This is a genomic window from Microvirga tunisiensis (assembly GCF_009296175.1).
In the GTDB taxonomy this organism is placed as follows: Bacteria; Pseudomonadota; Alphaproteobacteria; order Rhizobiales; family Beijerinckiaceae; genus Microvirga; species Microvirga tunisiensis.
In genome coordinates this window covers 55,830-112,159 of sequence record NZ_VOSK01000004.1, presented here as the reverse complement: position 1 = coordinate 112,159, position 56,330 = coordinate 55,830, and the positions used below count along the sequence as shown (strand labels likewise).

Below are 56,330 nucleotides of genomic sequence, written 5' to 3'. Positions count from 1 at the left end.
ATCTTTACCATCGCCATGAATGCCGGTCCTCAGACCCATACAGCTTAAGTTCACGTTTATCGTTCTAGCGTAGCGCTATTGGTCGTTCATCGGGAATAGCGCAGCCATGGCAGTTTTTCAGGCTTTCAATGCAGCGGGCGTGGGCTTCAACATGTCCAGCACCGGCAGCTCGGGCTGGGCGTTCATCGGGGCTGATCCCTCCGTCACGACGGACCTCGTCTATGACAACGGTGCGGTTGCCGGGTACGACATCTACGGCAGTGCCCTGGTGGATTACTTCACTGCCCGATACTGGAGCGATGGCTATACGTCATCGTCGATGACCTGCTCTATGAGAATGACGGCTACAAGATCCTCTCCATCGAAGACCTCGATCTTTATACGACGGTCGACGAGCTTCAGGGCTATGCCTGGTATGTGACCCTGAACGGAGGTCACGACACCTTCCACGGCAACGACTACGACGACATCATCCGTGGCGGGTCGGGCAACGACATCGTCTATTCCTATGACGGCGACGACATCGTCCACGGCGACACGGGTGCCGACAAGCTCTATGGATTCTGGGGAGACGACGATCTGTACGGAGGCGCCGGCCGTGACGCCCTGACCGGCGGTGCCGGCAGCGACTACCTGAGCGGAGGTGCGGACAGCGACCGGCTGACCGGCGACTCCGGCAAGGATTATTTCGTCTTCGACACGAGGCCGTCCACCAAAAATGTCGACCGGATCGTCGACTTCCGGCCCGCCGACGACACGATCATGCTCGACAATCAGGTCTTCACCCGGGTCGGACGCGACGGCTGGCTGTCAAGCGGAGCCTTCGCCACCGGTTCGGGCGCCCGGGATTCCTCCGACCGGATCATCTACCACAAGCAGAGCGGCGCCCTGCTCTACGACGATGACGGCGTCGGCGGAGTTGCCGCCGTGAAGTTCGCCCAGCTGAACTCCGGCCTGACCCTCTCCAAGGCCGACTTCTTTATCCTGTAGGCGGGGCCGAAGCTGCTTCCCCCGCGCGGAAGCACCCCTCCTCCTCGCCGGACCGCATTCTTGGCGTCAGATCGGCGCCTGCGTCGCAGAAGCCCTAGATCCCGCAGACAGCCCTGATTTCAGGGCTGTTTCTCGTTGTGAGCCTGGGAGATGCGCCCGAAGCAAGCCATTCCTGGCCTGCAGTACAGTTAACTTGGCATTAGGTCGTTATGCTACTAAAGCATGACAGACCTACACTATTACCACTCCTCTTCTGCACCGCACGGACGTATATACCGCACTGCAAACGCAAGAACAAAGGCCACCGGTCAAAGGGGCCGGTAACTGATTAGGAGCTTCCAATGTTCGTTTCTTACATCCTCTCTAAGGTCCGCAGCTATATGCGTTATCGCGAGACCATCCGTGAGCTGTCGCTGCTTTCGGACCGCGAGCTCGACGATCTCGGCATCTCTCGCTTCCAGATCGAGAGCGTCGCTCGCCAGAACGCTTTCGCGTAAGACTTCGCTGCAGCGCAGCAAAGACCTCAGCCCGCCTCCGGCGGGCTTTCTTTTTTTGACATTTGCCGGCGGGATTTCAGCGGCCGCCCGAGACCGGGAGGTTGGCACCGGTGATATAGGACGCAGCGTCCGATATCAGGAACAGCACCGCCTCGGCGATTTCCTCGGGCTCCCCAATCCGATTGAGTGGGATGTGGGGGCGAATCCGCTCCATGCGGCCCGCATCCTGGGTGCTGCGTTCGTGGATGTCGGTTTTCGTCATGCCCGGCGATACGGCATTGACGCGGACCCCCTCCCCGGCGAGTTCTTTGGCCAAGCCAATCGTCAGGGAATCCACCGCTCCCTTGGAGGCGGCATACCAGACATACTCATTGGGGCTCCCCAGGGACGCGGCGACCGACGATATATTGACGATGGTCCCGCCTTTCCCGCCTTGGCTCTTCGAGAGCCGTCGCGCCGCCTCGCGTGCCACCCAGATTGCTCCCAGTACATTGATGTCGATGCAGGCCCGTATCGTTTCCGCCGAGGCCTGCTCGAGCTTGCTGGACTTGCCCGTGATCCCTGCGTTGTTGACCACGTGGGAGACCGGGCCCAGCGCGGTCTCCGCTTCGTCAAAGAGACGCACCACATCGGCCTCGACGGCCACATCCCCCTGACACGCCACCGCTGCTGCTCCGGATGCGCGGCACGCGGCGAGCACCTGCTCGGCTGAGTCGCGTTCGGACCGGTAGGTGATGGCCACATCATAGCCGCGCTCGGCCGCAAGCTGCGCCACCGCAGCCCCTATGCCGCGGCTTCCACCTGTAATAAGGACGACAGGACGCCTGGATTGCATGGCGTTGAATGCCTTTCCAAAAGTAAACCGGCTCAACTTGACCAGGGCTCCCGAGGGAGTCAACAAAGCCGCTCGGGAGAATGACCATGAGCACCATCGAACCCATCCATATTGTCGGCGGAGGCCTCGCCGGTTCGGAAGCAGCCTGGCAGATCGCTCAGGCGGGTGTGCCCGTCGTTCTCCATGAGATGCGCCCCGTGCGTGGCACCGACGCCCATAGGACGGAAGGCCTCGCAGAGCTGGTCTGCTCGAACTCCTTCCGCTCGGACGATGCCGAGACCAATGCGGTCGGCCTGCTGCATCAGGAGATGCGCACCTTAGGCTCGCTGATTATGGCGAAGGGCGATGCCAACCAGGTACCGGCCGGCGGTGCGCTGGCCGTCGACCGCGATGGCTTCTCGGATGCCGTGACGGCGGCCCTCCAAGCTCATCCGCTTGTTACCATCGAACGCGGCGAAATCGCCGGCCTGCCGCCGGAGGAGTGGTCCTCCGTCATCGTCGCTACCGGGCCCCTCACCTCGCCCGCCTTAGCCGAAGCAATCCTGTCCCTGACCGGCGAGACGTCGCTCGCCTTCTTCGACGCCATCGCTCCCATCGTCTATCGGGAGTCCATCAACATGGACATCGCCTGGTTCCAGTCGCGCTACGACAAGGTCGGACCGGGCGGCACAGGCAAGGACTACATCAACTGCCCCATGACCAAAGAGCAGTATGATGCCTTCGTCGATGCCCTGATCGCCGGCGACAAGGCCGAGTTCAAGGAGTGGGAGGCCAACACACCGTACTTCGACGGCTGCCTGCCGATCGAAGTCATGGCCGAGCGCGGGCGCGAGACCCTGCGCCATGGGCCGATGAAGCCCGTTGGCCTTACCGATCCGCGCAATCCCGACAAGAAGCCTTATGCCATCGTGCAGTTGCGCCAGGACAATGCGCTCGGCACCCTGTTCAACATGGTCGGCTTCCAGACCAAGCTGAAATACGGCGCACAAACCGGCATCTTCCGCATGATCCCGGGTCTTGAGAATGCCGAGTTCGCGCGGCTCGGCGGCATTCACCGCAACACCTATCTCAACTCGCCCAAGCTCCTCGATCCGACCCTGCGCCTGACGGCGATGCCGCGCCTGCGTTTTGCCGGCCAGATCACCGGCTGCGAGGGCTACGTGGAGAGCGCGGCCGTCGGCCTGATGACCGGCCGCTTCGCCGCGGCCGAGCGGCTCGGCCGGCCAATCCAGCCCCTGCCCCACACCACGGCGCTCGGGGCGCTGATCAACCACATCACGGGCGGGCATATCGAGACCATCGACGAGGGGCCGCGTTCCTTCCAGCCCATGAACGTCAATTTCGGACTGTTCCCGCCTCTGGCCCATGCTCCGAAGGCTGAGGACGGCAAGCGCCTGCGCGGCCCTACCAAGGCCGCTGCCAGGAAGAAGGCGCTGACCGACAGGGCTCGGGCGGATCTGGCGGCTTGGCTTTCGGGCGGTGCCCTGCCTGTGGCCGCGGAGTAAGTCAGCTTACACCGCCATTCCAGGATGCGCTGAATCACAGGGACGATAATCCTCCCGTCATGGCCGAGATTGTCCCGGCCATCCCGGTCCGGAAGAGTGATCCGCTTTTCGGATCGAGATCACCGCCACATGGCCGGTGATGACGTAGTAGGCCAGGGAAGCATCGTTGCGTTCATGGATCCCCGCCTTCGCAGGGATGACACTGAGTGGCGTGAGATTCTCTAAAACGGCCCACGCCAGAGCGCCCAGATCCGGCGCCATTGCGGCAGGTCCACGGATGTGTGGAACGGATCGTAGTCCCGACGATCCATAACTTTGAGATAGGGCTCGACCAGCGCGAGCGGCTGGAAAGCCGGCTTCGCCGCGCCAGGAATGGTCGTTCGCAGCCTGCGCGCCTGTTCGAGGTGCCGGCGGGCGACCGCTCGCAGGTCGGCGAGAACACCCTTGAGCCCCGGTCCGCCGCGCCCGGTCACGATATCCTCGCGCACCACCCCATGGCGGGTCAGGATGTCTGCCGGCAAGAAGATCTGCCCCTGCCGCGCATGATGCGGAAAAGCGCGCAGAAGTCCGGTGATCGCATAAGCCACACCCGCATGACCCGCCGCGTCCGCCGTGCCGGGATTGGAGCCGTTGGCGAGAATGAGACTCGAGAGCTGGATCAGGCTCGACGAGGTCTCGCCGCAATAGCCCTCGAGATCGTTCAGATTCGGCATCGGATCGTCATAGAGATCGAAGATCCGAGCATCGATGAGGTCGACGAAAGACTGTCGGGGCAGGCGGAACTGAACGATGGTGTCATCGAGCGCTGCCGCCACGGGATTGGCGCGCACATCGCCCCTCGCCTCACCCTGCAGAGCATCGCGCCACCATTGCAGGCGGATCTCGCCGACGAGCGCCTCGCGCACCGCTTCACGAACGCGGGCGACCTCGAAGTTGAAGGCATAGAGCGCGTGAAGATGCGGCCGCTTGTCGGCCGGCGCGAAGAGGCTGGCCCAGTAGCGGTCTGGATCGGCCTCGCGCACGAGGGCTTCGCAATGAGCGAAGTTCGAGATCGCCTGCGCCATGTCAGGGAACAGCGATCAGGGCGGCGCCGACCTTGCGGTTTTCGGCGAGCAGGATGTTGTAGGTGCGGGCGGCGGCGCCCGTCTGCATCACGTCGAGCCCGATCCCTGCCTCGCGGAAGCGCGTCCGAAAAGCCGCCGGAATCGCCGCAATATCGGCGCCCGTCCCGAGAAGCAGGAGGTCGATCGCATCGCCCTCGGCGAAGATCGGGTCGAATGCCTCGTCCGTCAGCTCGGCCACGGAGTTCACTGGCCAGGCCCTGATCCCCGAAGGCAAGGCGAGCAAGGACCCGCGATGGGACATATCCGCAAAGCGAAAGCCGCCATTGCCATAAGCATCGAACGGATAGCGTCCCGGCAGGAAACCATCATAGAGGCGACCATTGCTCATGGTCTTACTCCGCTGCGGCGGCCCTGCCCTCCGGCACCTTGACGGTCTCCGATCCACGCAGACCGATATAGATCAGCATGGGAGACGAAATGCAGATGGCCGAATACGTACAGATGACGACGCCGTAGAGCATGACCTGCGCAAAGCCCTGGATCGCCTGCCCGCCGAAGAGCACCAGCGCCAGAAGCGAGAGCGCCGTGGTGGTCGCCGTCATGATCGTACGGGACATGGTGGTGTTGATCGACAGATTCAACAGCTCCTTGGCCGGCATGGCCTTGTAGCGGCGCATGAGCTCACGGGTCCGGTCGAACACCACCACCGTCTCGTTGAGCGAGTAGCCCACGATGGTCAGGATCGCGGCAATCGAGGTCATGTTGAACTCGTGCCGTGTGATCACGAAGAAGCCGATGGTGAGCACGATGTCGTGGAGCGTGCCGATGATGGATGCCACCGCCAGTTCGCGCTCGAAGCGGAACCAGAGATAGAACAGAACCGCGATCACCGAGAGCACGATGCCGATGGTGCCGGACTGGACGAGTTCGCCCGACACGCGCGGGCCGACCGTCTCGACGCGGCGGAAATCGTACTCATTGCTGAAGGTGTCGCGCGCCTTCTGCACCACGGCGGTTTGCGCCGCTTCCCCACCGGACTGGATGGGGAAACGCAGGGAGACCTCGCCGGTGCTGCCGAATTCCTGCACCTCCACATCGCCGAAGCCGAAGCTCTCCGCCGTCTGGCGGATCTGGGCGACATTGGCCTGACCGGATTTGGCCTGGATCTCCATGAGCGTGCCGCCCTTGAAGTCGATGCCGAAGTTGAGGCCGACCGTCATGAGCACGATCGCCGTCGCCACCGAAATCAGGGCGGACAGCGGGAAGGAGAAGCGCCGAAGGCGCATGAAGTCGAAGTGGGAGTTTTCGGGCCAAAGGCGTACGAGGCGCACGATACTCACTCCTTAAAACGGAAGGACTTTAGGACGCATCCACTGATACCAGAGCGCAATCATCATGCGCGTCAGGGTGACGGCGGTGATCACGGTCGTCAGGATGCCGAGAATGAACACGACGGCGAAGCCGCGCACGGGGCCGGAGCCGAGGAAGAACAGGATCACGGCCGCAATGGCCATGGTGCTGTTGGAGTCCACGATGGTGGCGAAAGCCCGGTCGAAGCCGGCCTGGATGCCCGACACGATGGACCGCCCGGCATGCACCTCTTCGCGGATGCGCTCGTAAATGAGCACGTTCGAGTCCACGGCCGTGCCGATGGTGAGAACGATGCCTGCAATGCCCGGCAGGGTGAGCGTTGCTTCCAGCACCGACATGAGGCCGAAGATGAGGCCCACATGGACGAGGAGCGCGATGTTCGCGATGAGACCGAAGACGCCATAGGTCGCGAACATGAAGAGGATCACGAAAACGGCCGCCACATAGGTTGCCGTCTTGCCCGCCTCGATGGAGTCGCGCCCCAGGCCCGGGCCGACGGTGCGCTCCTCGACGATGGTGAGCTTGGCAGGCAGAGCGCCGGAGCGCAGCAGGACTGCGAGATTGTTGACCTGCTCGACCGTGAAGCTGCCCGAAATCTGGCCGGAACCACCCGTGATGGGCGACTGGATCGTCGGGGCCGAGATCACCCTGTTGTCGAGGACGATGGCGAGACTACGCCCGAGGTTTTCCGTGGTCGCCTGGCCGAAGCGCTGCGCACCGCGGATGTTGAAGCGGAAATTGACGATGGGCTGGCGCGTCTGGCTGTCGAAGGCAGGCTGCGCGTCCGTCAGATCGCCGCCTTCGGCGATCACCCGGCGCTCGACCGGAACGCGCTGGCCGCCTGCATCCTCCATGGGAAGCATGTCTACATCGGTCGCGCCCGGTTGCGCGAGCAGACGGAATTCGAGATTGCCGGTCTCACCCAGAAGCGCCTTCAGCTGCTGCGGATCCTGGAGCCCTGGAACCTGGACGAGAATGCGGTCGGCACCTTGACGCTGGATGCTGGGTTCGGTGGTTCCGCCGAAATCGATACGGCGACGAACGACCTCGATGGACTGATCGACGGCGCGACGCACGCGCTCATTGATGCCGGCATCCGTATAGGTCAGCGTGATCACGCCGTCCGGCGTGGTGTTGATCTCGATGGCATTGTTGCCGGTCTGGCCCAGGACGGTATTGCCGATGGGCTGCGACAACTCGCGCAGGCGAGGCAGGAGGCGTTCGCGGTCGGCCGCATCCGGCACGCGGATCTGCACGCCGCGGGGCGTCGTCTGAATGCCGTTCTGGGACGAAACGCGGGTGTCGCGAAGAATGCGGCGGACGTCGTCGCGCAATATTGTGATCTGCGCCCTCAGCAGATCTTGGCCGTCAACCTCGAGGAGAACGTGCGAGCCGCCCTGCAGGTCGAGGCCCAGCACGATGGCCCGGGACGGGATGAGCCAGGAGGGAACCCAGCTCGGGACGGCATTCAGGAAAGCCTGACGCTGCTCGCGATTCATCGTGCTCGGAACCGCAAGAAGCAGGCCGATCACAATGATCGCCACGGTGGCGATGATTTTCGACCTCGAGAAGCGCAGCATCGTCAGCTCAACCTTTCTCACACACCCTGCCGCATCGCTCTGCGGCGAACCGGCCCTTTCGGATAGGAAGGGCCGGCTTCTTGTTACATCAGGCCTTGACCGGCTCGCTCTTGGAGCGAACCTCGGAGATCATGGCCCGGGCTACCTTCACCTTCACGCCATCGGCGATTTCGACTTCGACATCGGCCGAATCCTCGACAACCTTGGTCACCTTGCCGATGATGCCGCCGGAGGTGACGACCGTATCGCCGCGGCGCACGTTCTTGATCAGCTCCTGGTGGGCCTTCACCCGGCGCTGCTGGGGCCGGATGATCAGGAACCACATGATGACGAATATGAGGATGAACGGTACGAATTGAAGGATCATCTCCGTTCCGCCCCCGGCAGGGGCCCCTTGTGCGAAGGCAGGTGAAATGAACAAGCGGCTCTCCATGGATAAAGGCGCGTGGCGGGCCCTTTTTGGGCCCACCCGCGCCAGACGGGATTACAAAGCGTGGCGGACTATACTCATCGACTCGCCGAAATCAATGAAGTTGAAGGCCTTTCCCAAGGCTCCTGCAGGGCCACAGCCCCGTCTTCCATGGACCGGGAAGCGGTTTTTGCGCTAAGCACGGCTTCCTCACCGTTTCTTGAAGTCAGATGCCCATGCCCGCCGATCTCACCTCCCCCGAATCCCTGGCGCTTTTGACGCGCATCGTCGACGCCCTGGAACGTCTCGCTCCCGCCGGCACGGTTCACGGCGATTTTACTGCAGCCGACGCCTTCGTCTGGCAGGCTGCGGGCCGCAGGCTTGCACCCGTTCCGAAGGTGAACCGGGTCGAGATGAGCCTTTTGCGCGGCATCGACCGGGTCCGGGATCAGCTGGCCGAAAACACCCAGCGCTTCGCCCGGGGCCTGCCGGCCAACAACGCCCTGCTCTGGGGCGCCCGCGGCATGGGCAAGTCGTCGTTGGTCAAGGCGGTCCATGCGGAGATCAACCACGCCAAACCTGGCGATTCGCTTCCCCTCAAGCTGATCGAGATCCACCGGGAGGACATCGAAACCCTTCCCGATCTCATGGGCCTGCTGCGCCCGGATCCGCACCGATTCATCGTCTTCTGCGACGATCTCTCGTTCGACGCGGACGATACCTCCTACAAGTCGCTCAAAGCCGTGCTTGAAGGCGGGATCGAGGGGCGGCCCGACAACGTGATCTTCTACGCCACCTCGAACCGCCGCCATCTGCTGCCGCGCGACATGATGGAGAATGAGCGCTCGACGGCCATCAATCCTGGCGAGGCCATCGAGGAGAAGGTGTCCCTGTCCGACCGTTTCGGCCTTTGGCTCGGCTTCCACAAATGCAGCCAGGACGAATATCTCGATATGGTCTTCGCCTATGTCGACCACATCGGCCTCAAGGCCGACCGCGACGCCATCCGGGCCGAGGCGCTGGAATGGGCGACCACCCGCGGCGCGCGGTCCGGGCGAACGGCCTGGCAGTTCATCCAGGATTTGGCCGGACGTCTCGGCAAGGCGATCTGAAACGACAAAGGGACGGTGGCTGAGCTCCACCGTCCCCTCATTCGATCGGCCTCGACATTCGAGGGCCGATCTAAACCGTTGGCTTGATCAGCCGCCGAGATGCTTCATCGGGTCGACGGGCTGCGCACCCTTGCGGATCTCAAAGTGAAGCTGCGGCGAGGTCACGTTCCCGGTCTGGCCGGAGGTGGCGATCACCTGACCGCGCTTCACCTGCTCGCCGCGCTTTACGTTGAGCGAGCCGTTATGGGCATAGGCCGAGACGTAGCCGTTCTCATGCTTGACCAGGACGAGATTGCCGTAGCCCTTCACCTCGCTGCCCGCATAGGTCACCGTGCCGGCTTCGGCAGCCTTGACCGGGGTGCCTTCGGGGACGGCGATGTTGATGCCCTCGTTGCCGCCATTGGCGCCAAAGCCGGCGATGACGCGACCGCGGGCCGGCCAGCGGAAGTCACCGGAAACGCTGGCGGTCTGCTCAGGCTCCTGCACGGGAGCCTTGGCAGCCTCCGGTTGCGGAGCCGGCGCAAGCGGCTGAACAGCGGCAGGCTTCACGGGTTCGGGCTGGGTCAGAGCTGCCACCTTGGGCTGCTCGACGACAGGCTTCGGAGCGGACACCAGGGGCTTGGGGGCAGAGACCAGGGGCTCGTTCGTCGCGGACGCGACCTGCATCGGAGCGGACTTCGCGGGGGCCGGAGCCTGGGCCGTCGAGGTCATGCCCGGACGGACGCGCTTGGTCGGCTCGGCGGCGGCAATCGGTGTAGCTGCGGCCGGCACCTTCGAGGTGTCGACGAGGCGGAACTTGGGCTGGCTGACAGGCTGTGCCGACGCGGTGTGAGCAACCGGCATCGGGCGCGGCTGGATCGGAGCGGGAGCGGAGGCGATGCGGGTGGGCTGCGACAGGGACTGGGACTGCACGGGGGGCAGAGCCTGCGCCTGAACCGAAGGCGTCGGCATCGGGGCTGTCGCATAGGACGGGGAAGGCTGAGGCGCGGGCGATGCGCTGGTGTCCATCCGCTCGCTAGCCGCGAAGGGGTTGGAGAACGGGTTCTCTGCGAACCGCGCACTATCGGTACTGCACGCCGCCGCCGCACTTCCGATCAGCCCCACCAGAGCGATCCGCGACACCGCAACCCAATGTCCAGAACACACACGCAACCGCATCACTCAACCCCAACCGAACGCAACTCGATGGAGCCATTAAAAGCCTGTTCTGGTTAAGCAACGGTTGACGTTGCGCGGTTTGTCGTAACCTTGTCCGAAAATATTTCGATTCGGTCAGAGCGTCGCCGCAATGCCGGTGACGAGCGGCGAGATGCGCAGGGGCGCCCCGACCGATTGCGTTAACTCACCCTCGGCATTGCGTTCGATCCGCACGAGGTGCGGCACGCCCTCGATCGTGATCGCTCCGACCAGACGGCTGCCCGGCCCGAGGTGCGATGTCACGGTCTCCGGGATCTCGGGACGGGCGCCATTGAGCAGGATGCGGTCGAAGCGATCGCGTACCCGCGCAGCGAGGCCGTCGCCCACCTCCAGACGGACCTTGCCGGCTTCCACGATCTTGAGGTGCTGGCCCGCGCTTTCCGCCAGTGTGTTGAAGCGCTCGATGCTCGTCACCTCCGCGCCGAGCCTTGCCAGCAGCGCGGTCACATAGCCGCTGCCGGTGCCGACTTCCAAGATCCGCTGGCCGGGTTGGACACCAAGTGCCAGCAGCATGGCGGCGACCGTGGCAGGTCCCGTCATGGTCTGGCCGCAGGGCAGCGGCAGGGCCACATCGGTGCGGGCGAGATCGGTGAAGCGGCGCGGGGCGAACACCTCGCGCGGCACGAGCTCCATGGCCCTCAGGAGAGCCGTGTCGCGGATGCCTTTGGCGCGCAGGGACAGGATGAAGGATGCAGCACCGATCGCCTGCTGCTCGTCGCGGGTTTCCGCTTCGGGCAGGAAAGGCATGTCCTGGTTCATCGCACCAGCTCTCTCATCAGCCGAAGGCCTGCGCGTATCGCGTCAGCGTCGGCTCGTCCGTCATGTCGATGCGAAGCGGCGTGACCGCAATGCGCCGGTTGGCGATGGCCCAGAGATCCGTGCCGTTGCCGGGCGTGAAGGGGCGGCGCTCGAAGGCGATCCAGAAGTAGGGATTGCCGCGCCCGTCGCGGCGCTCGTCGAGGCGCAAAAGCTCCTGGGTGCGCTGGCCCTGGTTGACGAGAGCCGTACCCTCGACCTCCTCAGGCTCGCAATCCGGGAAGTTCACGTTGACGAGGATGCCCTTGTCGATGCCCGCTTCGAGAATCCTGCGCACGACCTTGGGACCGTGGTGCTCGGCGCAGTGCCAGCGCGGCGCATTGCGCGTGCCCGGGCCGTAAGCCGGAGAGAGCGCGATGGAGGGAATCCCTAAGATCGTGCCTTCGATGGCGCCTGCGACCGTGCCGGAATAGGTCACGTCCTCCGCCACGTTCTGTCCCCGGTTGACGCCGGAGAGGATGAGATCGGGCTTGGCGTTCTGCATGAGATGGCGCACGCCCATTATCACGCAATCGGTCGGCGTGCCCTTGACGGCGAAATGCCGGTCGGAGATCTCGCGCAGGCGCAGCGGATCGTTGAGCGACAGCGAATGGGCGACGCCGCTCTGATCGGTCTCAGGCGCGACGACCCACACGTCGTCCGACAGGTTGCGGGCGATGGCCTCCAGGGTCTTCAGCCCTGGAGCATGAATGCCGTCGTCGTTGGTGCAGAGAATGCGCATGTCAGACCTGACGTTCGATGCGGGTCATCCCGCCCATGTAGGGCTGGAGAACCGATGGAATCGTGACGCTGCCGTCCTCGTTCTGATAGTTCTCCAAAACGGCCACGAGCGTGCGGCCGACCGCGAGGCCGGAGCCGTTGAGCGTGTGCACGAAGCGCGGCTGCTTCTCAGCCGTCAGACGGTAGCGGGCATTCATGCGGCGCGCCTGGAAATCCGAGCAGACCGAGCAGCTCGAAATCTCGCGATACATCCCCTGCCCCGGCAGCCACACCTCGATGTCGTAGGTCTTGGTCGAAGAGAAGCCCATGTCGCCGGTGCAGAGCGTCATGGTGCGGAACGGCAGCTCGATCTTCTTCAGCACGTTCTCGGCGCTGACAAGCATGCGCTCGTGCTCGTCGGCCGAGGTCTCCGGCGTCGTAATCGAGACGAGTTCGCATTTCACGAACTGGTGCTGGCGGATCATGCCACGCGTGTCACGACCTGCAGAGCCGGCCTCGGCGCGGAAGCTCGGAGTGAGCGCGGTGAAGCGGAGGGGAAGCTCCTCCTCGGAGAGGATCTGCTCGCGCACGAGATTGGTCAGCGTCACCTCCGCCGTCGGGATCATGCCGTAGCGGGTGTCCTTGATCATCTTGCCGATCGCGTCGCGCGGCTGGCCGTCGAGAGCCGCGGCAACGACCTGCTCGAGCGAGTTGCCCGGGAAGGCCCAGAACTGATCGTCCTCGAACTTCGGCAGCTGCGCCGTGCCGAACATGGCATCGTCACGCACCAGCAGAGGCGGGCTCACTTCCGTATAGCCATGCTCATTGGTGTGGAGGTCGATCATGAATTGACCGAGCGCGCGCTCCAGGCGGGCCAGGCCGCCTTTCAGCACGACGAAGCGCGAGCCCGAAAGCTTTGCCGCCGTCTCGAAATCCATGAGGCCCAGGGCTTCGCCGAGCTCGAAATGCTGCTTGGCGCTGTTGAGCGTCGGTGGCGTGCCGAAGCGGTGGCGCTCCACGTTGCCGTGCTCGTTGGCCCCGACCGGCACATCCTCCTTCGGGATATTGGGAATAGCGGCCACGGATTCGAACAGGGCCTTCTCGGCGGCGCGCTCCGCCTCTTCCAGCTCCGGCATCGATTCCTTGATCCGGGCCACCTCGGCCATCAGTTCCTGAGCCCGCGCCTCATCCTTCTTCGCCTTGGCCTGGCCGATCTCCTTGGACAGGGCGTTGCGGCGCTCGGTGGCGGCCTGCAGGGCGGAGATGGCGCTCTTGCGCCGGTCGTCGAGGGCGATCAGATGTGCGGACAGGGGCTCCATGCCCCGGTTCCGGAGGCCTTGGTCGAAAGCCGCGGGGTTCTCGCGGATGGAACGGATGTCGTGCATGGGATGAGGACCTGCTTCGTGATGCGGCCCTGCCTTAGCGCATCGTGCGGAAAAGTGGAATTCGGTTATTCGCTGACCCGGCCCTTCGGGTCGCACCAGACGATGCGTTCGCTTTTGGGTCCGATGCTGAGCACAAGAGCGCCCCTTCAACGCTTGCCGAGAATGGCGGCCAATGGGGCGAGCCTTTTCGGGCCCTACCCCTCTGCCTCGCGCGCCGCCTCGGCTTCCGCACGCTTCTTCTCGACCATGGTGACGGAGAGGATGGATGCCTCGTAGAGGAGCAAGGTCGGGACCGCGAGGGCGAACTGGCTGATCACGTCGGGCGGGGTGAGAACCGCAGCGATCACGAAGACGACCACGACGGCATAGCGGCGCTTGTCCTTCAGGAACTGCGAGTCGATGATCCCGGCCCGGGCCAGGAGTGTCAGGATGACCGGCAGCTGGAAGCAGATGCCGAAGGCGAAGATCAGGGTCATGATCAGCGACAGGTACTCGCTGACCTTGGGCAGGAACTCGATGGACGGGCTCGTGTCCGTCGCGAGCTGCTGCATGCCCACGGAGAAGCGCATGAGGAGCGGCATGGCGACGAAATAGACGCAGGCCGCGCCGATGACGAAGAGAACCGGCGTCGCGACGAGATAGGGGACGAAGGCCCGGCGCTCGTTCTTGTAGAGGCCCGGCGCCACGAACTTGTAGATCTGCATGGCGATGACCGGAAAGGCCAGGAAACCGGCGCCGAAGGCCGCGACCTGAATCTGCGTGAACAGGTATTCCAGGCCATGGGTATAGACGAGGTGCGCCTTCTCAGGCGAGCCGACGGCGAGGACGTAGGGCCAGACCAGCGCGTTGTAGATGTACTTCGCCCCGGCAAAGCAGGCAAAGAACATCAGCACGAAGGCGATCAGCGCCTTGATCAGGCGCGAGCGCAATTCGGTCAGATGCTCGATCAGAGGCGCGCGCGATGCCTCGACCTCATCCTCTTCAACGGCGGTGGTCATCCGGCTTTCGCGTCCGATTTTTCTGAGAGTTGTTCGGCAAGGGCGGCCTGTTGGGCCTCATACTCGGCCTCGCGCCGCAGGGATTCGGCGATCTCCTTCGCCGGGTCGACCGTCGGCGGAGGCGGCAGGTCGATCAGCGGATCGGTGGGATCCGGTGCCCGTCCCTCCACGACAGCCTGAACCGAGGAATCGGAGGTGGGTTGGGCTGGCGCCGGATCGGAAGACCCTTGATCGGAAGTCACCTGGGCGACGTCTTGCACGGCCCCTGGCTCAGGAGCCTTCTCGGGAGCCTCGATCGAGGTCTTCAATTCGTCCCGGATCGTCTGGATCGGGTTGAAGTTCGTGCTGCCGACCGAGGTGACGGAGTCGTTCACGCCCTGAAGCTGCTTCTTGACCTCGTCGAGCTCGGCCTCGCGCATGGCCTCGTTGAACTGACCCTGAAACTCCGCCGCCATGCGGCGAAGCTTTCCGGTCACCTGTCCGATCGTCCGCAGCGCCTTCGGCAGATCCTTCGGGCCGATCACGATCAGCGCAACGGCGCCGATCACCATGATCTCACCCCAGCTCATGTCCAACATGACGTGGCCTCGAACCTGCCTCTTAGGTACTCACGCGTACTGAAACGCCACACAACGGCTGCGCACAAAAGCTTAGCCGACCTTGTGATCCGTGGTCACGGTGGTGGTCGTCGTACCGTTCTGATGGTCGATCGTCCGGACGGGCTCGGACGGCTGCACCGGCTTGGCCGGCGTCTCATCCTCGGACATTCCCTTCTTGAAGGCTTTGATGCCCTTCGCAACGTCGCCCATCATGTCGGAGATCTTGCCGCGTCCGAACAGAAGGACGACGATCAGACCCACGACGATCCAGTGCCAAATACTCGTGCCACCCATGGCAATTCCTCCTGCGCCCCAAAAGGCGCGGTTCTTCAATATGAACTCGTCGCCAACCTATGCGTCGGAGGCGGCGAAAACAAGGACATCCTTCGTATCGATCTCGATGCCCACATCCAGTCCCTCTTTCACGCCAACGGGATCGCGAACGCGGGCCTGGAGGGGGCGGTCCACCCCCTGCACATCGATATGCACGAGATCGACCTCGCCGAGAAAGCGACGAGACACCACACGTCCCGGCAGGCAGAAGCCTGCGGGCCTGAGCTTCAATCCCTGCGGCCGCACGCAGACGATGGCCGGACCATCCTCCATTTGCGGCGCCGGAAAGACGCCCACCGGGCAGGAAACCTGGCCATTGCGAACCACGCCCTCGATCTCGTTGAAGTCGCAGAAGAAGCGGGCTGCGAACAGGTTCGCCGGGCGTCGATAGATCTCCTCGGCCTCACCCTGCTGCATGATCGTGCCGGCGCGCATGAGCACGATCCGGTCGGCGATCCGCATCGCCTCCTCCGGATCGTGCGTCACGACGATGGTCGTAGCGCCGGTTTCTCTCAGGATTGCGACGGTCTCGTCCCGGATGGCATCGCGCATGCGCCGGTCGAGGTTCGAGAACGGCTCGTCCATGAGCAGGACGCCGGGGCGTGGCGCGATGGACCGGGCCAGCGCCACGCGCTGCTGCTCGCCGCCGGAAAGGGTATGGGGATATTCGTTGGCGTAGTGCTCGAGCCCGACGCGGGACAGGGCCCGACGCGCGGCGATCCCGGTCTCGGAGGCCGAGAGATCCTTGAGGCCGAATATGATGTTCTGCAGGATCGTCATGTGCGGGAACAGGGCATAATCCTGGAACATCAGCCCGATGCCACGCCTCTCCGGCTCCAGGAAGACCCGTGATCCGCTGACCTCCAGGCCGTCCATCAGCACCCGGCCAGAGGTCGGCGCCTCGACGCCCGCGGCGATACGCAGCAGGGTGGTCTTTCCGCAACCGGAATGACCCAGCAGACAGATGATCTCCCCCGGCTCGACGGTGAGCGAGACGCCGTCGAGCGCCCGCTGATTGCCATAAACCTGGACGATGTTCTCGAAGGTAAGCTGGGCCGGGATCGATGCGCCCGCCGTGCCGCGCTGGCCCCAGCGGGGCAAACGAAACCGGTCGAGCGCGGACCCGGTAGGCTTTGCGATCATTCCTCGCCTGCCTCGGACTGGTGCATGTCCAGAGGCTGGAGGAGATCGTCCTCGAGCGGATCCTCGTCCTCGCGCAGGGCGTCCGCGTCGGTGGGGACAGGCACCGAGAAGTCGGAGGGAACGCGCCCTTCGATAAAGCCCGCTCCCTTGAGTTCTTCGAGACCCGGCAGATCCTCGACGGCGTCGAGGCCGAAATGCTCCAGGAAGCCCGGCGTCGTGCCGTAGGTGACGGGACGGCCAGGAGCCTTCCTACGTCCCCTCAGGCGAATCCAGCCGGTTTCCAGGAGGGTATCGATGGTGCCCTTCGAGGTGGCGACGCCGCGGATCTCTTCGATTTCGGCGCGGGTGACCGGCTGGTGATAGGCGATGATCGCCAGGGTCTCCATGGCGGCACGGGAGAGCTTGCGCTGCTCGACCACGTTACGGGCAAGCACGAAGGACAGGTCACTTGCCGTGCGGAAGGTCCATTTTCCGGCCACCCGGACGAGATTGACGCCCCGGAGCGCGTAGAGCTCGGTCAGGTCCTGAAGGATCTTCTCCACATCGGCGCCTTCCGGCAGCCGGCCGACCAGCTCCTCGGCGCTCAAGGGCGCGGCGGCGGCAAACAGCAGCGCCTCGGCGATTCGCATGGCTTCATCGTGATCGGGCAGATGATCCGACCCTTGACTGGCCTTGGGAGCCTCCGCTTCCGGCATATCGGCTGTATCTTCCTGCATGTCAGGCAGCATCTTAAACTCCTGCCTCGGCCGGGTCTGCGACGGGCTTGACCCAGACCGGAGCGAAGGCCTCGTCCTGCCGGATCGTGAGCTTGCCCTCGCGCACCATTTCCAGGGTGGCGGACAGGGCCGAGGCCAGAACGGTCGGGCGCATGGCAGGCTCGACCATGTATTCCACCAGATAGGTGTCGAGGGTCACCCAATCGCTCAGGTGACCGACCAGGCGCTCCAGGGCCTCCCGCGCATCGACAAGGGACCAGACGTTCCGCTTGTGCAGGGATACCCGGGCGTTGAACTGGATCTGGCGCTGCTGCGCATACGCCTTGAGAAGGTCGTAGAGACTGGCCTCGTAGCGAGAATCCCGGTTGACGATCACAGGCTCCGGCGCGCCGCGGGCGAAGACGTCCCGGCCGAGCCAGGCGCGCTCGCCCATCTTCTTGGCGGCCTCGCGGATCGCCTCCAGGCGGCGCAGGCGCAAGGCAAGGGCAGTCGCCAATTCTTCGGCGCTCGGCTCCTCGCCCTTCGGCGGCTCGGGCAGCAGCAGGCGCGACTTGAGATAGGCGAGCCAGGCCGCCATCACGAGGTAATCCGCTGCCAGCTCGAGGCGCATACGGCGCGCCTCTTCGATGAAGGTGATGTACTGCTCGGCGAGAGCCAGGATCGAGATGCGGTGGAGGTCCACCTTCTGGCGACGGGCGAGTTCCAGCAGCAGGTCGAGCGGCCCCTCGAACCCGTCCACGTCGACGAGCAGAGCGGGCTCGCTTTCGCTACGCTCCGTGCGTTCGACATCTTCGAAGGGTAAGGGGTTCGCCATCGACCGTACTCAACTCATGGGGTTCGAAGCTTCATAAGCTTTAGGCGATCATCGCAAGAGCAGAATCGAGTCTGGCCCGGGCATCCACAGGATCCAAAGGCTCCGGATCATGGGTGATGCGAGCTAACGCAGCGTTAGCACGACGCAGGGATTCTCCGCTCAAGGTGGGGGCTGCTTCGGCGACGGCGCTCATTTCCTCCATGTTGCCGTTGCAATGAAGGGCCATGTCGCAGCCGGCCCCGAAAGCGGCCTCGGTCCGGTCCCGGAACGATCCCGAAAGGGCATGCATGGACAGGTCGTCGGTCATCACCAGCCCGTCATAGCCGATGTGGCTGCGGATGATCTCCTCCATGACGATGCGGGAGGTCGTCGCCGGCCGCTCCGGATCGAGCGCCGTGTAGACCACGTGCGCCGTCATCGCCAGAGGCATGTCGGTGAGCATGCGGAAGGGTGCGAAATCGTGCCTCTCCAGCTCCTCACGAGAGGCCTCGACCACGGGAAGCGCCTTATGGCTGTCGGCACCGGCCCGGCCGTGGCCCGGCATATGCTTGACCACCGGCAGCACGCCGCCGGCCAGCAGACCCTCGGCGGCGGCCCGGCCCAGGATGGCGACCTGGCTCGGCGACTTGCCATAGGCTCGGTCGCCGATCACGTCGTGGGCGCCCGGCGATGGTACGTCCAGAACCGGCAGGCAATCGACCGTGATCCCGACGGAGCGCAGATCGTGGGCGATCAGCCGCGCCCCGAGGCGGGTGATCTCGCGCTGAACCAGCGGATCGTTGGCGTGGAGGCGGCCATAGACGCTTCCGGAGGGGTATTTCGGCCAGTGCGGCGGCCCCATGCGCTGAACCCGGCCACCTTCCTGATCGATCAGGATCGGGGCATCGGCCCGTCCGACCGCATCCCTCAAGGAGGCACAGAGCGCCCTCACCTGCTCAGGCGTCCCCACGTTGCGGCGGAACAGGATGAAACCCCAGGGATCCGCCTCCTTGAAGAAGGCGACCTCGTCGGGGGTGAGCTCGGTGCCGGAGCATCCAGCAATAAAGGCGCGGGTTTTCATACCCGCGCCTTACGTCCCCTGCTCGGCAGGGTCAAGAAATCTCAGCTGCTACGCCGGGATCAGTTCTTGGCGACGAAGCACTGTCCGCCCTGGCCCTGCAGCTTGGAGCAGAGGGAGGAAGCCTCCTCCTTGGACAGGGGTCCGACCCGGACGCGATAGATCGTATTGCCGTTCACCTCGGCCTTGCGGATCAGCGACGGCATATTCCCGAGGTCGGAATACTTGCGCTGGAACGAAGCAAAGGCAGTCTGTGCCGCGGCCTCCGAATTTGCCAGGCCGAGCTGCACGGCGAAACCGCCGGTCGGCGTCGTCTCCGCTGCTGCCGGGGCGACCGGCTGGACCGAGGCGACCTGCTGCGGCGCAGGCGTGGTCGTGGGCGTGGCTGCCGCGGGAGCCGGCTTCGGCGTCGGAGCGGGCGTAGCGGGGGCCGCCATGGGAGTGCTCGCGGCCGGCTTGGGCTGGACCGACGCCACCTGAACCGAAGCGGGCGTCGGACGGCCCGCCGGAGCCGGCTGGGCCTGCGGCGGCAAAGTCATCGCCGCAGCGGAAGCTGCGGGCTGAGCGGCCGGTGGCTCCGCTCCCGCCACGGTGCCGTCGGGACGGATCGTGACGGTGCGAACTTTCTTCGGCTCCCCGAGATTCAGGCTGGCGGTCTGCTGAGGCTTGATCGCGCCGCCGGGGACGGTGCCGCCGGTCGCATCCGCCACGGAGCTGCCGCTCATGCGCACGGCCTGCTGCACGTCGACCGGCTGCTCTTCACGGTTGACGACCTTCGTCGCCGTATTCTGATTGGCGCGCTCGTAGATCTGCTTGTTCTGATTTGGGATCTCGACCCCACCCGGGTTCTGCGGCTGAACCTTGGTCGGCTCATTGTTGGCCTTCACGAGCGGCGGCGCGCCACCCGTGACCGCCGACGAACCCGAGGCAAGATAAGCCCCGCCACCGCCAAGCACGACGGCACCGACGACGGCAGCGATCGCGATCATGCCCTTGCGGGAGCGACCCTTCTCGACCGGTGCATAGTCTTGGGACTGGTCGTAGTCCTGCTCGGCATAATGCCCCGCCTGATCGGCATAATAATCCTGAGCATAGGCCTCGTTGCCATAGGCGTCCTGATCCTGGGGAGCATAGGCAGGCTCGGGGCTTCGGACGTGGCTCCGGGGATAAGAGCCATGATCGATGGAAGGGGCGACATGCCCGCCATGCGTAGCGCGAGCCGGCGTCTCTCGCGCGGTTTGCGGCATCGTGTCACGGACGGCAAAAAGGTCGTCGATGGAAGAGCCCTGCTGGCGCGGACGGGCGGAACCGTCATTGGCCAAAATGGATTGAAATGGATCGTCTTGTCCCACGATCCGGGCCAATTCCGCGAGCGGATCGTTCCGTCCGACGGAGGCCGGCTGAGATTGCGGCGTGCCCGCATGGGCGAGTTGCCGTTCGATCTCGTTGAGGTCGACGGCAAAACGGGGCTTCACTGATTCGCTCATGCGCCGGATCTCCAGTTACGCGACAGGAGCACCTGTTGCTCCGCGGGCACGACGTGACAGAACTCGACGCGAATGCTTCGTAAGCGGTTGATCCGCCTCAAGAAACACTATCGCATTTCGTCGGGTGCCGTGACGCCCAGGATTGCGAGGCCCGATGCGAGCACGCCCTTCAGGGCATGCACGAGAGCGAGCCTCGCTTGTGTTGAATCTTCATCAGTTAGATTAACAAAGCGTAATTGCGGCAAGTCTTTGCCCTTATTCCATAAACTATGGAAGGCGCTGGCCAAGTCGTAAAGGTAAAATGCGACTCGGTGAGGCTCATGAGCTTCGGCCGCAGCCTCGATGGTCCTGGGAAACTGGGCGATGCGATGGATGATGTCCATTTCCGCTTCGTCACTCAGGATCGAGAGATCAGCCCTTTCGAGCTGCGCGGCCGAGAAGTCGGCACCCGGGAATGCCTCGGCCGCCTGCCGGAACACGGAGGCGCAGCGGGCATGAGCGTACTGGACGTAGAAGACCGGATTGTCCTTGGACTGCTCGACCACCTTGGCCAGGTCGAAATCCAGGGGCGCGTCGTTCTTGCGGAAGATCATCATGAAGCGGGTGGCGTCCCGGCCCACCTCGTCGACCACCTCGCGCAGGGTCACGAAGTCACCCGAGCGCTTCGACATCTTCACCGGCTCGCCGCCGCGCAGAAGCTTGACCAGCTGGCACAGCTTCACGTCGAGCTCGGCCTTGTTGTCGGAGACGGCCCTGACGGCCGCCTGCATGCGCTTCACGTAGCCCCCATGGTCGGCGCCGAGCACGTCGATCATCGACAGGAAGCCACGCTCGTATTTGGAGCGGTGATAGGCGATGTCCGAGGCGAAATAGGTGTAGGACCCGTCCGACTTCATGAGCGGACGATCCACCTCGTCGCCATAGGCGGTGGCGCGGAAGAGAAGCTGCTCCCGGTCCTCCCAGTCCTCGTCCTTCTGGCCCTTAGGGGGCGGCAGGCGGCCCATATAGACCAGATCGCGGGCTTTCAGCTCCTCGATCATCTTGGCTACCTGATCGCCCTCGGGCCCCTTCTGGAGGGAGCGCTCGGAGAAGAACACGTTGTGGTGGATGTTGAGCGCGGCGAGATCGGCCCGGATCATGTCCATCATGGCGTCGATGGAGGTCTCGCGCACGAGCGGCAGCCACTCGGATTCCGGCTTGTCGAGCAGGCCCGGGCCGTAATCCTTGGCAAGACGCTCGCCGACCGGCTTCAGGTAGTCGCCGGGATAGAGCCCTTCCGGGATGGCGCCGATCTCCTGGCCGAGGGCCTCCTTGTAGCGGAGATAGGCGGAGCGGGCGAGGACATCGACCTGCGCACCCGCGTCGTTGATGTAGTACTCGCGGGCGACCTTGTAGCCGGAAAAATCCAGGAGTCCGGCCAGGGCATCGCCGAACACCGCGCCGCGGCAATGGCCCACATGCATCGGGCCGGTCGGATTGGCGGAGACGTATTCCACATTCACCGAAGAACCCGCCCCCTGCCCGCTCCGGCCGAAGCCGTTGCTGTCGACGACCACTGCGCGCAGAACCTCATGCAGGACCGAAGGCGCGAGCCGGATGTTGATGAAGCCGGGACCGGCAATCTCGACTTTGGTGACGCGCGGATCGTCCTGAAGGTCGGCGACGAGAAGCTCGGCCAGGGCGCGCGGGTTCATGCGCGCCTCCTTGGCCAGCACCATGGCGGCGTTGGTGGCGAGATCGCCGTGGGAGGGATCGCGCGGCGGCTCGACCACGACGCGGCTGACGTCCAGCCCCGATGGAATCTTGGCCCCTTCGGCCAACCGGCCGAGCGCATCCGCAACCCGCTTCTCAAACAGCCCGAAAATGTTCATGGTACTTTGTCTCTGGAGAGCCCCTTGGCCCCGAATGCTTCGGTGCGCTCGATCATCGGACCCAAAAGTGGAAGCCACTTTTGGGGCTCATTCGATGATCTCATCCTAAAATGAGCGCATCGTTTGAGCGGAAAACCGAGGCCACTTTTCCGCACGATGCGCTAGCGCAGGTCCGGCGTTACGTCAAACAGGCGCCGGTGTTCAAGGATCGCATATCGGTCGGTCATGCCCGCGATGTAATCCGCCACGCGGCGGGCAAGTCGGGGCTCGTCGTCTCGCGGCAGATCCGCCTGCCACTCCTCCGGCATCAGATTCGGCTCGGCCTTGAAGCGCCTGAACAGATCCCGCAGCACGTCGTCCGCCTGGGCGCGAACCCGCATCACGTCCGGATGACGGTACATATGGGCATAGAGGAAGCGCTTGATGGAGGCGTCGGCCTCCTTCATGGCGTTCGAGAAGCAGACCATGGTGTCGCCCGCCTGCCGGATATCCACCGCCGTCTGCGGAGACAGAGCCGCAATCCTGCGGTCCCCCTCGGCCACCACGTCCTCGACGAAGCGGGTGATGACGCGCCGGGTCAGCTCATGGATGCGCCGGGAGAGATCGAGGGCCGGATAGCGCGCGTCGATCTCCGCCAGAAGTCCTTCGAGAAACGGCACCTCGCGCAGTTCCTCGATCCCGAACAGCCCGGCTCGCAACCCGTCGTCGATGTCGTGAGCATCGTAGGCGATATCGTCGGCGATGGCCGCCGCCTGCGCTTCTCCACCGGCATGGGTGGCGAGTTCCAGGTCCTGCTGGGCGTTGTATTCGAGAATTGCCAGCGGAACGCCCCGCGCGGCATAGCGCAGGGTCGGCTGTCCGCCGGCGTCGAGGAGCGGGCCGTTATGCTTGACCAGCCCCTCCAAGGTTTCCCAGGTGAGATTAAGCCCGTCATATTCCGCATAACGACGCTCCAGGCGGGTCACGACCCGCAAGGCTTGGGCGTTATGGTCGAAGCCGCCGAACCCGGCCATGCACTCGTCGAGCGTATCCTCGCCCGTATGGCCGAACGGGGTGTGGCCAAGGTCATGGGAGAGCGCCAGCGCCTCGGCGAGGTCCTCGTCGAGCCCGAGAGAGCGGGCGAGCGCCCGGGCGATCTGGCTCACCTCGATGGTATGGGTCAGCCGGGTCCGGAAATGGTCGCCCTCGTGATAGACGAAAACCTGCGTCTTGTGCTTGAGCCGGCGGAAGGCCGAGGAATGGATGATCCGGTCCCGGTCACGCTGGAACTCGCTGCGGGTGGGCGAGACTGCCTCGGGGAACAGCCGACCGCGGCTCCCATGAGGGTCGCAGGCGTAAGGGGCTCTCCATCTCTCGCCAAAGGGCCGCACAATCATCCCCGGGTTGAAGCCTTGTCAGCGCGCACTTACCTTGCTCATAACATCTTATGCAAGAATTACGTCCTCCTAAGGACTGGAAGTGCCCATGACCGGTATCACTCTGACTGACCGCGCCGCCCGCCGCATCAACGAGATCATGGCTGCAGAGCCGGCAGGCTCCCACCTGAGAATCAGCGTCAACGGAGGCGGCTGTTCGGGGTTCCAATATGCCTTCGACGTGGACCGGACCCGGCAGAACGACGATCTCGTGATCGAAAAGGACGGGGCCACCGTGGTGGTGGACGAGGTCTCGATCCAGTACATGGACGGTTCCGTCATCGATTTCGTGGACGACCTGATCGGCCAGTCCTTCAAGATCGAGAATCCGCATGCCACCGCCTCCTGCGGCTGCGGCACCTCGTTCTCGTTGTAAAACCGTCATGTAACGTCCTATTCGATGCGCTAGCACTTTCATTCAGGGTTGGCCGGCGCTGGATTCGCCGGCTTGGGGGATCACATGGGACTTCGTAACCGCGCAGGGATCTGCGCACTCGCCTTGGTGGCCGGCTCCGCGGCCTTGCAGTTCGAGCCTGCGGTTCTCCGTGACCTCGTCATCGACAACGGCAGCCAGCGCATCACCATCGGAGCGGTCAGGGCGCCGCTCTGGAGCGCCGCCTTCGCACAATCCGCCGACAGCTTCAGCCTGGACAATGTGAGCTTCACCTTCGGGTCCACGACCTATGAGGCGAAGCGGATCGAGTTTTCAGGAACCTCCTCATCGCGGGCCGATATCGAGGCGCTGTTTTCCTCGACCTCCACGGAGGCGATGGAAAGCCGCCTGAAGCGCATCACCGTGAAGCAGATCACGATTCCCGAAGCGCGGGTGAAGCAGACCGTCGGCAAGCAGACGCAGACGACGACCTATCGGAATGCCACTCTCAGCGATATCTCCCAGGGCCGGATCGCCTCGGCTCTGATCGAGACGAGCGCGACGGAAACGAGCGGCGCCAAGAACAACGTGCTGATCAGTACCGGCCGCACGAGCATGAGCGAGCTCGATCTGCCCGCTCTCGCGCGTCTCTACGAGACGAAGGCCGACAGCACCTCGGCTCCGTTCATCAGAGTCTATGGGGCCTTCGCCATCGACAACATGGAATTTGCCGACAACGAGACGGGCGTTGCCTTCAAGATCGCCCGGTTCGGCGGCAGGGACTTCCAGGGACGGCCGACGAAGGACTCCTGGCACGGTTCCATCGGCATCTTCACCGAGATGGCGTACCGTCAGGATCACTCCTCCGAGGATCAGGCGCGTCTCCTTTCCGCCATCGCCGATTTCCTCGACGCATTCCAGATCGGCTTCATGGAAGCTTCCGGCATCGAGGCGACTGCAAAAGGCAAGGATGGCTCCGGTCTGACGCGGATCAACCGAATTGCCTACACGGGTGGCACGGACGCTCAGCCCGCCGATGTGAGATGGGAAGGCTTCGAGTTCTCCGACAAGGACAATCGCGTCAAGATCGACGGGTTCAGCCTGACAGGCTTCTCGTTCCGCCAGACGATCGACGGCCTGAGAACGCTTCAGGGGAAGTCTTTCGACGACATCGACCCAGCGGTCGTGCGGAGCCTCGTCCCGACCCTGGGTACGCTGCGCCTGTCGGGATTCTCCATCGACGGGTCCAGTGACGACGAAGGCAAGAAGGTCAAGATCCAGGCCGGACTGAAGGGCTTCGAGCTGACCGCCGACAAGCCCGTGAACGCCATTCCGACCAATATCCGGATCGGCCTTCAGAACCTGACGATGGCGCTGCCTTCGAACAGCACCGACGACGGCATCAAGGAGCTTGTGGCACTCGGCTACAAGAACGTCGACGTATCCCTCCTGGCCGCGGCCACCTGGAACGAGGCCACGAGCGAAATCGCTCTCAACGAGGTCTCGTTCCAGGGTCTGGACATGGGCACCATCGGCCTGACGGGCCGCATCGGCAATGTCGGCAAGGACCTCTTCAACGCCGATACGGCGATTGCGACCGTTGCATTGGTGGGAGCCAGGGCGAAGGCGCTCGACCTCACGGTCGAGAACAAGGGCCTGTTCGAGCGCTACATGGCCAAGTCCGCCAAGGAGCAGAAGACGACGCCGGAATCGCTGCGTCGCACCTATGCCGCGGCCGCGGCCTTCGTGGTGCCGGCGATGATCGGCAGTTCCGAGCAGGCTCGGACCCTAAGCCAGGCCATCGCCCGCTTCATCGCCAAGCCCAGCAGGCTCACGGTCAACGCGACGCCCAAGGATCCGTCGGGCCTCGGCATCGCGGAAGCGGTCGTGCTGCCCGATCCCAAAGCCATCCTCGACAAGCTGAACGTCAGCGCGACGGCCGAGTGACGGCTGCCCGTTCGCACAGCATCTCGAAGCCTACCGGCCGTTCCTCTCCGCCGTCATCACCGGCCTTGTGCCGGTGATCTCGTCTCGAAAGGCGCCGTGCTTTTTCATAATCGGGATGGCCGGGACAGGCCCGGCCATGAACGGGGAACGGTGCGGCAGCCTGTGAAGGCTGCTGTGTCGTCGCCGCCCTTCAGATCAGCGTCGGCTGATCCTCTTCCGCCGCCTGCGCCTCCACGACCGCAATCGCCGTCAGGTTGACGATGCCGCGCGCCGTCACGGACGGGGTCAGGATATGTGCGGGTTTTGCCGGGCCGATGAGGATCGGGCCAACGGGGAGCGAATCCGCCAGGACCTTGGTGAACTGAAACGCGATGTTGGCGGCATCCAGGTTCGGCATGATCAGCACGTTCGCCTCGCCCTTCAGGCGCGAGGCGGGGTTCACCCTGTCGCGGATCATCTGGGACAGGGCCGCATCGGCCTGCATCTCACCGTCGACTTCGAGGTCCGGCGCGCGCTCGTTGATGCAGGCCAGGGCCTCGCGCATCTTCAGGGACGAGCGCGTATCGGCAGCGCCGAAATCGGCATGGGACAGCAGAGCGATCTTGGGTTTCATGCCGAAGCGGCGCACGTGGCTGGCGCAGGCGATCGTCATGTCGGCGATCTGTTCCGCCGTCGGATCGACCTGCACGTGGGTGTCGGCGAGGAAGTAGGCGCCCTTCGACGTGATGACCAGCGACAGAGCCGCCATCTCATGCACGCCGGGAGCGAGCCCGATGATGTCCTTGATGTGCTTGACGCGGGACTGGAAGCGGCCTTCCAGGCCACAGATCAGCGCATCCGCATCCCCTCGCCTCACCGCGAGCGCGCCGATGACGGTGGAGTTGGTGCGCACCAGGGTCTTGGCCGCATCCGGCGTGATGCCCTTGCGGCCTGCCGCCTCCACATAGGACGCGACGTAATCGCGGTAGCGCGGATCGTCTTCCGGGTTCACCAGCTCGAAATGGCGTCCGATCTCCATGGACAGGCCGAACCGCTTCATGCGCGTTTCGACCACGTTGGGACGCCCGATCAGGATCGGCTTGGCGATGCCCTCCTCGACGATGACCTGCACGGCGCGCAGCACGCGTTCGTCCTCGCCCTCGGCATAGATCACGCGCTTCGGGTCGGCCTTCGCCTGTGAGAACAGCGGCTTCATGATGAAGCCGGAGCGGAACACGAAGCGGCCGAGCGATTCCGCATAGGCGTCCAGATCCGCCAGCGGCCGCGTCGCGACGCCGGAATCCATGGCGGCCTTGGCCACCGCCGACGCGATGCGCAGGATGAGGCGCGGATCGAAGGGGCTCGGGATCAGGGACTTGCGGCCGAAGGGATGCGCCTCGCCGCCATAGGCGCGCGCCACCACCTCGGACGGAGCTTCGCGGGCAAGGCCTGCGATGGCCTTCACGGCGGCCGCCTTCATCTCCTCGTTGATCGTCGTCGCACCGACATCGAGCGCGCCGCGGAAGATGTAGGGGAAGCACAGGACGTTGTTGACTTGGTTCGGATAGTCCGAGCGCCCGGTGCAGATCATCGCGTCGGGTCGCGCGGCCTCCGCCTCCTCCGGCATGATCTCCGGATAGGGATTGGCGAGCGCCATGATCAGCGGGCGCGGCGCCATCTGGGCGAGCAGCTCCGGCTTGAGGACGCCGCCGGCCGAGAGGCCGAGAAACACGTCCGCATTGGGGATCACGTCGGCGAGCGTGCGCGCATCCGTGTCCTGCGCATAGGCGGACTTCCAACGGTCCATGAGCTCGTTGCGGCCCTCATGGACTACGCCCTTGATATCCGTGACCCAGATGTTCTCGCGCTTGGCGCCGAGCGACACGAGGAGATTGAGGCAGGCGAGCGCCGCGGCACCGGCGCCCGAGGTGACGATCTTCACGTCCTCGATGCGCTTGCCGGCAAGCTCCAGGGCGTTCATCACCGCGGCACCCACGATGATCGCGGTGCCGTGCTGGTCGTCGTGGAAGACCGGGATGCCCATGCGGGCCTTCAATCGCTCCTCGACCTCGAAGCATTCCGGCGCCTTGATGTCCTCGAGGTTGATGCCGCCGAAGGTGGGCTCCAGCGCCGCGATCACCTCGACCAGCTTGTCCACGTTGTTCTCGGCCACCTCGATGTCGAACACGTCGATGCCGGAGAATTTCTTGAACAGGACCGCCTTGCCCTCCATCACGGGCTTGGAGGCGAGCGGGCCGATATCCCCGAGTCCCAGCACGGCCGTGCCGTTGGAAATCACGGCGACCAGGTTCTGGCGGGAGGTGAGATTGGCGGCCTCGGCCGGGTTGGCGGCGATTGCCTCGCAGGGGGCGGCCACGCCGGGGGAATAGGCCAGCGCCAAATCGCGCTGGTTGCCGAGGGGCTTCGTCGGCTGGATCTCGAGCTTTCCGGGGCGCGGATACTGATGGTAGAACATCGCTCCCGATTTCAGATCCTGCGAGATGTTGTCTCCCATCCCCGACGCTCCTTGCACTGACCAAACCGCTTCGGAGGCCCTTGTGCGCGCGCTGCCCCCCTGCCGTCAACGTTCTTCTCTGGTCTATGGAGCCAGACGATGAAGCTCCGGCACCGTTTGAAGAACTGGCGCAACCCGCACAACCAGACCCGCGTGCACTTGGCCGGCATGGCCGGGCGCTACGGCTACGAGATCGGCGAGTTCACCTACGGCAAGCCTAAGGTGCGCTTCCCCGAGTCGGGCCGGAAGCTCACCATCGGCCGCTACGGCTCGATCGCCGACAAGGTCGAGATCCTGCTCGGCGGCAACCATCGCACCGACTGGGGCACCACCTATCCGTTCTCGGCCTTCCGGGAACTCTGGCCCGCGGCGCCTCGAAGCGAGGATTATCACACCTCCCGCGGCGACGTGACCATCGGTCACGATGTCTGGCTCGGCTCCGGCGCCATCGTCATGTCAGGTGTGACCGTGGGGCATGGCGCCGTGGTCGCGGCCCATGCCATCGTGACCAAGGACGTGCCGGCCTACGCCATCGTCGGCGGCAACCCGGCCAAGGTCATCCGCTTCCGCTTCGACGAGGAGACGATCGCAGCCCTGCTCGATGCGAAATGGTGGGACCTGCCGCGCGAAAAGATCGCGACCCTCATCCCGCTCTTGCAGAGCGACCGGATCCGGGAGCTGATCGCGGCCGTAAAGGTGCTGCGGACGCAGTGTTCGTGAAACCCCATCTCTCTCGTCATCACCGGCCTTGTGCCGGTGATCCCTATCGGAAAAGTGCGGCGCTTCAAATCATCGGGATGGCCGGCACAAGGCCGGCCATGACTTGGGAGGAGATGTAGCAGGAGCTCAAAATGCCTTCCTGCCCCTCATGGCCGCCCAAGCTCCGGCCGCAGAACCGCCATAGCGTTCGACGAGCTTGCGCCGGAACGTCAGCCTCGCACCCAGCGCCTTCAACCCATTGATCGCGAACATGCCGGGCGCTGGGTTCGGCAACCCGTATTTGCGGCTCACATAGGCGCGCGACCAGGCCTGATGCCAGCGGGAGGCGAAGATGCGGCCGGGCTTTTCGCCACTCGACTGCCCACGTCCGTGCCGCACCACGGCGTGCGGCACGTAGATCAGCGCGGAGCCGGAATCCGCCACGCGGCGACAGAGATCGTCGTCCTCGTAGAACAGAAAAATGTTCTCGTCGAAGCCGCCGAGTTTCAGGAACACGTCGCGGCGCATGAGAAAGCAGGCGCCCGAAAAGAACGGCGCGCAGGCCTCGCCCTCGGGCAGCACGAGCTTGCCGCCGGGATTGGTGAGAGAGGTCGCGAGCAGCGAGCGCGGCTGGTAGAACACGCGCCCGCTCGGCTCGACGATCCGCGGCGCGAAAAACGCCGCGTCCGGATAGCGCCGCGCCGCATCGACGAGGGCTGCGACCGCGCCCTTGTCGACGATGCAATCGGGATTGACGATGAGGATGAATTCGCTCTCCGCCGCCCGCGCGCCGATGTTGTTGGCGCGGCCGTAGCCCTCGTTGCGGGCGTTGCGGATGACACGCGCGCCCTGCCCTACGGCGACGGCCACCGTGTCGTCCGTCGAGGCATTGTCGACCACCAGCGCCGGGACTCCGTCCGCCGCCAGCGCGCCGAGACACTCCGGCAGCGCATGGGCGCTGTCGAAGGTCACGACGATGGCGGTGACGTCGCTGCTTCTCATTTCTCCGGCAGGTTCGTCCGGATGTGCAGCTCGCGCAGCTGCTTCGGCGTCGCCTCGGAGGGCGCGCCGAGCAGGAGGTCTTCCGCCTTCTGGTTCATCGGGAACAGCGTGATCTCGCGCAGGTTATGCGCGCCGCACAGCAGCATCACGATGCGGTCCACGCCGGCCGCCATGCCGCCGTGCGGCGGCGCGCCGTACTGGAACGCGCGATACATGCCGCCGAACCGCTCCATGACCTCCTTCTCGCCGTAGCCGGCGATCTCGAAGGCCTTCACCATCCGGTCGGGACGGTGGTTGCGGATCGAGCCTGAGGCCATCTCGTAGCCGTTGCAGACCATGTCGTATTGGAAGGCCGTGATCTTGAGGATCGTGTCCTTGTCCGACGGGTCGAGCGCCATGAACGAGTCGTGGTCCATGTTGGCCATGGAGAATGGGTTGTGCGAGAAGTCGATCTTCTTCTCGTCCTCGTTCCACTCGTATTGCGGGAAGTCGACGATCCAGCAGAACTCGAACCGGTCCTTGTCGATGAGGCCGAGCTCCTCGCCGATGCGGGTCCGCGCCTTGCCAGCGAGGGACGCCGCCTTGTCTTCGGCGCCGGCCGAGAAGAACACCGCGTCGCCCGCCTTGATGCCGGCCTTCTCGCGGATGACGGCCTGCGCGGCTTCCGGAATGAACTTGGCGATCGGGCCTTTGCCGAGGATCTGGCCGCCCTCTTCCTCGAACACGATGTAGCCGAGGCCGGGCGCGCCTTCCGTGCGGGCCCAGTCGTTGAGCTTGTCGAAGAAGGAGCGCGGCTGCGAGGCGGCGCCCGTCGCCGGAATGGCGCGCACCACGCCGCCGGACTTGATCACGTTCTTGAACGCGTTGAAGGTCACGTCCTCGCGGGTGAACACCTCCGACACGTCGGCGATGACGAGCGGGTTGCGAAGATCCGGCTTGTCGGAGCCGTATTTCAGCATCGACTCGAAGTACGGGATGCGCGGGAAAACGTCCGTCACCGGCTTGCCGTCCGCGAAGTCCTTGAAGGTGTCGCGGATCACCGGCTCCATGGTCTGGAACACGTCTTCCTGGGTGACGAAGCTCATCTCAACGTCGAGCTGGTAGAACTCGCCCGGCAGGCGGTCGGCGCGCGGATCCTCGTCGCGGAAGCAGGGGGCCATCTGGAAGTACCGGTCGAAGCCGGAGATCATGATCAGCTGCTTGAACTGCTGCGGCGCCTGCGGCAGCGCGTAGAACTTGCCGGGATGGATGCGCGACGGCACGAGGAAGTCGCGCGCGCCCTCCGGCGAGGAGGCTGTGAGGATCGGCGTCGTAAACTCGAAGAATCCGCTGGTCTGCATCCGGCTGCGCAGCGAATTGATGATGGCGCCGCGCTTCATGATGTTGTTGTGCAGCTTCTCGCGGCGCAGATCGAGATACCGGTAGGTGAGACGGGTCTCCTCCGGATACTCCTGGTCGCCGAAGACCGGCATCGGCAGCTCGGCCGCCGGACCCAGCACCTCGATGTCGGTGATGTAGACCTCGACCGTGCCGGTCGGCAGCTCCGGGTTCTCGGTGCCGGCCGGGCGCTTGCGCACCTTGCCGTCGACCCGGATCACCCATTCCGACCGTGCGGCTTCGGCCTGCTTGAAGGCCGGCGAATCCGGATCGATCACGCATTGCGTCATGCCGTAATGGTCGCGCAGGTCGATGAACAGCACGCCGCCATGGTCGCGGATGCGGTGGCACCAGCCGGAGAGGCGGGCGACCTGGCCGACATCGGATTCGCGGAGCGCGCCGCAAGTGTGAGAACGGTAACGGTGCATGGAGGCGGACATTTAAAAAGCCTGCTGGTTCGGTTTACGCGCAACATCCATGGGAGCAAGGGGAAGTCAAGGCGGAAGGACGAAATCGGGGCGCGTGAGGACGCTCCCTCCCCTGGTGGGGCTGGCGGCTTCCGGCCGGTCCTGGCTTGTCTCGGAGATCGAGGGAAGCGCGGGACTGAGGTGTGCTTCGCCGCTCCAGCGGAGCGCGAAGGGGTTCGGGACGGGAGATCCGCCCGGATGGGAAGCTCAACCCGCCTCCCGCGCACGGCTTTTTTCATCCTGAGCCCCGCACTCCCCGCCTCAGGGACGACACCCTCAGAGGCGCTTTACGGCGCTTGATTGCGCGGCCCCGGAGATTACACCGGTGCCGGCGAGGCTTGGGAGGGGGCGGCCACCGCCTGCCCGAACAGGTCGATCGTCGCGCCGCCTCCGCTCAGGACCCTGACCGCCGGAGGGTGCGACTCCCCCGCCCTGTCAGAACCGTATCCGGTCTCCGTCACCGACGCCTCGGGCGCGTCCCTCGTGAGACCGGACCTCCCATCCATAGCCAAGGTTAGGACAATTGTCAAGAACAAAAAAGGAACATGCCTGCCCGTCGTCGGCACCGGCCGCGTGCCGGTGATCCCGATGCGGATGAGCGCGGCGCCCGTAGCCAGAGCTGCGATTCACGTCACCGGATTGGCGACGGCGATACTCGAAGCCACAGGACGGCATCGCCCGGCTTCAGCGGCCCTCATATCGCTGCATCAAGCTCGAAGAAGCCCCAGCCACTTTGCAAGCTCCTCCTCGACGTACCGGTCGAGGGAGACCTAGTGGATGGTCAGGCCGACCGATGGGCTTGCAAGATCAGTCAACCCGACAAGCAACACGAACGTTGTGAGGGCCACGCCAACGAAGAGGGAAACGATAGAAAGGGTCTGCATGGCATCACCCGCATCGACAATATCGGAATTCTGTCCTGTGGGGAGATGCTTATCAATGGGATCGCCGGGATTAATCCTTCGTAGCTTGCTCTCGCCAGTGTCCGCCCAACGCGACCTGCCTCAACAGCCCCAGCCTACCGGCTCGTTCCTGCTCGATGGACCGGTCAGGAGCGATCAGCAGCCGATACAGATGCTTTTCGTGGTCCTCTTCAGCTTCTCGTCCCGCGAGCGCTCCAGGGCTTCGGCCTTCTGCCGTATCGCATCGATCTTGGCGGCACTCTCCTCAGGGCTGATTGCCTTTTCTGCCGGCGCTTGTGGAGCTCTGTCCCTCGCCAACGGCGCCTGAGCTTGAGCAACCTGGGACGCGAAAGCGAGTGCAAGGATGGAGACGGCTGTGAGGATGCGCATGGGTCTGCTCGCTGGGAGGGTTCTGAGCGTCCGAGCGTAGCACATGCCGTTCCCCCGCGTGGGTGCTTATTCCGCGGCTGTTTGCACGCTTGATGGTGATGCCCTTTCTCGCGTATGAGCCCCAGGCGCCCCGCAAGACTTTCCTCGACATGCTCGTGAGGGCGGATCTCTCGTCACCGGACGCCTTTTTCCTATATTTTCCAACGATTTTTTCGCCTTTCAGGCATCCGAAATCCTTGCAGAACAAAGGGTGAATTCCCATATTCTCCTTATGGTTAGCACCCTTGCAACATCCCTGTTGAGGCCGGCCCGGAACGCCCCCGTCGAGGAGCGGATCGAGGGCAATTGGCACGTCTATCCGCTGGAGGGCGCGCTGGAGCTCGACTACGTCGACCAGGTCGGCAACGCGAGCCGGCGCTGGGTGCTGGCGCGCGAGCTGAAGGTGGGTCCGGGCAAGATGCTGCTCGGCGGCATCGATATCCTGACCGAGGACGGCTATCGCGGCTTCCGGGTCGATCGGATCCAGCGTCTGGAAGATGCGGAGACGGGCCTCGAGGTCGAGCACAACATCCTCGACTGGCTCATGAAGCGCGCCGAGCAGCAGGCCAAGGCGCGGCGCAAGTACCTTGCGCGCGCCCAGACCCGTGCGTAATCAGCGCCAATCTCCTTGACCTCTCCGGCGGAATCGCCGGTCGTCGCCTCCCCTTTTCCTTGTGCCGCCTCGCTCTTTCTGCAACATAGTGTCGTAATTCTGTTGCCTTGAGGGTTTGGGGGTGGCTCAGCAATCCTTGTTCCGGCCAGAGGCCATGGCGGCGGCCACGGGCGAACGTTCGTCCGTGTCGCTTCCGGTCGCACCCCTCTCCTGGCACCTCCTCGGCGGCTTCGTCGCCACCTGCTCCGCCATCGTCGTCCTCTTCCTCGGCACGGCCGAATACGCCCGGAAGGAAACCGCCAGCGGAGCACTCGCGATGGCTGGCGGCGCGGTGCGCGTGTCCCCCACGCGCAGTGGCGTCGTCACCGCGCTGATGGTGCAGGAAGGCGACCGGGTGACGGCGGACCAGCCTCTCTTCACAATCGCCTCCCGGCAGCGTCTTGAGGCTGGCGGAACTCTCGATGGCGCGATTCTCTCCTCGCTGGCGACCCAGGTCGATGTGTTGAAAGAGCAGATCGCGGCGGATCCCGCCCGCACGCAAAACGAGATCCGCCGCCTGGAGGCAGCCATTGCCGCAGTGACGGCGGAGCGGGAGGCGCTCACCGTCCAGCGCAAGCTCATGGCCGAACGCATCCAGGTCACCGAAGAGCGGCGCAACACCATCGCCCGCCTTGCCGAACAGGGACACACCACCCGCGCGGCCCAGCAGGACCAGGACGAGGCGCTGCTCGCCCGCCGGCAATCGCTGGCCGAGATCGACCGTGAGCTGGCAAAGGCCGAAAAGGAGCTGGGCCAGACGCAGCTGCAGCGCGAGCAGCTGCCCGTACAGCAGATCGAGCGGCTATCGCAGCTGCGCCTCAACCTTGCCGATCGGGAGCGACAGAGGGCGGAGGCAATGGGCCAGCGGGCGCAGGTGATGACGGCCCCGATCGCCGGACGCGTCACGTCCCTCCAGGCCGCTCCCGGCCAGATCGTCGATCCCAACAAGCCTCTCCTCGCGCTTCTCCCCGACGGCGCGAGCCTCTTCGCGGAATTGTTCGTGCCGAGCCGCGCCATCGGCTTCGTCGAGCCGGGGCAGCGCGTGCGGCTGATGGTCGATGCCTTTCCCTATCAGCGCTTCGGCACACTCGGCGGCAGCGTCGCAACCGTGTCGCAGGCCGTGCTCTCGCCCAACGACGTTCTCGGCAAGGTCGCCCTCACCGAGGCGGCCTATCGGGTCACCGTGCGTCTCGACCGGCAGGACATCGACGCCTTCGGAAGGGCCGCGCCACTCCAGCCCGACATGACCCTCAAGGCCGACATCGTGCTGGAGGGGCGCTCCCTCGTCGCGTGGCTGTTCGAGCCGCTCATCAGCGTCAGGGGGCGGATGTGAAGCTTTTCGCCCATCTGGACTATTTCGATACGCCGCGCCTGCCGGCGATCATCCAGGCGGAAGCCGCCGAATGCGGCCTCGCCTGCCTCGCCATGATCGCGACCTATCACGGGCGCGAAGTGGACCTCGCGGCCCTGCGCCGCCTGTTCTCGATCTCGCTGAAGGGCGTGACGCTCAAGGACGTGCTCGTCATGGGCCAGCGCCTCGGCATGACCGGGCGCGGCTTGCGGCTCGAGCCCGAGCAGCTCGGCCAAATCAAGCTGCCCTGCATCCTGCACTGGGACATGAACCACTTCGTGGTGCTGAAACACGTCGGCACCCGCAAGGTCACGATCCACGACCCGGCATTCGGCATCCGGACCCTGACGCTCGACGAGGTCGGCCATCATTTCACCGGCATCGCCCTGGAGCTGACCCCGACGAGCGCGTTCGAGCGGAGGAAGGAAACCTCCCGGTTGAGCCTCACGGCGCTCTGGGGCCGGATGCCTGGAATCAAGCGCGCGCTCGCGCAGGCGCTCGTCCTGTCGGCGGTGCTGCAGCTCGTGGTGCTCGCCGCACCTTTCTACATGCAGCTTGCCGTCGACGAGGCGGTGATGAAGGGGGACCAGGGACTCTTGACCGCCTTGGCCCTCGGCTTCGGGCTCCTCACCCTCATCCAGGTCGGTGCCGAATGGCTGCGCTCACACGTGCTGCTGTTTCTGGGCGGCGCGCTCAATTTCCAGATGGGAGCCAATCTGTTCCATCATCTCGTGCGGCTTCCCCTGAGCTGGTTCGAGAAGCGCCATATCGGCGATCTCGTCTCGCGCTTCCGCTCGGCGGAGCCGATCCAGCGGCTGATCTCCGAAGGGCTCGTCGCCGCCTTCGTCGACGGGGTGATGGCGACGCTTACCCTTGCGATGATCCTCATCTACAGCCCGAGACTCTCGGGCATCGTCGTTGCGGCGCTCGTCCTCTACGCGCTTCTGCGCTTTGCTCTCTACCGGGCGCTGCGCCAGCGGCAGGAAGACATGATCGAGGCCACCGCCAGGGAGCAGACCACCTTCATCGAGACCGCCCGGGCGATTCAGAGCATCAAGATCTTCGGGCGCGAGGCCGACCGGGAGGCCTTGTGGCAGAACCGCCATGCGGATGCGATCAGCCGCGGCATCCGGCAGGGCCGCTTCACCATCGGGTTCAAGACGGCGAACGACCTGATCTACGGCATCGAGAACGTGCTCGTGATCTATCTCGGCGCGAGAGCCATCATGGCGAACGAGCTTACCATCGGCATGCTCTACGCCTTCATGGCCTACAAGGAGCAGTTCCTCGGGAAAGCCACCAACCTGATCGAGACCGGCATTCAATACCGCATGCTCGATCTCCATCTCGACCGGCTGTCCGACATCGCGCTCGCCGAGCGCGAGCAGGACCGGCATGGGGAGAGCCTCGTGACGCGGCAGGTCGCCGGCGCGGTGGCGCTCGAAGGCGTCAGCTTCCGCTATGCCGACGCGGAGCCGGAGGTTCTCGCCGGCGCGGATCTGACGGTCGGGGCGGGCGAGTTCGTCGCCATCACCGGCCCCTCCGGCGGCGGCAAGACGACGCTTCTCAAGATCATGCTCGGGCTCTTCAAGCCGATTGAGGGAAAGGTGCTCATCGACGGCATCCCCATGGAGCATTTCGGGCGCCACTCGTTCCGCTCGCAGATCGGCGTGGTGATGCAGGACGATCAGCTTCTGTCGGGCAGCATCGCGGAAAACATCTGCTTCTTCGACGCGAGCCTCGATCTCGACTGGATGCGCGCCTGCGCTCAGGTCGCCGGGATCGACGATGAGATCATGGCCATGCCCATGAACTACAACACGCTCATCGGCGACATGGGCACGACCCTCTCCGGCGGTCAGCGGCAGCGGGTGCTGCTCGCGCGCGCGCTCTACCGCCGCCCGCGCATCCTCTTCATGGACGAGGGCACCTCGAACCTCGACCTCGACAAGGAACGCGAGGTCAACCGGGCGCTGGCACAGCTGAAGATCACCCGCATCGTCATCGCCCACCGCCCGGACACGATCCGCGCGGCGGACCGGATCGTGGTCCTGCGCGACGGCCGCGTCTCCCCGCCCATGGACGGCGATGCCCTCACCTTCGCCGAGGCGGCCCGGCAGTCGCTCGGCACGACGAGCCTCAACCGGGCATGAAGAGCCGAAAGGGCATGCCCGAGAGGACCGCCCGCGTCCGAACGGAAAGATCGGCAGCGACCCCGACTCGGCCCTCATCGATACGAAACAACGATGCTCCGCCTGCATAATTCGTTCGGTCGGGTTTTACCTTATCCTCCGACAATCGAACGATAAGGCGACGGCGGACTCGCGGGGCCTTTCCCGATGGGTTATGAACGCTTCATGGACCTGATCTCCTCCACCGACGCCCTGGCCGCCGCCTGTGATCGTCTCAGCCAGCATCCGTTCGTGACAGTCGATACGGAGTTCCTGCGCGAGACCACCTATTACCCGAAGCTCTGCCTGATCCAGATGGCGAGCTCCGACCCTGGGGAAGCCTATCTGGTCGATCCCCTGGCCGAAGGGATCAGCCTCGAGCCGTTCATGGCGCTGATGGCCGACAAGAATGTGGTCAAGGTCTTCCATTCGGCCCGGCAGGACCTGGAGATCGTCTGGAATCTCGGCGGCATCGTGCCCGAGCCCCTTTTCGACACCCAGGTCGCCGCCATGGTGTGCGGCTATGGGGACTCGGTCTCCTACGAGCAGCTCAGCAACGATCTCGCCAAGGCCAAGATCGACAAGTCCTCCCGCTTCACCGACTGGTCGCGCCGCCCCCTCACGGATGCGCAGCTCACCTATGCCCTCTCCGACGTCACCCATCTGGTGAAGGTCTACGAGGCGCTGCTGGCCCAGCTGCAGAACAACGGCCGCCTCGAATGGCTCGCCGAGGAGATGGCGATCCTCACCTCGCCCGAGACATACCAAGCCGATCCGAACAATGCCTGGCGTCGGCTGGCCGGCCGCCTGCGCAAGCCGCGCGAGATCGCCGTGCTCATGGAGGTCGCCGCCTGGCGCGAGCGCGAGGCGCAGGCCCGCGACGTGCCCCGCGGCCGCATCCTCAAGGACGATGCGGTGATCGATATCGCGACCTCCGCCCCACGCAGCGTTGAGGCCTTAGGAAGACTGCGCACGATTCCCAACGGCTTCGAGCGCTCCCGCACCGGCGGCGAGATCCTCGAAGCGGTGGAGCGTGCGCTCGCCCGCGATCCCGCGACGATCCCCATGCCCGAGCGCAGCCGCGGCCGCTCCAACACCGGCTCCGTCGTCGACCTTCTGAAGGTTCTGCTCAAGGCCGTGGCCGAGCAGGAGGGCGTCGCGCCCAAGATCATCGCCACCGTCGAGGAGCTGGAAGCCATCGCCGAAAGCGACGATGCCGACGTGCCCTCCCTGCACGGCTGGCGGCGCAAGCTGTTCGGCGAGAAAGCCATCGCGCTGAAGAACGGCGACCTTGGGCTGGTGCTGGAGCGCGGCCGGGTGAAGATCAGGGCGATCTCGGCGACTTAAGCTGCGAAGCCATTTTACATCACAGTGAGCCTCGTTTCATCCATCGTGATGGGAAGAGCGTCAAGCCTCGTAGATCGCAATCACCGGCACAAGGTCGGCGATGATGAGGTGAGCGCGATGGAGACAGTGGTTGTCATTCCCGGCCGGAGTGCAGCGGAGGGGAAGGGAATCCACGATCAGGCTCAGCGGCTATGGATCCCCTTCCTCGCCCACGGCTCGCCGGGGATGACACCCACGACGTCATGGCTGGGCTCGTCCCGGCCATCCCGATCAACCAGGCATCGCCTCTCGAAACGAGATCACCGGCACGAGGCCGGTGATGACGTAACGCAGTTGGAGACGATCCTACCGCCCGAAGATGCCCTTGAAGACCTGGGCCAGCTTGTTGTGCTTCTTCTTGCGGTCCACGTCGGCCTGGCTCTTCACCCAGGCGATCTGGACCACGCGGCGCTCGCCGACGAAGGGCAGATGGCCGTGCCAGGAATTGTCGGAGCGCAGGAAGGCGAACATGGTGCCCATGACCGGCGGCACTTCGAGCTTGTAGCGATCGTAGTTCTTCTGGTCGTAGAGAACGCGCAGGCGTCCGCCCTCGTCCTGCTGCCACTCGTCGTTCATGTAGACCAGCATGGTCATGACCTTGGACGGGCCGTCCGTGTGGATGGCGCCATATTTCGGCTGCGACTTCTTCATGATGGTGGTCAGGCGCGGATACTGGTGCAGATCCAGGCCGAACTTCTTGGACAGCTCCTCGGACAGCTCCGGACCCTCGAGCTCTTCGATGAGCTGCTTGAAGCGGCCATGAAGCGCGACCTCGTCCACGGTCAGGTAGCCGGGCTTGTCGATGGCGGGAAAGTCCCGCCGCAGTTCGTCGATCTTGTCCTGCTTCAGAAGGTTCGAAGCGAGAACGTAATCATACGGCTCGCTGGACCGCTCCGCATTGCGAACGGCTGTGAGGTCTATCAATTCCATGGATGTCCCCAAAGGCTAAGCTTCTTACCCACTAAGGCAGACAAAGTATTGAAGTCCCTTGTCCTGTAAACCCTTAATAGCGGACGCCGCCGGAGCCGATAAGGTTTTCTGCAACCGATCGTCGCGCCTCACTGGATCTCGACCACTGGATCCATGTTGAGGAGCTTGCCCAGGGCGCGAAGGCGGCCGGTCAGGCGTTCGTTGGCGAGCGGTCCCATATGAGAAGGCAGCTGCAGCACGACCTGGCTGCCGCGGGCCATGAGAGGCGCCTGCGGCAACACGCCTTCCATGGCGACCGAAACCGGATAGGCGATGCGCATCAGGGCCGCGAGCAGGCGGGCCCGCTCGATGAGCCGGGGACCGGCCAGGGTCTTGATGCGCGAGCTCACCTTGTCCGGCGAGAGGCCCTCGTGCCGGAAGAAGATCGACAGTGCCAGATAAGCGCGGCCCGGATGATCGAGCCCGGCGAAGGCCCCGTAGGCGATGAGGTTGAGGCTCTGCTCGCCTCGGTAATCGGGATGCGCGCGCCAGCCGATATCCGCCAGCAGGCAGGCCGCGCGGCGAAGTCGGGTCTCGTGCTCGGTTTCCGGCAGGTCGATGCTGCGGATGAAGGCCTCCGTCCACTGGCACAGCTCCACCCCGTGGCGGGGCGAGCGCGAGCGCAGGAGGTTGAGATCGCTGGCGGCAGCGAGCAGCGGATCGCGCTCGCGCGTCTGCGGATCGAGCCTGTCGAACAGGATGCCCTCGCGCACGCCGAAGGCCGAGATGGCGACCTCCTTCGGCTCGCCGAGACGGATGATCTCCTCCAGCACGATGGCGCCATAGGCGAGCAGCGGACGGCGGGCCTCGGAGACGCTCTCGATGTCCTTCAGGGTCTTGGAATCCGCCTCTTCGACGAGATGCAGGAAGTCGAGCCCATCGTCGGGATCGATGATGTAGCTGTGCATGACGTGCAGCGGATAATCCCGCGCCGCCTGATGCAGCCGTGCCAGGGCGCGCCACGTGCCGCCGACCGCATAGAAGGTGCGTCCGTGCAGGTTTTCGAGGTATTCCGGTGCGCGTTCGAGCGCTTCGCGCACGATGCGCTGGGCCTTTCGCAAGGAGCCGCCGCTGACGTCCTGCAGGGCGAGGCCGCCGAGGGGCATGGTGATCCCCTGCCCCACCTGCGAGCCCTGCACGTCGACGAGCTCCAGGCTGCCGCCGCCCATGTCGCCGACCATGCCGTCCGGGTCGTAGAAACCGGCAATGACGCCGAGCGCCGAGGCTCGCGCCTCTTCCGCGCCGGAGAGCAGGCTGATCGGCTGGCCGCAGGCCTTGGCCGCCGCTTCCAGGAAAGCGGGGCCGTTGGAGGCATCGCGCGCCGCGGCGGTGGCCAGCACGAAGACCTCCGAGACCTGCATCGTGTCGCAGAGAACGCGAAACCGGGCGAGCGCGCGCAGGGCGCGGTCCACGGCCTCGTCGTCGAGGCGGCCGGTGGTCGCCACATGGCGCCCGAGACCGCAGAGGACCTTCTCGTTGTAGATCGGCGTGACGGCGCGGGACAGTCCCTCATAGGCCACGAGACGCACCGAGTTCGAGCCGATATCGATGATGGCGACAGGACGGCCAATCTTGAGCCGTCCCTGAGCCTCGTGGCTTACGGCCTTCATGTCAGCGCTGCCCACGCTTGGCGAGCGCTTTGGGACTGGAGGTCTTGAGGGATTTGCCACGGCCCGACAGACTCGGATTTGTCATGAAATACTTGTGAGCATTGAATGGTTCCTCGCCCTTGGCCGGCACCACCCGCTGACTCGAGCCGTCTGGGAGCACCGTCCAACTCTGCTCGTTGTCGAGCAGGTTGGCGAGCATGATCTGGTCCAGCACCTGCTGGTGCACCGTGGTATTGACGATCGGCATCAGCGCCTCGACCCGACGGTCGAGATTGCGCGACATGAGGTCGGCGGACGAGATGTAGACATGCGCCTTCGGGTTGGGCAGGCCCTGGCCGTTGCCGAAGGCATAGATGCGGGTATGCTCCAGGAAGCGTCCGACGATGGACTTGACCCGGATGTTCTCCGACAGGCCCTTGATGCCCGGCCTGAGGCAGCAGATGCCGCGCACGATGAGATCGACCTGCACACCCGCCGCGCTCGCGTCGTAGAGCGCATCGATGATGTCGGCATCGACGAGCGAATTGCACTTGCCCCAGATGGCGCCGGGCCGCCCCGCCTTGGCATGGGCCACCTCTTCCTCGATATGTTCGAGCAGGCGCTTTCTCAAGGTCAGAGGCGAAACCGCCATGCGCTCCAGCTCGGCCGGCTCCGCGTAGCCGGTCACGAAGTTGAAGATGCGCGACACGTCCCGTCCGATCACCGGATCGGCGGTGAAATAGGACAGGTCCGTATAGATGCGTGCGGTGATGGGGTGATAGTTGCCCGTTCCCACATGGCAATAGGTGATGAGCTGGCTGCCTTCGCGGCGCACCACCATCGACAGTTTCGCGTGCGTCTTCAGCTCGATGAAGCCGAAGACGACCTGAGCGCCGGCGCGCTCCAGGTCGCGCGCCCAGCGGATATTGGCTTCTTCGTCGAAGCGCGCCTTCAGCTCCACGAGAGCGGTGACCGACTTGCCCGCTTCCGCGGCTTCCGCAAGCGCCGCGACGATGGGGGAATCGGACGAGGTGCGGTAGAGCGTCTGCTTGATCGCCACCACGTTCGGATCGCGCGCGGCCTGACGCAGGAACTGCACGACGGCATCGAACGACTCATAGGGGTGGTGAACGATGATGTCTTTCTCGCGGATTGCCGCGAAGCAGTCGCCGCTGTGCTCGCGGATGCGCTCCGGGAAGCGCGGATTGTAGGGCTTGAACTTGAGGTCGGGCCGCTCCAGCGCGACGAGCTGGGACAGATCCCGCAGGCCCATCATGCCCTCGACGACGAAGACCTCGTCCTTGGACACTTCCATTTCCTCGGCCACGAAGAGGCGCAGGTCCTCGGGCATCGCCGTCTCGACCTCAAGGCGGATCACGCTGCCGCGGCGGCGCTGCTTGAGCGCCGTCTCGAAAAGGCGCACCAGATCCTCAGCCTCTTCCTCCACTTCGATATCGGAATCGCGGATCACGCGGAACGCGCCCTGCCCCTGCACGTCGTAGCCGGGGAACAGGCGGCTCGTGTAGAGCACGATCATCTGTTCCAGCGCGATGAAGCGGGTGGCGCCTGTTTCCGCAAAGTCCGGCAGGCGGATGAAGCGCTCGGCGCGCGACGGCAGGCGGATCAGCGCGTTCAGCACCTTGCCGTCGCTCTGGCGCACCAGCTTCAGGGCGATGGAGGAACCGAGATTGGGGATGAACGGGAACGGATGCGCCGGATCGATGGCGAGCGGCGTCAGCACCGGGAAGACGTGGTTGAGGAAGTAATCCTCGAGCCAGGAGGCCTCCGCCTTCGTCAGGCCCGCCCCTTCGGTGAGGACGATGCCCTCCTCCAGAAGAGCATCCCGCAACTCGCGCCAGCGCCGCTGCTGGTCCGAGGCGAGATTCGAGACCGCCACGGAGATCTTCGCCAGCTGCTCCTGCGGCGTGAGCCCGTCCTGCGACGCGGTGGCGATGCCCGAGCGCACCTGGCCGATCAGGCCCGCGACGCGGACCATGAAGAACTCGTCGAGGTTATCGGCCGAGATCGATAGGAAGCGCAGTTGCTCCAGGAGCGGATGGTTGCGGTTCGAGGCTTCCTCCAACACCCGGCGGTTGAACTGCAGCCAGGACAGCTCCCGATTGATGAAGCGCTGAGGAAACTTCCGCAGCACCGCGCCGTCGAGCTCGATATCCGGCGGAGCCTTCGGCAAAGGAGCCTCGCTTACGGTCTCCACCTCTTTCAGGGCAATCGCACTGCGCACATCGATCTCCGCCGTTTCCTTCTTCGGCGATCGTTTTGCTCTGGGCTTCGTGACGGTTTCACGACGGTTCGATAACGCGGCGTCGGTGTCAGGCTTCACTCGCTCTCATCCGTTTCCTGTGCGGCACCAAGGATCTCCGCCGCGATTGCCCGGGACACGCGCCGCCCCCGGCTCAAGGCCTCCCTGTCGAGGAGAGCGACGAGCTCGGAGGCCTTCGCCAGCGACCGTTCGATCCGCAGAGCAATATAGTCGACAACGGAGGTGTCGACCACGAGTTGCCTGTCGACGAAAAGCTTCACCAGGACGGCCTTGAGCAGCGCATCGTCCGGCGCTTCCAGCGACACGCTGGGGGCGAGACGCAGGCGCGACAGCAGATCGGGCGTCCTCAGGGACCAGCGGTCGGGAGGCGTCTCGCAGGTGATCAAGAGCGAGGCCTTCCTTTCACGGGCGAGATTCAGGAGGTGGAACAAGGCTGCCTCGTCGCGCTCGCCGCGATCCATGTCCTCGATGGCAAGCGCGCCGTTCGAGACGAGATGCGGGACCTTGTCCTGCGTGATCCCGGAGGCGTCGATGGTCCAGGCACGGGCGTTCGTCGCCCAGATGGAGGCCAGATGGCTCTTGCCGCTGCCGCGGGGACCGACGAGGAGCAGGATCGTGTCCGGCCAGTCGGGCCAGCTCTCGATAAGCCCGTAGGCCTGCTCGTTCGACGGGCTGACGAGGAAATCCTCGGCTCCGAAGCGGGGATCGAGCGGGAGATCGAAGGCGAGCTGCTTGGGCGTCTCAGGCATCGAGATCGACCTTTTCGGGCTCGACCTTCGGTTTCAGGATCACCGGCTCCGTGCCGCGATAGAGGGGGCTCGCCAGGTATTGCCGCAGGGCGAAGCGCGCGATGACGCCTATGGCGGCAGCGAGCGGCACGGCCAGCAGCAGCCCGACGAAGCCGAAGAGGGCGCCGAAGGCGACCAGAGCGAACATGAGCCAGACCGGATGCAGGCCGACGGATTCGCCGACGAGCTTCGGCGACAGGATGTTGCCCTCGACGAACTGACCGAAGATGAAGATGCCGAGCGTCGCCGCGATCATGGTCCAGTCCGGCCAGAACTGCACGATGGCGACACCGACGGACAGGATGAGGCCGGTCAGCGACCCCACATAGGGAATGAAGCTCAAGATACCTGCGGTCATGCCGATCAGCGCGCCGAAATTCAGCCCGATCAGCGCCAGGCTCACCGCATAGAACGTGCCGAGGATGAGGCACACCAGGGCCTGGCCCCGGACGAAGCCCGCGATGGCCCGGTCGATGTCGCGGGCGATGGCGCGGATCGTGTCCCGGTTGCGCGTCGGCATCCAGGAATCCACGGTCTTCACCATGCGATCCCAGTCGATGAGCATGTAGAAAGCCACGACCGGCGTCACGACCAACAGGGAGAAGATGCCGAGCAGGGCCTGCCCGCCGGACCACAGCCCTTGCAGGAAGGCGGCGATCCAGGCGATGCCCTGGCTGATGAGGTTACCGACGGAGGGCGGCGCCGCGGGCAGCGCATCCTCGAGCCCGAGCTTCCGGATCAGCGGGCCTAGCTGCTCGGTCCCCAATTCCTGAAGCCTCGTCACATAACCCGGCAGCCTTTCCACGAAGGCCGCAACCTGCTGCGCCGCGAAGGGAACCAGGATCATCAGGCAGATGATCAAGATCAGGACGAACAGGATCAGGATCAGCAGGCTCGCGCCCAGGCGTCCGATGCCGACCTTCTGCAGCCGGTCGGCCAGGGGATCGAGCAGGTAGGCCAGCGCGAAGCCCGCCACGAACGGCAGGAGAATGCCGCGCAGGACGAACAGCAGCAGGACGCCGACGACCAGCGCCGCCATCCAAAATCCGATCTGCCGTTGGACCGTCATCGGTTCCCCATACCTCATCTTTTTGGCCATCAGGTGGTCATGTGCCGCAGCCAGCCCCCGAGATAGGCCCCGGCGGAGGCTATGGTCAAGGTGGCGACCAGCACCATGGCAACCTCCTCGAGCCCCGCGAGATCCACCCCGAAGGCATTGGCGGCGAGCGCAAAGGCCGCGAAGGCAATCTGCGCGGCGGTATTCAGCTTGCTCACGAGAAGCGGCTTGATCTCGACCGGGCGGCTCATGACCCAGGACAGGAGCACGGCGGCCACGATCATCACGTCCCGTGACACGACCACGATGGCGAGCCAGCCCGGGATCGCCCCCACGATGGCCAGCGTCACGTAGATCGAGACCAGCAGCGCCTTGTCGGCGATCGGGTCGATATAGGCCCCGAACTCGCTCCGCATGTCGAATTTACGGGCAATGAACCCGTCGATGGCATCCGAGATCCCGGCCACAACGAAGAGCACAAAGGCCGTGCTCCACCGCTGTTGCATGATCATGACGATCACGATGGGAACGATGATGAGGCGGCCGATGGTGATGATGTTCGGAATGGTCATCGAGCCGTGATGATGACGGCTTGCGGGGCGGAGTTCAATCGCGGCGTCTGAGGGTGGGGATAAGATGGCAGCTCCTCAGCCGCCATGGCCGGGCTCGTCCCGGCCATCCCGATGATGTGAGGTGCCGCGCTTTTCGGGTCGGGATCACCGGCACGAGGCCGGTGATGACGTGGAGGGTGTCATTCCCGGCCTGCGGCCCCGGAATGACGGTGGAGGCGCAATTCGCACGTCGCAAAATCCCTTGCCTCGCGTCCCCTCTCGCCTTACTGCCCGAGCCAACACGGGGTGAGCCATGACGACCGAGAAGCCCGAGAAGCAGACGAACGGCCTGACCTATGCCCAAGCGGGCGTCGATATCGACGCGGGCAATGCCATGGTCGATCAGATCAAGCCCCTGGTGCGCGCCACGCGCCGGCCGGGTGCCGATGCGGAGATCGGCGGGTTCGGCGGGCTCTTCGACCTCAAGGCCGCGGGCTTCAAGGACCCCATCCTGGTGGCCGCCAATGACGGCGTCGGCACCAAGGTGAAGATCGCCATCGATACAGGCATTCACGATACCATCGGCATCGACCTCGTGGCCATGTGCGTGAACGACATCATCGTGCAGGGCGCCGAGCCCCTCTTCTTCCTCGACTATTTCGCCACTGGGAAGCTCTCTCCCGATGTCGGCGTCCACATCGTCAAGGGCATCGCCGAGGGCTGCCTCCAGGCAGGCTGCGCACTCATCGGCGGCGAGACGGCCGAGATGCCGGGGCTCTACGCCAGGGGCGACTACGACCTCGCGGGCTTCGCCGTGGGCGCCGCCGAGCGCGGCACGCTGCTGCCGAAGGACGTGAGCGTCGGCGACGTGCTCATCGGCCTGCCCTCCTCCGGCGTCCATTCCAACGGATTCTCCCTGGTGCGTCGGATCGTCGAGCATTCGGGGCTCGCCTGGGATGCGCCCGCGCCGTTTGCCGCGGGCAAGAGCCTCGCCCAGGCACTGCTGGAGCCGACCCGGATCTACGTGAAGGCCCTGTTGGAGGTGCTCAAGGGCGACGACGGCATCAACGCGCTCTGCCACATCACCGGCGGCGGCTTCCCGGACAACATCCCGCGCGTCCTGCCCGATGGCGTGGGCGTACGCCTCGACCTCGATGCAATCGATGCCCTGCCGGTCTTCGGCTGGCTCGCCAAGGCCGGCGGCGTGGCCGAATCCGAGATGCTGCGCACCTTCAACTGCGGCATCGGCATGATCGTGGTGGCGAGCGCCGACAAGGCCGAGGCCGTGATGGAGCGCCTGCGTCAGGCCGGGGAACATCCGGTGCGCATCGGCGAGACCGTGGCCCATAGCGGCAGCGAGCGCGTGCAGACCTCCGGCTCCCTGAAGCTCTGATGGCCCGCTGCCGCGTCGCCATCCTGATTTCCGGGCGCGGATCGAACATGGTCTCGCTGATCGAGGCGGCCCGCGCTCCGGATTTCCCGGCCGAGATCGCCCTCGTCCTGTCGAACCGCCCCGACGCGGCGGGTCTCGAGCGGGCGAAGGCGGCCGGGATTGCGACCTGCGTGATCGACCACAAGGCTCACTCCACCCGGGAGGATTTCGAGCAGGCGATGGATGCGGCGCTGGCCGAGCACGCCATCGCGTTCATCTGCCTTGCCGGCTTCATGCGGGTTCTCACCGATGGGTTCGTGGAACGGTGGGCCGGCCGGATGGTCAATGTCCACCCCTCCCTCCTGCCCCTGTTCCGCGGCACACAGACCCATCGCCGGGCACTGGAGGAAGGCGTGCTGGTGCATGGCTGCACGGTGCATTTCGTGGTGCCGGAGCTCGATGCCGGCCCCATCATCGCCCAGGCGGCCGTGCCGGTGGTGCCCGGCGACACGGAAGAGCGTCTCGCCGCGCGGGTGATCGTGCAGGAGCACAAGCTTTATCCGCAAGCCCTGCGGATGATCTGCGACGGGACGGCGCGGCTGGAGAACGGCCGGGTGGCGTTCTCGCGCGGCTGGGACGCGAGCGGCGCGCTGCGTTCGCCGGGGTAGAGCATCGGATCCGCGGGCGGGTTCTTCGTATCCTACCAGCGGACCTAACGAAGGGCCTGCACAAGCGCCGCGTCAGGGAAACAAGTCTCGTCGCGCCCGCTTTTGCTCTGCCATTGTCCGATAGCCGTACGCGTGGCGAAGCCGACGAGGCCGTCGACCTTTCCGACATCGTAGCCTTGGCTCTTCAATCGCTCCTGCAGGGCCTGGATTTGGCCGCGCCGCAGAGTGTCGATCGGCTGCCACGATCCTGTGAATGCCGAGGCACCGCGCATGCGATCGGCGAGGTGGCCGATGAAGAGGGCATACAGGTCGGACTCGTTGTACTGCTTGAGGACGTAGAAATTCTCGGACACTAGGAAGGCCGGCCCCAGGCGCCCCGCGGGCATCACCAGGAAGGCGGTCGCATTGCCGTTCCACTCGGGCGAGGTGCCGCCGGCGGCAGGCGTCGGACCGAGCCGCAGCCACTCCAGCATGGGCCTGCCCTGTCGCGGTCCTTCGAGCGTACAGGAGACAGCCTGCGGCAGGCTCGCCTCGAAGCCCCAGCGCAAATCCGGCTTCCAGCCATGCTCGCGCAGATAGTTCGCGATGGATGCCAGGGAGTCCGGCACCGAATGCCAGACATCCCTCCGCCCGTCCGCATCGGCATCGACCGCGTATCGCAGGAATTTCGATGGGAGAAGCTGCGGTTGCCCCATGGCTCCGGCCCAGGACGACAACAGGGTCTCGCCGGAAAAATGATCCTCCTCGAGGATCACCAGAGCGGCCAGAAGCTCCGGATAGTACAGCGCGCGCCTGCGTCCCATGAAAGCCTGCGTGGCCAGAACCCGCAGAGCCTGATGCCGGGCAGTAACGCGGCCGAATTGCGACTCCCTTCCCCATATCGCAACGATGATCTCCCGCGGCACGCCGTAACGCCGCTCGATGCCGTCGAGAACGGAGGCCCATCGCTGCAGGAGGTCGCGGCCGCTCTTCGCAAGCGATGCGAGTTGAGCCTGGGCGAAATAGCGGCCAGGGCTCTGGAACTCCGCTTGCCGCTGATCGTCGGGCGGAGCTGCCTGGCCTGGCGGCTGAAGTTCCGGGAGATCCCAGTCGAGCCCGATCGCCGCCACGTTCCGCTCGAACGTCTCCCGGGAGACACCCTGCTTCTGCGCGTCGGGCCAGACGGTCTGCGTGAGCCAGTCGCGGAACTGCGCTTCGGCGGCGAGGCGCGTGTCCTGCGCCTGGAGCGTCGAGGCCCCAGGCATCGGCACGACACACGCGACGAACGCCGCAAGGGCGACGGCCGAGAAGCGGGCAAAGTTGACCGATACGCGCATGGCGCAAAATCTAGAGCATCGGACGGAAAGCGGCAAAGCCTCCGGCCGTCCCCAATGCTCTCCGGACATCCTTAAATCTGCGGCCGTGGCAGCTTGCAGGCGTCGAGGGCCGTGAGAGCCTTCTCGCGGGCGGTATCGTTGAACACGCCCGTATCCCGATAGGCCTGGAGCTCGTCGGCACTCAATGAGCGCATCGTGCGGCCGGCATAGCAGTCGCAGCCGCGGCTCAGGGACGCCTCGCCGACGCCGCTCTGGAGCCGAGCTTGCGTGATCGAGCAGGCCTGGCTCACCCGTGCGCGAAGCTGGGCAACGTTTTCGGTCTTCAGCGCCGGATCGGGCTGGTATTGGGTCGGCATGTTGGAGGCGGCGGCGAAGGCCGACGTCGCGCTGACAGACACGGCGGCTGCCACGAGCAGCGCGCGGATAATCGAGGTCATGGATGGCTCCCCAGAGATGAAATCACGTTCGGCCTTAAGAATAGGCTTGGCCGTTCGGGATCAAGGGGCAGCTGCGGATAGCCTTAAGAAGGTCTGACCAAACTTCTCGCGACCATTGCAGAAAGAACGGCACGCGAGGTGCCGTTCCGGGTCTGCTCGAAGCCTCACAGACGAGTCCTATCGGTGCTGCCCTTCGTATTCGTTCACCTTTCGGGTCAGGAGACCGCCGGCCACGAACGCGAGATCCTCGGCACTCAGAACGACCGGTGCGGCGGCTTCTTCGACCGAAAGGCCAATCCGCCTCTCCGTCTGCATTGAAACAGCATCGAAGTCCTGATGCGCGAAATCATCAGTCATTTTCACTTCAGACATGCCTGATTCCTTATGGTCTGGTTGATCGCATGCATCCAGCGTGAGCTGCCGACGCGAGCCTCGAACGAGTTGTTCGAGGCTTGACCATAATCAGATGATATAATGTATCATAAAATGAGACTATGGTCGCATTGCCCAAGGTCAGGCGTGGCCTTTTCCAAAGCCACCCGGCTGTCGTGGAAGGCCGCGCCGCCATAGGGCGCCACCTGGTCGCCGCCCGTGAGCGTGTTGATGCCGCGCCCGAAGGGGTGGGCGGCGTTCGGCCAGATGCCTTCGGCGATCAGCACGCCTCGCCGCACCCCGTCGAAGAACTTGGCGCGAAGATAGACGTCGCCGCGGTGGTTCTTCAATCTCACCCAGTCGCCGTCGGCGATGCCCTGCGGCTGCGCATCGAGCGGGTGGATCATCACCTCGGGCCGCCGCTCCTTGTCGCGGGAGGTCGGGGTCTCGTTAAAGCTGGAATTGAGGAAGTTGCGGGCCGGGCTCGTGGCGAGGCGGAACGGGTGTTCCTCGGTCGCTGCCTCGATCACGCCCCAATGGTCCGGGAAGGCCGGCATGCTGGCCCAGGGGCCCATGGGGCCGTTGTTGTAGGACGGGATCCCGGTCCAGTCGGGCTTGAAGCGGAACCTGCCGTCCGGATAGCCGAAGCCGTTGAGGAAATGCGCCTCCTCGAAAGGCGGCTGCGCATCGAAATGAACGTGGGCTTCCAGGGTTTCGAGACTGCCCCAGCCGGAGTTTTGAAGCGTCCAATCGATGATCTCGCGCGGCTCCATGGCGAAACCGCGGTGCTCGGCGCCCAGGCGCCCGGCCAGCCCATGGAAGACCTCGTGGTTGGAGCGGCATTCGCCCGGCGCGTCGATGAGCTTGGGTCCGACCTGAAAATGCTGGTGCCCGCCGCCGGAATAGAGATCGTCGTGCTCCATGAACATGGTCGCGGGCAGCACGATATCGGCCATGAGGGCCGTCTCGGTCATGAACTGCTCGTGGACGCAGACGAAGAGATCCTCGCGGGCAAAGCCCTGCTTCACCAGCTCCTGCTCCGGCGCGACGGAGACCGGATTGGTGTTCTGGATCAGCATCGCCTTGATCGGGGGGCCGTTGCAGAGCGCCTCGGCGTCTCCGGTGAGGACGCGGCCAATCTGCGACTGGTCGAGAATGCGGATCGACCGGTCGACCGCATCGTGGCCTTCGATCAGCGCCTTGTTCCAATGGAAGATGCCGCTGTTGGAATGAAGCGCGCCGCCGCCTTCATATTTCCAAGCGCCTGTGACGGCCGGGATGGACAGCGCGGCATGCATGTTGACCACGCCGTTGCGTTGGCGCGCGAAGCCGAAGCCGAGGCGGAAATAGGTGCGCTTGGTCGTGCCGACGAGTCTGGCGAAGGCCTCGATCTCCTCCACTGACAGGCCGGTGATGGCCGAAGCCCAGGCCGGATCGCGCGTGCGCAGATGCTCTTCGAGCTCATGCGGATGATCGGTGTAGCGCTCCAGATAATCCCGATCCGCCAGACCGTCGCGGAAGAGCACGTGCATCACCGTGCAGGCGAGCGCGCCGTCCGTGCCGGGCTTCACCAGCAGGGCCATGTCGGCCTGCTTCATGGTGGCGTTCTGGTAGATGTCGATGGCCACGATCTTGGCGCCGCGCTCCTTGCGCGCCTTCATGGCGTGGGTCATCACGTTGACCTGGGTGTGAACCGGGTTCGTTCCCCAGATCACGATGCAATCGGAGACCGCCATCTCGCGCGGATCGGCACCCCGCAGATGGCCGGTACCCGCCACGTAGCCGGTCCAGCTCATGGCGGTGCAGATGGTGGAATACTGGCCGGAGTACTTCTTCACATGGCGCAGGCGGTTGATGCCGTCGCGCATCACGTAGCCCATGGTGCCGGCATAGTAGTAGGGCCAGACGGACTCGGAGCCGAACTCCCGTTCCGCCTCCAGGAATTTTTCGGCCACGATGTCGAGGGCTTCGTCCCAGGAAATGCGCTCGAACTGACCCGATCCCTTCGGGCCGGTGCGCTTCAAGGGATAGAGCAGCCGGTCCGGATGATGGATGCGCTCCGCATAGCGTGCCACCTTCGCGCAGATCACGCCCGCCGTGTAGCTGTTGCTCTTCGCCCCGTGCACGCGACCGATGGTGCGCCCGTCGATCACCTTGACCTCGAGGGAGCACACGGAGGGGCAGTCGTGCGGGCAGACGGATGCACGGCGTTCGATGCAGGGAGCTTGGTTCATGGCGGGCGCATGATGGGGGAAGAGCTGAGAAATGAAAAGGCCGCCCGGAAGGCGGCCTAAACGTTAGGTCAGCAGGCTCTTGAGAGCTTAGCCGACGATCTCGTTGCCCGAGAAGAACTGGGCGATCTCGATCTTGGCGTTGTCCTGGCTGTCGGAGCCGTGGACCGAGTTCTCGCCGATGGACTTGGCATAGAGCTTGCGGATCGTGCCCTCGGCAGCGCTCTCCGGATTGGTGGCGCCCATGATCTCGCGGTAGCGGAGCACGGCGTTCTCGCCCTCGAGAACCTGGACGACGACCGGAGCCGAGATCATGAAGTCCACGAGCTCGCCGAAGAAGGGGCGCTCCTTGTGGACCGCGTAGAAGGTCTCGGCCTCGCGACGGCTCATGAGGATGCGCTTCTGCGCCACGATGCGCAGGCCGGCGTTCTCGATGACGGCGTTGACGGCGCCGGTGAGGTTCCGCTCGGTCGCGTCGGGCTTGATGATGGAGAAAGTGCGCTCGATGGCCATGACAACTCGCTTTTATGGGAATGGGGAAATAATGAGGTGCGGCGCTTATAGCGACGAGGCCCCCTGCCCTCAAGCGCCTTTTGCCCTCGCCCGCTTGGAAAGCTTAATGGCCTCCCCTACTCTTCTGGGTGATCGGCCCGGTGAAGACCGAGATAGAGGGAATTCTCGATGAAACAAGCGATTCTGGCGGCCTTCGGCCTTGCCCTGCTGGGGCTTCCTGCGCAGGCCCAGTCGCCCGATCCGAGCGGGACCTGGCTCACGCAGAGCGGCGATACCCGCGTGAGGATTGCCAAATGCGGCACCGCTCTGTGCGGCATTATCGTGTCCTCCACCTACCAGAAGGACACGAACAATCCGGACCCAAACCTTCGGGAGCGCAGCATGGTGGGCGTCCAGATGATCTCGGACATCAGGCCGTCCAGCGACGGTTTCAGCGGTCAGCTCTACAATCCCCAGGACGGCAAGACCTATACGGGCAAGCTCAAGGTGATGAGCCCGAACACCCTGCAGCTCTCCGGCTGCGTCCTCGGCGGCCTGATCTGCCGGTCGCAGACCTGGACGAAGGCGAATTGAGGCATCTTCTTCCTCCCCCTGTGGGAAGGATCAGGGGTGGGGCCGCAAAGTCGAGGCGATGCGCCTGACGAGTATCGGCAATGCTCTCCCTCCCTCGTCAGCACCGGGCTCGTGCCGGTGATCCCGCTTGGAAAGCGTGGCGCCTCACCGAATTGGGATGGACGGGACAAGCCCGGCCATGACCGGAAAGGTCTCACCGGATCGCATTACCCTGTCCCGCTAGGGGAAGGGTAATGGTGACAGGCCTCACCGCGCCCTTTGGCCGAACAGCACGGCCTGAACCTTCGGGTCCGTCAGGTCGGTCTTCTCGCGGTCGCCGGAACTCACCGCGATGCCGCGCTGGACGGCAGGACGGGCGAGCACGGTTTCGAGCCAGCGCTTCGCATGGGGAAATTCATCGATGTTCTGGCCCTGGCGTTCCCACAGCTTGGCCCACGGGGCGATGGCCATATCGGCGATGGAATACTCGCCGGCCACGAATTCCCGATCCTCGAGGCGCTTGTTCAGCACACCGTAGAGGCGGTTGGTCTCGTTGGTGTAGCGGTCGATGGCATAGGGCACCTGTTCCGGCGCATAGATCCGAAAATGGTGCGTCTGGCCGAGCATGGGGCCGAAGCCACCCATCTGCCAGAACAGCCACTGGTCGACCTCGATCCGCGCCCGCTCGTCCTGCGGATAGAATTGCCCGGTCTTGCGGCCGAGATATTGCAGGATCGCCCCGGACTCGAAGACGGAGATCGGCTGGCCGTCGGGGCCCTCATGATCGACGATGGCGGGCATCTTGTTGTTGGGCGAGATCGCCAGGAACTCAGGCTGGAACTGGTCGCCCTTGCCGATATTGATCGGGTGGATCGCATAGGGCAGCCCGCATTCCTCGAGCATGATGGTGATCTTCCACCCGTTCGGCGTCGGCCAGTAATAGAGATCGATCGGTTGCTGCGTGGAAGCCGCCATGGATTGCCTCTCCCTGCGTAACGCACAGGTTCGTGCCGGACGTTAAGACATAAGATCGGAACTGACACCACCGCCTTCAATGAAATTCCGTGGAAAGCCTGCATGGCTGCCCTTTGGCGCTTGCATGTTTTATTGTTTCATCATGAGATGGTCCCTGACGCAAAAATGCGCCAAGGGGGATCCAACGATGAACCGAATTGTGAGCTCCGCTCTCGCCGCCGCGATGGCCTTGTCCATGGCCGGCGCCGCTCAGGCCGCCATGGAGATGAAGCCGAAGAAGGAGCCGACGGCAGCGCAGCTCGCCGCTCGTGAGCGCATGACCAAGTGCAGCGCCGAGTGGAAGGAAGCCAAGGCCGGCGGCAAGCTCGCCAAGGACGCCAAGTGGCCGAAGTTCTGGAGCGAGTGCAACACGCGCCTGAAGGGCGGCATGAAGGCCTGAGGCATCTTCGGGAAACACAACCTCGTCATCACCGGCCTTGCGCCGGTGATTCCGGCCCGAGGATCGCTGCACCTTTCCAATCGAGATGGCCGGAACAGTCCGGCCATGACGCGACGAGCCTTGTCCTCAAAACTTCTTCTTGAAGCCTTCGTGGCTGCGGGCGAATCCCAAGCGCTCGTAGAAGCGGTGAGCGTCCTTGCGGGTCTTGTTGGAGGTCAGCTCCATCGCAGCCGCCCCGTGGGTGCGGGCGTAGTCCTCGCAAAAGGCGATTATCTGCGCGCCGATGCCGCCCGAGCGCCGCGCCGCCTTCACCTTCACGCTCTCCACCTTCACGCGCATGGCGCCGCGCCCGGTGAGGTTGGGGATGAAGGTGAGCTGGAACGTGCCGACGACCTCGTTGCCATCGGCCGCCACGAACAGCCTGTTGTCGGGGCTCCGCTGAATGGCCGCGAAGGCGGCTTCATAGGCTGGCCGGGTCTCCGGCGACCAGACATCGCCGTGCGAGCCCAGCTCGTCCTCCTCGTGCAGACGGATGATCGCCTCGAGATCGCCAGCCTGCGCTTCGCGGATCGACAGGGCGCTCATGCCGCCTCCCGGGATTCCATCGGCAGCAGATCCGCCCGCGCCTTGAAGCCGGGCAACGCCTCGATGCGCTTCGCCCATGCGCTCACTTGAGGATACTCGGCAAGATCGATCCCCGCCTCACCGGCGAAAGCCACGACGCCGTAGATGTCGATATCGGCGACGGTCGCGCCCTCACCGACCAGCCATTCGCGGCCAGCGAGATGGCTTTCCAGAACTCCTAAAGCGCTCCTGGCCGCTGCGAGGCAATCCTCGACCACTTCGGCAGGGGCCTTGCGGAAGCCCAGCTTGACCACGCGGGCCTTGTACAAGGGCGCAGCCAGACGATCGAAATCCCAATACATCCACTCACGGGCCTGCAGGCGCTCATCGAGATTGGCACCGCCGAACCGCCCCGTCATGTCGGCGACATATTCCAGGATCGCCGCCGACTGGCACAGGTGGCGTCCATTGTTGCGGTCGACCAGCAAGGGCACCTGGCCGTAGCGCTGCCGG

Annotated in this window: 53 protein-coding genes and 1 pseudogene (1 of these 54 only partly in view); 16 read left to right on the top strand and 38 right to left on the bottom strand. The window is 64.7% G+C overall.

Going from position 1 to position 56,330, the window contains the following annotated elements; genetic code table 11:
* The first annotated feature begins 106 nt into the window (after positions 1-106).
* The 3 genes from FS320_RS03165 (at position 107) to FS320_RS03155 (ending at position 1,487) form a co-directional block, all read left to right on the top strand.
* Entirely contained in the window at positions 107-421 is a 315-nt protein-coding gene (locus tag FS320_RS03165) for a hypothetical protein (protein ID WP_152709154.1), read from the top strand.
* Positions 418-990, top strand: coding sequence for a calcium-binding protein (locus tag FS320_RS03160; protein ID WP_152709153.1), 573 nt, complete (start codon positions 418-420; stop codon positions 988-990). Before FS320_RS03165 ends, FS320_RS03160 begins: the two co-directional genes overlap by 4 nt.
* A 341-nt stretch (positions 991-1,331) precedes the next feature.
* The gene (locus tag FS320_RS03155) at positions 1,332-1,487 is read left to right on the top strand and encodes a DUF1127 domain-containing protein (protein WP_152709152.1); all 156 of its coding nucleotides are present in this window, start codon (positions 1,332-1,334) and stop codon (positions 1,485-1,487) included.
* A gap of 76 nt (positions 1,488-1,563) precedes the next feature.
* On the opposite strand, the gene FS320_RS03150 is transcribed toward FS320_RS03155, so the two are convergent.
* Positions 1,564-2,322, bottom strand: a complete 759-nt coding sequence (locus FS320_RS03150) for a glucose 1-dehydrogenase (RefSeq protein WP_152709151.1) — start codon at positions 2,320-2,322, stop codon at positions 1,564-1,566.
* An 86-nt stretch (positions 2,323-2,408) separates the two neighbouring features.
* Between FS320_RS03150 and trmFO the strand changes: the two genes are divergently transcribed.
* Complete coding sequence (gene trmFO, locus FS320_RS03145; protein ID WP_152709150.1) at positions 2,409-3,827, top strand: methylenetetrahydrofolate--tRNA-(uracil(54)-C(5))-methyltransferase (FADH(2)-oxidizing) TrmFO; 1,419 nt, start codon at positions 2,409-2,411, stop codon at positions 3,825-3,827.
* A gap of 221 nt (positions 3,828-4,048) precedes the next feature.
* Here the strand turns inward: trmFO and FS320_RS03140 are convergent, their stop codons facing one another.
* The 5 genes from FS320_RS03140 to yajC form a co-directional block, all read right to left on the bottom strand.
* A complete protein-coding gene (locus tag FS320_RS03140; protein WP_152709149.1) occupies positions 4,049-4,891 on the bottom strand; it encodes a phytoene/squalene synthase family protein in 843 nt (280 codons plus the stop codon).
* 1 nt (position 4,892) lies between these two features.
* Positions 4,893-5,279 (bottom strand): Mth938-like domain-containing protein, encoded by a 387-nt coding sequence (locus FS320_RS03135; RefSeq protein ID WP_152709148.1) that lies wholly within the window; start codon positions 5,277-5,279, stop codon positions 4,893-4,895.
* Between the two features lie 4 nt (positions 5,280-5,283).
* The gene (secF, locus tag FS320_RS03130) at positions 5,284-6,222 is read right to left on the bottom strand and encodes a protein translocase subunit SecF (protein WP_162002773.1); all 939 of its coding nucleotides are present in this window, start codon (positions 6,220-6,222) and stop codon (positions 5,284-5,286) included.
* A gap of 12 nt (positions 6,223-6,234) precedes the next feature.
* Entirely contained in the window at positions 6,235-7,842 is a 1,608-nt protein-coding gene (gene secD, locus FS320_RS03125) for a protein translocase subunit SecD (RefSeq protein WP_152709147.1), read from the bottom strand.
* Positions 7,843-7,930: 88 nt separating this feature from the next.
* Positions 7,931-8,263 carry a preprotein translocase subunit YajC gene (gene yajC, locus FS320_RS03120; RefSeq protein WP_244626937.1) on the bottom strand — a complete coding sequence of 111 codons (333 nt, stop codon included), beginning with the start codon at positions 8,261-8,263 and terminating at the stop codon, positions 7,931-7,933.
* Between the two features lie 224 nt (positions 8,264-8,487).
* Between yajC and FS320_RS03115 the strand changes: the two genes are divergently transcribed.
* Positions 8,488-9,363, top strand: a complete 876-nt coding sequence (locus tag FS320_RS03115; protein WP_152709145.1) for an ATP-binding protein — start codon at positions 8,488-8,490, stop codon at positions 9,361-9,363.
* An 87-nt stretch (positions 9,364-9,450) separates the two neighbouring features.
* Here the strand turns inward: FS320_RS03115 and FS320_RS50640 are convergent.
* The 14 genes and pseudogenes from FS320_RS50640 to FS320_RS03045 all read right to left on the bottom strand — a co-directional run.
* Positions 9,451-9,813 (bottom strand): annotated as a pseudogene (locus FS320_RS50640) (murein hydrolase activator EnvC family protein); the annotation flags it as partial.
* 822 nt (positions 9,814-10,635) lie between these two features.
* On the bottom strand, positions 10,636-11,319 hold the full coding sequence (locus FS320_RS03105; protein WP_152709143.1) for a protein-L-isoaspartate O-methyltransferase family protein: 684 nt from the start codon (positions 11,317-11,319) through the stop codon (positions 10,636-10,638).
* A gap of 16 nt (positions 11,320-11,335) precedes the next feature.
* On the bottom strand, positions 11,336-12,097 hold the full coding sequence (gene surE / locus FS320_RS03100; RefSeq protein WP_152709142.1) for a 5'/3'-nucleotidase SurE: 762 nt from the start codon (positions 12,095-12,097) through the stop codon (positions 11,336-11,338).
* 1 nt (position 12,098) lies between these two features.
* On the bottom strand, positions 12,099-13,460 hold the full coding sequence (gene serS / locus FS320_RS03095; RefSeq protein WP_152709141.1) for a serine--tRNA ligase: 1,362 nt from the start codon (positions 13,458-13,460) through the stop codon (positions 12,099-12,101).
* A gap of 194 nt (positions 13,461-13,654) precedes the next feature.
* Entirely contained in the window at positions 13,655-14,458 is an 804-nt protein-coding gene (gene tatC / locus FS320_RS03090; protein ID WP_152709140.1) for a twin-arginine translocase subunit TatC, read from the bottom strand.
* Positions 14,455-15,036 (bottom strand): Sec-independent protein translocase protein TatB, encoded by a 582-nt coding sequence (gene tatB / locus FS320_RS03085; RefSeq protein ID WP_152709139.1) that lies wholly within the window; start codon positions 15,034-15,036, stop codon positions 14,455-14,457. Before tatB ends, tatC begins: the two co-directional genes overlap by 4 nt.
* A gap of 72 nt (positions 15,037-15,108) precedes the next feature.
* Complete coding sequence (locus FS320_RS03080; RefSeq protein WP_152709138.1) at positions 15,109-15,351, bottom strand: twin-arginine translocase TatA/TatE family subunit; 243 nt, start codon at positions 15,349-15,351, stop codon at positions 15,109-15,111.
* A 57-nt stretch (positions 15,352-15,408) separates the two neighbouring features.
* Positions 15,409-16,533 (bottom strand): ABC transporter ATP-binding protein, encoded by a 1,125-nt coding sequence (locus FS320_RS03075; protein WP_152709137.1) that lies wholly within the window; start codon positions 16,531-16,533, stop codon positions 15,409-15,411.
* The gene (gene scpB / locus FS320_RS03070) at positions 16,530-17,261 is read right to left on the bottom strand and encodes an SMC-Scp complex subunit ScpB (protein WP_152709136.1); all 732 of its coding nucleotides are present in this window, start codon (positions 17,259-17,261) and stop codon (positions 16,530-16,532) included. Before scpB ends, FS320_RS03075 begins: the two co-directional genes overlap by 4 nt.
* 1 nt (position 17,262) lies before the next feature.
* Positions 17,263-18,063: a segregation and condensation protein A gene (locus FS320_RS03065; RefSeq protein ID WP_152709135.1), complete on the bottom strand. Its 801-nt coding sequence runs from the start codon at positions 18,061-18,063 to the stop codon at positions 17,263-17,265.
* Positions 18,064-18,103: 40 nt separating this feature from the next.
* On the bottom strand, positions 18,104-19,123 hold the full coding sequence (gene nagZ / locus FS320_RS03060) for a beta-N-acetylhexosaminidase (protein WP_152709134.1): 1,020 nt from the start codon (positions 19,121-19,123) through the stop codon (positions 18,104-18,106).
* A 59-nt stretch (positions 19,124-19,182) separates the two neighbouring features.
* Positions 19,183-20,607 (bottom strand): SPOR domain-containing protein, encoded by a 1,425-nt coding sequence (locus FS320_RS03055; protein ID WP_152709133.1) that lies wholly within the window; start codon positions 20,605-20,607, stop codon positions 19,183-19,185.
* A gap of 107 nt (positions 20,608-20,714) precedes the next feature.
* Positions 20,715-22,478: an arginine--tRNA ligase gene (argS, locus tag FS320_RS03050; protein ID WP_152709132.1), complete on the bottom strand. Its 1,764-nt coding sequence runs from the start codon at positions 22,476-22,478 to the stop codon at positions 20,715-20,717.
* 161 nt (positions 22,479-22,639) lie between these two features.
* Complete coding sequence (locus tag FS320_RS03045; RefSeq protein WP_152709131.1) at positions 22,640-23,854, bottom strand: deoxyguanosinetriphosphate triphosphohydrolase; 1,215 nt, start codon at positions 23,852-23,854, stop codon at positions 22,640-22,642.
* An 88-nt stretch (positions 23,855-23,942) separates the two neighbouring features.
* On the opposite strand from FS320_RS03045, the gene erpA reads away from it, so the two are divergent.
* Positions 23,943-24,269: an iron-sulfur cluster insertion protein ErpA gene (gene erpA, locus FS320_RS03040; RefSeq protein ID WP_152709130.1), complete on the top strand. Its 327-nt coding sequence runs from the start codon at positions 23,943-23,945 to the stop codon at positions 24,267-24,269.
* Positions 24,270-24,353: 84 nt separating this feature from the next.
* A complete protein-coding gene (locus tag FS320_RS03035; RefSeq protein WP_152709129.1) occupies positions 24,354-26,213 on the top strand; it encodes a hypothetical protein in 1,860 nt (619 codons plus the stop codon).
* 190 nt (positions 26,214-26,403) lie between these two features.
* Here the strand turns inward: FS320_RS03035 and FS320_RS03030 are convergent, their stop codons facing one another.
* Positions 26,404-28,707, bottom strand: a complete 2,304-nt coding sequence (locus tag FS320_RS03030) for an NADP-dependent malic enzyme (protein ID WP_152709128.1) — start codon at positions 28,705-28,707, stop codon at positions 26,404-26,406.
* Positions 28,708-28,806: 99 nt separating this feature from the next.
* Between FS320_RS03030 and FS320_RS03025 the strand changes: the two genes are divergently transcribed.
* Entirely contained in the window at positions 28,807-29,427 is a 621-nt protein-coding gene (locus FS320_RS03025; protein ID WP_152709127.1) for a CatB-related O-acetyltransferase, read from the top strand.
* Positions 29,428-29,553: 126 nt separating this feature from the next.
* Here FS320_RS03025 and FS320_RS03020 read toward each other — a convergent pair whose 3' ends face one another.
* The 3 genes from FS320_RS03020 to FS320_RS03010 all read right to left on the bottom strand — a co-directional run bounded on the left by FS320_RS03020 (position 29,554) and on the right by FS320_RS03010 (position 33,544).
* Complete coding sequence (locus FS320_RS03020) at positions 29,554-30,408, bottom strand: glycosyltransferase family 2 protein (protein ID WP_152709126.1); 855 nt, start codon at positions 30,406-30,408, stop codon at positions 29,554-29,556.
* Positions 30,405-32,213, bottom strand: coding sequence for an aspartate--tRNA ligase (gene aspS, locus FS320_RS03015; protein WP_152709168.1), 1,809 nt, complete (start codon positions 32,211-32,213; stop codon positions 30,405-30,407). Before aspS ends, FS320_RS03020 begins: the two co-directional genes overlap by 4 nt.
* A 1,097-nt stretch (positions 32,214-33,310) precedes the next feature.
* Complete coding sequence (locus FS320_RS03010) at positions 33,311-33,544, bottom strand: hypothetical protein (protein WP_152709125.1); 234 nt, start codon at positions 33,542-33,544, stop codon at positions 33,311-33,313.
* Between the two features lie 271 nt (positions 33,545-33,815).
* On the opposite strand from FS320_RS03010, the gene FS320_RS03005 reads away from it, so the two are divergent.
* The 4 genes from FS320_RS03005 to rnd all read left to right on the top strand — a co-directional run bounded on the left by FS320_RS03005 (position 33,816) and on the right by rnd (position 39,104).
* On the top strand, positions 33,816-34,196 hold the full coding sequence (locus FS320_RS03005; RefSeq protein ID WP_244626936.1) for a hypothetical protein: 381 nt from the start codon (positions 33,816-33,818) through the stop codon (positions 34,194-34,196).
* A 121-nt stretch (positions 34,197-34,317) separates the two neighbouring features.
* The gene (locus FS320_RS47555; protein WP_152709124.1) at positions 34,318-35,568 is read left to right on the top strand and encodes a beta-barrel domain-containing protein; all 1,251 of its coding nucleotides are present in this window, start codon (positions 34,318-34,320) and stop codon (positions 35,566-35,568) included.
* Complete coding sequence (locus FS320_RS02995; RefSeq protein WP_202882827.1) at positions 35,565-37,739, top strand: ABC transporter transmembrane domain-containing protein; 2,175 nt, start codon at positions 35,565-35,567, stop codon at positions 37,737-37,739. The genes FS320_RS47555 and FS320_RS02995 overlap by 4 nt, the downstream gene beginning before the upstream one ends.
* 204 nt (positions 37,740-37,943) lie before the next feature.
* Entirely contained in the window at positions 37,944-39,104 is a 1,161-nt protein-coding gene (gene rnd, locus FS320_RS02990; RefSeq protein ID WP_152709123.1) for a ribonuclease D, read from the top strand.
* Between the two features lie 345 nt (positions 39,105-39,449).
* Here rnd and FS320_RS02985 read toward each other — a convergent pair whose 3' ends face one another.
* The 6 genes from FS320_RS02985 to FS320_RS02960 form a co-directional block, all read right to left on the bottom strand.
* On the bottom strand, positions 39,450-40,073 hold the full coding sequence (locus tag FS320_RS02985) for a 2OG-Fe(II) oxygenase (protein WP_152709122.1): 624 nt from the start codon (positions 40,071-40,073) through the stop codon (positions 39,450-39,452).
* A gap of 128 nt (positions 40,074-40,201) precedes the next feature.
* On the bottom strand, positions 40,202-41,722 hold the full coding sequence (ppx, locus tag FS320_RS02980; protein WP_152709121.1) for an exopolyphosphatase: 1,521 nt from the start codon (positions 41,720-41,722) through the stop codon (positions 40,202-40,204).
* 1 nt (position 41,723) lies between these two features.
* Positions 41,724-43,892, bottom strand: coding sequence for an RNA degradosome polyphosphate kinase (locus FS320_RS02975; protein ID WP_244626942.1), 2,169 nt, complete (start codon positions 43,890-43,892; stop codon positions 41,724-41,726).
* A 146-nt stretch (positions 43,893-44,038) separates the two neighbouring features.
* Complete coding sequence (locus FS320_RS02970) at positions 44,039-44,731, bottom strand: P-loop NTPase family protein (protein ID WP_152709120.1); 693 nt, start codon at positions 44,729-44,731, stop codon at positions 44,039-44,041.
* Positions 44,724-45,839 (bottom strand): AI-2E family transporter, encoded by a 1,116-nt coding sequence (locus FS320_RS02965; protein WP_152709119.1) that lies wholly within the window; start codon positions 45,837-45,839, stop codon positions 44,724-44,726. The genes FS320_RS02970 and FS320_RS02965 overlap by 8 nt, the downstream gene beginning before the upstream one ends.
* A 29-nt stretch (positions 45,840-45,868) precedes the next feature.
* Positions 45,869-46,399, bottom strand: a complete 531-nt coding sequence (locus FS320_RS02960) for a CDP-alcohol phosphatidyltransferase family protein (RefSeq protein ID WP_152709118.1) — start codon at positions 46,397-46,399, stop codon at positions 45,869-45,871.
* 292 nt (positions 46,400-46,691) lie between these two features.
* On the opposite strand from FS320_RS02960, the gene purM reads away from it, so the two are divergent.
* Both purM and purN read left to right on the top strand, forming a co-directional pair.
* Complete coding sequence (gene purM / locus FS320_RS02955; protein ID WP_152709117.1) at positions 46,692-47,771, top strand: phosphoribosylformylglycinamidine cyclo-ligase; 1,080 nt, start codon at positions 46,692-46,694, stop codon at positions 47,769-47,771.
* Entirely contained in the window at positions 47,771-48,418 is a 648-nt protein-coding gene (gene purN / locus FS320_RS02950; protein ID WP_152709116.1) for a phosphoribosylglycinamide formyltransferase, read from the top strand. Before purM ends, purN begins: the two co-directional genes overlap by 1 nt.
* Positions 48,419-48,462: 44 nt before the next feature.
* On the opposite strand, the gene FS320_RS02945 is transcribed toward purN, so the two are convergent.
* The 5 genes from FS320_RS02945 to ndk form a co-directional block, all read right to left on the bottom strand.
* Complete coding sequence (locus FS320_RS02945; protein ID WP_152709115.1) at positions 48,463-49,734, bottom strand: lytic murein transglycosylase; 1,272 nt, start codon at positions 49,732-49,734, stop codon at positions 48,463-48,465.
* Between the two features lie 71 nt (positions 49,735-49,805).
* Positions 49,806-50,171 carry a hypothetical protein gene (locus FS320_RS02940; protein ID WP_152709114.1) on the bottom strand — a complete coding sequence of 122 codons (366 nt, stop codon included), beginning with the start codon at positions 50,169-50,171 and terminating at the stop codon, positions 49,806-49,808.
* 177 nt (positions 50,172-50,348) lie between these two features.
* Positions 50,349-50,543 carry a hypothetical protein gene (locus FS320_RS02935; protein ID WP_152709113.1) on the bottom strand — a complete coding sequence of 65 codons (195 nt, stop codon included), beginning with the start codon at positions 50,541-50,543 and terminating at the stop codon, positions 50,349-50,351.
* Positions 50,544-50,650: 107 nt separating this feature from the next.
* Positions 50,651-52,777, bottom strand: coding sequence for a molybdopterin-containing oxidoreductase family protein (locus FS320_RS02930; protein ID WP_152709112.1), 2,127 nt, complete (start codon positions 52,775-52,777; stop codon positions 50,651-50,653).
* Between the two features lie 87 nt (positions 52,778-52,864).
* On the bottom strand, positions 52,865-53,287 hold the full coding sequence (gene ndk / locus FS320_RS02925) for a nucleoside-diphosphate kinase (RefSeq protein ID WP_152709111.1): 423 nt from the start codon (positions 53,285-53,287) through the stop codon (positions 52,865-52,867).
* Between the two features lie 168 nt (positions 53,288-53,455).
* Between ndk and FS320_RS02920 the strand changes: the two genes are divergently transcribed.
* A complete protein-coding gene (locus FS320_RS02920) occupies positions 53,456-53,860 on the top strand; it encodes a DUF2147 domain-containing protein (RefSeq protein ID WP_152709110.1) in 405 nt (134 codons plus the stop codon).
* 246 nt (positions 53,861-54,106) lie between these two features.
* Here FS320_RS02920 and FS320_RS02915 read toward each other — a convergent pair whose 3' ends face one another.
* On the bottom strand, positions 54,107-54,814 hold the full coding sequence (locus FS320_RS02915; protein WP_152709109.1) for a glutathione S-transferase N-terminal domain-containing protein: 708 nt from the start codon (positions 54,812-54,814) through the stop codon (positions 54,107-54,109).
* 187 nt (positions 54,815-55,001) lie between these two features.
* Here FS320_RS02915 and FS320_RS02910 point away from each other — a divergent pair, with 187 nt between their 5' ends.
* On the top strand, positions 55,002-55,253 hold the full coding sequence (locus tag FS320_RS02910; RefSeq protein ID WP_152709108.1) for a hypothetical protein: 252 nt from the start codon (positions 55,002-55,004) through the stop codon (positions 55,251-55,253).
* Between the two features lie 126 nt (positions 55,254-55,379).
* Here the strand turns inward: FS320_RS02910 and FS320_RS02905 are convergent, their stop codons facing one another.
* Positions 55,380-55,838 carry a GNAT family N-acetyltransferase gene (locus tag FS320_RS02905; protein ID WP_152709107.1) on the bottom strand — a complete coding sequence of 153 codons (459 nt, stop codon included), beginning with the start codon at positions 55,836-55,838 and terminating at the stop codon, positions 55,380-55,382.
* Positions 55,835-56,330 carry the 3' portion of a glutathione S-transferase family protein gene (locus tag FS320_RS02900; RefSeq protein ID WP_162002771.1) on the bottom strand. The gene runs 146 nt beyond the window's last position, so 496 of the gene's 642 nt are visible here — the last part of the coding sequence; its start codon lies off the right edge, out of view; its stop codon occupies positions 55,835-55,837. The genes FS320_RS02905 and FS320_RS02900 overlap by 4 nt, the downstream gene beginning before the upstream one ends.

Excerpts from the sequence above, each read along its gene's own strand:
- FS320_RS03165 (WP_152709154.1), top strand. The coding sequence starts at position 107 with ATGGCAGTTTTTCAGGCTTTCAATGCAGCGGGCGTGGGCTTCAACATG.
- FS320_RS03155 (WP_152709152.1), top strand. The coding sequence starts at position 1,332 with ATGTTCGTTTCTTACATCCTCTCTAAGGTCCGCAGCTATATGCGTTAT.
- FS320_RS03150 (WP_152709151.1), bottom strand. The coding sequence starts at position 2,322 with ATGCAATCCAGGCGTCCTGTCGTCCTTATTACAGGTGGAAGCCGCGGC.
- trmFO (WP_152709150.1), top strand. The coding sequence starts at position 2,409 with ATGAGCACCATCGAACCCATCCATATTGTCGGCGGAGGCCTCGCCGGT.
- FS320_RS03140 (WP_152709149.1), bottom strand. The coding sequence starts at position 4,891 with ATGGCGCAGGCGATCTCGAACTTCGCTCATTGCGAAGCCCTCGTGCGC.
- FS320_RS03135 (WP_152709148.1), bottom strand. The coding sequence starts at position 5,279 with ATGAGCAATGGTCGCCTCTATGATGGTTTCCTGCCGGGACGCTATCCG.
- secD (WP_152709147.1), bottom strand. The coding sequence starts at position 7,842 with ATGCTGCGCTTCTCGAGGTCGAAAATCATCGCCACCGTGGCGATCATT.
- FS320_RS03115 (WP_152709145.1), top strand. The coding sequence starts at position 8,488 with ATGCCCGCCGATCTCACCTCCCCCGAATCCCTGGCGCTTTTGACGCGC.
- FS320_RS03105 (WP_152709143.1), bottom strand. The coding sequence starts at position 11,319 with ATGAACCAGGACATGCCTTTCCTGCCCGAAGCGGAAACCCGCGACGAG.
- surE (WP_152709142.1), bottom strand. The coding sequence starts at position 12,097 with ATGCGCATTCTCTGCACCAACGACGACGGCATTCATGCTCCAGGGCTG.
- serS (WP_152709141.1), bottom strand. The coding sequence starts at position 13,460 with ATGCACGACATCCGTTCCATCCGCGAGAACCCCGCGGCTTTCGACCAA.
- tatC (WP_152709140.1), bottom strand. The coding sequence starts at position 14,458 with ATGACCACCGCCGTTGAAGAGGATGAGGTCGAGGCATCGCGCGCGCCT.
- tatB (WP_152709139.1), bottom strand. The coding sequence starts at position 15,036 with ATGTTGGACATGAGCTGGGGTGAGATCATGGTGATCGGCGCCGTTGCG.
- FS320_RS03080 (WP_152709138.1), bottom strand. The coding sequence starts at position 15,351 with ATGGGTGGCACGAGTATTTGGCACTGGATCGTCGTGGGTCTGATCGTC.
- FS320_RS03075 (WP_152709137.1), bottom strand. The coding sequence starts at position 16,533 with ATGATCGCAAAGCCTACCGGGTCCGCGCTCGACCGGTTTCGTTTGCCC.
- scpB (WP_152709136.1), bottom strand. The coding sequence starts at position 17,261 with ATGCTGCCTGACATGCAGGAAGATACAGCCGATATGCCGGAAGCGGAG.
- FS320_RS03065 (WP_152709135.1), bottom strand. The coding sequence starts at position 18,063 with ATGGCGAACCCCTTACCCTTCGAAGATGTCGAACGCACGGAGCGTAGC.
- nagZ (WP_152709134.1), bottom strand. The coding sequence starts at position 19,123 with ATGAAAACCCGCGCCTTTATTGCTGGATGCTCCGGCACCGAGCTCACC.
- FS320_RS03055 (WP_152709133.1), bottom strand. The coding sequence starts at position 20,607 with ATGAGCGAATCAGTGAAGCCCCGTTTTGCCGTCGACCTCAACGAGATC.
- argS (WP_152709132.1), bottom strand. The coding sequence starts at position 22,478 with ATGAACATTTTCGGGCTGTTTGAGAAGCGGGTTGCGGATGCGCTCGGC.
- FS320_RS03045 (WP_152709131.1), bottom strand. The coding sequence starts at position 23,854 with ATGATTGTGCGGCCCTTTGGCGAGAGATGGAGAGCCCCTTACGCCTGC.
- erpA (WP_152709130.1), top strand. The coding sequence starts at position 23,943 with ATGACCGGTATCACTCTGACTGACCGCGCCGCCCGCCGCATCAACGAG.
- FS320_RS03035 (WP_152709129.1), top strand. The coding sequence starts at position 24,354 with ATGGGACTTCGTAACCGCGCAGGGATCTGCGCACTCGCCTTGGTGGCC.
- FS320_RS03030 (WP_152709128.1), bottom strand. The coding sequence starts at position 28,707 with ATGGGAGACAACATCTCGCAGGATCTGAAATCGGGAGCGATGTTCTAC.
- FS320_RS03025 (WP_152709127.1), top strand. The coding sequence starts at position 28,807 with ATGAAGCTCCGGCACCGTTTGAAGAACTGGCGCAACCCGCACAACCAG.
- FS320_RS03020 (WP_152709126.1), bottom strand. The coding sequence starts at position 30,408 with ATGAGAAGCAGCGACGTCACCGCCATCGTCGTGACCTTCGACAGCGCC.
- aspS (WP_152709168.1), bottom strand. The coding sequence starts at position 32,213 with ATGCACCGTTACCGTTCTCACACTTGCGGCGCGCTCCGCGAATCCGAT.
- FS320_RS03010 (WP_152709125.1), bottom strand. The coding sequence starts at position 33,544 with ATGCGCATCCTCACAGCCGTCTCCATCCTTGCACTCGCTTTCGCGTCC.
- FS320_RS03005 (WP_244626936.1), top strand. The coding sequence starts at position 33,816 with ATGGTTAGCACCCTTGCAACATCCCTGTTGAGGCCGGCCCGGAACGCC.
- rnd (WP_152709123.1), top strand. The coding sequence starts at position 37,944 with ATGGACCTGATCTCCTCCACCGACGCCCTGGCCGCCGCCTGTGATCGT.
- FS320_RS02985 (WP_152709122.1), bottom strand. The coding sequence starts at position 40,073 with ATGGAATTGATAGACCTCACAGCCGTTCGCAATGCGGAGCGGTCCAGC.
- ppx (WP_152709121.1), bottom strand. The coding sequence starts at position 41,722 with ATGAAGGCCGTAAGCCACGAGGCTCAGGGACGGCTCAAGATTGGCCGT.
- FS320_RS02970 (WP_152709120.1), bottom strand. The coding sequence starts at position 44,731 with ATGCCTGAGACGCCCAAGCAGCTCGCCTTCGATCTCCCGCTCGATCCC.
- FS320_RS02965 (WP_152709119.1), bottom strand. The coding sequence starts at position 45,839 with ATGACGGTCCAACGGCAGATCGGATTTTGGATGGCGGCGCTGGTCGTC.
- FS320_RS02960 (WP_152709118.1), bottom strand. The coding sequence starts at position 46,399 with ATGACCATTCCGAACATCATCACCATCGGCCGCCTCATCATCGTTCCC.
- purM (WP_152709117.1), top strand. The coding sequence starts at position 46,692 with ATGACGACCGAGAAGCCCGAGAAGCAGACGAACGGCCTGACCTATGCC.
- purN (WP_152709116.1), top strand. The coding sequence starts at position 47,771 with ATGGCCCGCTGCCGCGTCGCCATCCTGATTTCCGGGCGCGGATCGAAC.
- FS320_RS02945 (WP_152709115.1), bottom strand. The coding sequence starts at position 49,734 with ATGCGCGTATCGGTCAACTTTGCCCGCTTCTCGGCCGTCGCCCTTGCG.
- FS320_RS02940 (WP_152709114.1), bottom strand. The coding sequence starts at position 50,171 with ATGACCTCGATTATCCGCGCGCTGCTCGTGGCAGCCGCCGTGTCTGTC.
- FS320_RS02935 (WP_152709113.1), bottom strand. The coding sequence starts at position 50,543 with ATGTCTGAAGTGAAAATGACTGATGATTTCGCGCATCAGGACTTCGAT.
- FS320_RS02930 (WP_152709112.1), bottom strand. The coding sequence starts at position 52,777 with ATGAACCAAGCTCCCTGCATCGAACGCCGTGCATCCGTCTGCCCGCAC.
- ndk (WP_152709111.1), bottom strand. The coding sequence starts at position 53,287 with ATGGCCATCGAGCGCACTTTCTCCATCATCAAGCCCGACGCGACCGAG.
- FS320_RS02920 (WP_152709110.1), top strand. The coding sequence starts at position 53,456 with ATGAAACAAGCGATTCTGGCGGCCTTCGGCCTTGCCCTGCTGGGGCTT.
- FS320_RS02915 (WP_152709109.1), bottom strand. The coding sequence starts at position 54,814 with ATGGCGGCTTCCACGCAGCAACCGATCGATCTCTATTACTGGCCGACG.
- FS320_RS02910 (WP_152709108.1), top strand. The coding sequence starts at position 55,002 with ATGAACCGAATTGTGAGCTCCGCTCTCGCCGCCGCGATGGCCTTGTCC.
- FS320_RS02905 (WP_152709107.1), bottom strand. The coding sequence starts at position 55,838 with ATGAGCGCCCTGTCGATCCGCGAAGCGCAGGCTGGCGATCTCGAGGCG.